We start from the raw sequence: 55803 nt of genomic DNA on the forward strand, positions 1-55803 counted from the left end.
GTTCCGGCCGGCGCACGGCAGGCGGCGCTGCCGTCGGGCGCAGCCGATACGCTCGATCTGCTCGGCGAGCGCGCCGCCGCGCGCTGGACGCCCGCGCGCGCCGACCCGACCGCCGCGTCGGCCGATTCGCAGGCGCAGGCTCAGTCGCAGGCCGCCGTGCATCCGGCCGCCGTGCCGATCGTGCGGCAGCAGCTCGACGTGCTCGCGACCGACCAGTTCCGCTGGACCGGCGAAGCGTGGCCCGGCGCGCGGCTCGACTGGACGATCGAGCCCGACGATCACGGCGGTCGCGCATCGCGCGGTGCGGACGACGCGGGCGACGGCATCGCATGGCGCACGCGCCTCACGCTGACGCTGCCGTCGCTCGGCACGGTCGACGCGGAACTGGTGCTGAACGGCACGCAGCTCGTCGCGCGGCTGCGGGCGAGCCACGCGGGTGCCGGCCGCCTCGCGCGGCACGAGACCGCGCTGCGGCAGCGGCTCGAGGGCTCCGGGCTGCGGGTCGGCGGGCTGTCGATCCGGGCGGTCGACGACGGCCCCGACGGCTTCGACCTGTTCGCGACGCAGGCCGCCGCGGCCGCCTACGCACGTAGCGCGGCCGGCGACGTCGCGCGACCGCGCGCGCCGGGCGCCGACGACGAGGCGCCGCAATGAGCGCGACGTCGCGTAAGCGCGCGGCCGCGCTCGTCTACGATCCGCACGGCGGCGATGCGGCGCCGCGCGTGGTCGCGAAAGGCTATGGGCTGCTTGCGGAGATGATCGTCGCCCGCGCGCGCGACGCGGGGCTGTACGTGCATACCGCGCCGGAGATGGTGTCGCTGCTGATGCAGGTCGACCTCGACGATCGCATCCCGCCGCAGCTGTACCAGGCCGTCGCGGACCTCCTCGCGTGGCTGTATGCGCTGGACCGCGCGGAGCCCGGCGCGGACGACGCCGCGCCGCGCTTTCCGCTGCCGCCGCTGCGATGAGCGGCGTGCGTCGTGATTGCGCGGACGGTGCGTCGTCGCGGTCTTTTATCTGCTTGCGATGGCAAGAAGCGTTCGCCGATCGAAGATCGGGCCGCGCGCTCGTTGTCCGAGCCGGCGTTCGAAGCGGGGCCGGCGGTTCGACGGTACGCCGGGCGACTGCGACGACGATGCCGCTTCACCGATCTTCGTGACCGGTAGCAAACCCGTGTCGTTCGTCCGCGTTCCGCGCATCGGCGCGCTTTCGCCGAATATCGGCTGCAATTGAGCGCCGGTCCGATTTATGTAATGATATCCATTCTCATTTTCATGCTGCCCGGGCGGCGCGCGATTTCCGCGCGCCGCCCGTTGTTTTGAACGAATGGAAGCTTTCGCGTGAACGCGCCCGAAACGATCGACGCACCCCGAGCGGCTGTCACCGTGCTGCGCCCGGCCGCACGTCCGCTGACCGAAGCCGAACTCGGCGCCCGCCGCCAGCGTTCGCGCCGTGCGACCTTCATCAAGTGGCTGCGCAAGGTGCACGGCTGGGTCGGCCTGTGGGGCGCGGTGCTCGGGCTGCTGTTCGGCGTGACCGGCGTGCTGCTCAACCATCGCGCGCCGCCGCTGAAGATTTCGACCGGCGAGCCGCAGGTCGAGCAGATGCAGATCGCGCTGCCCGCCCCGGCGCCGAAGACACCCGCCGCGATGACGGCATGGCTGCAGCGCGAGCTGCACTTCGACGGCCGGCCCGGCCGCGTGCGCAAGGAGCCGGCGCAGCCGGTCGCGTGGGGCGACAAGCGCGTGATGCAGCCCGAGCACTGGCAGATCGGCATTTTCGGGCCGCATCAGAGCCTGCAGGCCGAGTACTGGGTCGGCAACGGCTACGTGTCGGTGAAGCGCACCGGCAACACGTTCCTCGCGACGCTGAACAGCCTGCATCGCGGCGTCGGGATGAGCATCGGCTGGATACTGCTGATGGATACGATCGCCGGCTCGCTGATCCTGCTGTCGCTGACCGGCGTGCTGCTGTGGACCGAGCTGAACAAGCGCCGCACGGTGGGCGTCGTGCTGGTGGTCGGCTCGGTGGCCGCTGCGCTGGCCGCGGGCCTCGCTTGATCTCGCGTCAGCCCGCGCTACCTGGCGAACGAGCGGCGCAGCTCGCCGCCGGCGCGGCTCACAGGCCGCAGGCCGCGCCGCTGTGCGCGGCGATCTCCCGTGCGGCCTTCGCGCCTTCGACTTGCAGGATCGTCGGCAGCGACACGTTGTTCTTCGCGGCCGTCACCTCGGCGAGGATCGAGATCGCGATTTCCGGCGGCGTGCGGCTGCCGATGTAGATGCCGGCCGGCCCGTGCAGCCGCGCGAGCTCCGCGTCGGTCAGGTCGAATTCGCGCAGCCGCTCGCGGCGCGCCGCGTTGTTGCGCCGCGAGCCGAGCGCGCCGACGTAGAACGCGGGCGTCTTCAGCGCCTCCATCAGCGCGAGATCGTCGAGCTTCGGATCGTGCGTGAGCGCGATCACCGCGCAACGCGCGTCCAGCTTCATGTCGAGCACCGTGTCGTCGGGCATCGAATGCACGACGCGTGTACCCGGCACGTCCCACGCATCCGTGTATTCTTCGCGCGGATCGCACACCGTCACCTGATAGTCGAGCCCGACCGCGATCTGGCACAGGTAGCGCGACAACTGTCCTGCGCCGATCACGAGCATCCGGTAGCGTGGCCCGTGGATCGTCACGAGCCGTTCGCCGTCGAACGCGAGCCCGTCCGTCGCGTGTGCGGGCGACAGCACGGCGCGGCCCGTCGCAAGCGTCATCGTCCGCGTGACGAGCCGGCCCGCTTCGATTTCCGTGCAGAGCGCGGCGATTCCGCTGTCGCGCGTGAGCGGTTCGAGCACGAGCTGGATCGTGCCGCCGCACGGCAGCCCGAAACGGTGCGCTTCCTCGGCCGTCACGCCGTACTTGACCGCTTCGGGCCGCGCGTCGGCCGCGATCCCGCTCGCGTGCACGCGGGCGATCAGGTCGTCCTCGATGCAGCCGCCCGACACGGAGCCGACGACGAGTCCGTCGTCGCGCACCGCGAGCATCGCGCCTTCGGGGCGCGGCGACGAGCCCCACGTCTTCACGACCGTCACGAGCAGCACGCGACGCCCTTCGTCGAGCCAGCGCGCGCTGGTTTTCAATACATCGAGATCGACGCTTTCCATCATCCGTTTCCTGTTGCCGGGCGACCGCGGCGATCGGGCCGCGGTCCGATGGCGCGATTATGAACCGCGCGCCGCGCGCGTGCAGTCAGCGCGGCGGTCCGGGTACGCAATTCCGGAGGATTGGGCAAGACATCGCGACGATCGGGCAGCGATCGCGCGCAGCGGAGCGGGGCGGCGGCGCGGCGGGGTAAAAGCGGCCGCGGCGATTCGGCGGGAGGAGCGTGCCGCACAGCGCCTGACCGGCGCTGTGCGGGAGCGTGGCGCGGCGCGGGTGCGCCGCGGCCGGTCAGTGCGTGTCGCGCTGACCGTGTGCGAGCTTCGAGTGATGCCGCGAGTACAGGAAGTAGATCGCCAGACCGATCACGAGCCAGATGCCGAACGCGGCCCACGTGACCGGCTGCAGGTTCACCATCAGGAACAGGCACGATGCGACTGCGAGGATCGGCACGACGGGCACGCCCGGGCAGCGAAACGCGCGCGGCAGTTCCGGATGCGTGCGGCGCAGCACGAGCACGGCGATCGACACCATCGAGAACGCGGCGAGCGTGCCGATGTTGATCAGCTCCGCGAGCACGTTCAGCGGCACGAGCGCGGCGATCAGCCCGAAGAACAGGCCGACGAGCCAGGTCGTCAGGAACGGCGTCGCGAAGCGCGGGTGCACGCGCGACAGCGTCGCGGGCAGCAGCCCGTCGCGCGACATCGCGAAGATGATCCGCGTCTGGCCGTAGCTCATCACCAGGATCACGGTCAGCATGCCGAGCACCGCGCCGAGGTCGATGAAGCCGGCGACCCACGTCTGCCCGGCGACCTGCAGCGCGTAGGAGATCGGGTGCGAGATGTTCGCGTACTGCGCGGACGGCACGATGCCGGTCGCGACTGCCGCGACGGTCACGTACAGCACCGCGCACACCGCGAGCGACGCGATGATGCCGATCGGCAGGTCGCGCTTCGGATTCTTCACTTCCTCGGCGGCCGACGATACCGCGTCGAAGCCGATGAACGCGAAGAACATCACGGCGGCCGCGCCGAACACGCCGTTCCAGCCGTGCGGCATGAACGGCTTCCAGTTCGCGGGCGTCACGTGGAACAGGCCGACCGCGATCACGAGCAGCACGACCGACACCTTGATGAACACCATGATGTTGTTGATCCGGGTCGACTCGCGGATGCCGATCGACAGCAGCGTCGTGATCACGATCATCACGAGGAACGCGGGCAGGTTGAACCACGTGACGACGCCCGGCAACGCGCCGGGCGCGGCCGTCAGCACGGTCGGCAGCGTGAGCCCGAAGCCTTGCAGCAGCGACTGCAGGTAGCCCGACCAGCCGACCGACACGGCCGACGCCGCGAGTCCGTACTCGAGCATCAGGTCCCAGCCGATGATCCACGCGACGAGTTCGCCGAGCGTCGCGTACGAATACGTGTAGATCGAGCCGGCGACGGGAATCGTCGACGCGAACTCGGCATACGACAGCGCGGCGAGGCCGCACGCGATCGCGGCGATCACGAACGACAGCATCAGCGCGGGGCCGGCCTCCACGGCGCCGGTGCCGGTCAGCACGAAGATGCCGGTGCCGATGATCGCGCCGATGCCGAGGAACGTGAGGTCGATCGCGCCGAGCGCCTTCTTGAGGCCGGCGGCGTGCGCGCCGGCGATCATGCGGTCGACGTTTTTCTTGCGGAAGAGAGACATTGCGGATGGACCGCCGGCGCGCGCAAGCGCGTGGGCGCTGATTGAGTGAAAACCCGCAATTTTAGCCGATTTGACGCGAAAGACCCGCTGCGGTGCGGCGGCGCGCCGGCGAATCGCCCGGGAAAACAAGCGCTTGCGCTTGCCGGACAGGCGACAGGCGTAAGGCGGCGCGCGGCCACGGAGCGGCCACGCCCATGCCGACCGCGCAAACCGTCCCGTCCCGGTCACGCGCCCGATGCAGGCGCCATGTCGACGAGCCGGTTGCTCATCACGTAGAACGTTAGTTCCGCGTTGTTCGACAGCCGCATCTTCTCGAGCAGCCGCGACCGGTACACGCTGACCGTCTTCACCGACAGCGACAGCGTGTTCGCGATGTCGGTGAGCCGCTTGCCCGATGCGAGCATGCAAAGCGTCTGGTATTCGCGGTCGGACAGCTTCTCGTGCGGCAGCGGCTCGTTCTCGAACGACACGTATTCGGCGAGCGCCTCGGCCATCGCGGGGCTCACGTACTTGCGTCCGGCGGCGACCTGCTGGATCGCGCCGATCATCTGCGCGGCGTTCACCGTCTTCGACAGGTAGCCGGCCGCGCCGGCCTTCAGCGCGCGCACCGCGTACTGGTCCTCGCGATACATCGAGAACATCAGCACCGGCGTGCGCGGCAGCTTGCGCTTGATGCGCTTGAGCACTTCGATGCCGTTCGTGTCGGGCAGCGAGATGTCGAGCAGGATCACGTCGTATTCCTGCCGGTCGACGGCGGCCATCGCATCGCCGCCGTTCTCGGCCTCGGTCACTTCCCGCGCGACGCCGCGGTCGACCAGCAGCTGACGGATCCCTTGCCGGACGATCGCGTGGTCGTCCACGAGCAGGATGTTCAGGCTCATCGCGACCTCACGAAAGCGACATGCGGCGCGCCGCGACCGGCGCGGCGAGCAGCGAAGCCCACGCGAAGCGCGCGGTGACGCGCGTGCCGCGGCCGGTTTCCGTCGCGGTCGCGTCGAAGCTGCCGCCGAACGCTTCGCAGCGCGCGCGCATGCCGGCGAGCCCGTAGCCGGCGCGCCGGCTGCGGGGGAAACCGGTCCCATCGTCGGCGACGATCAGGGACAGATGCGTGCCGTCGGAATCGATCCGTACGTCGACGGACGTGGCGCGCGCGTGCTTCGCGACGTTCGACAGCGCTTCCTGCGCGACACGGAAGATCGCCAGCGCGCCCGCGTCGGCGATCTTCGCGACGCGCGCGTCGGCGATGCACGTGAAACGGGTGCGCAGGCCGGTGCGCGCCGCGTGGCCGTCGATCCACGACGACAACGCGCCGACGACGCCCGCATCGAGCGCCGGCGTGCCGCGTTCTTCGATCAGCCGGCGATTGGCGTCGGTCGCCGCATCCAGCGCACGCTGCGCGAGCTCGAGCGCACGCACGCAGCCGTCCGGCGCATCGGCCGGCAGCCAGGTTTGCAGGTTGGCGAGCGCGAAACGCGCGGCGGTGAGTTCGGCGCCGAGCCCGTCATGCAGTTCGCCGGCGAGATGGCGGCGCGCCGCTTCGTCGGCCGCGAGCAGTTGGGCCGACAGCGCGGCGATTCGTGCGGCGGACGCGTCGCGTTTGGGCAGCGTTCCGGCAATGGGCGGAGTAGCGGCGCAGCCGTGTACGAGCTGCCGCGACGGGAACGGGGCGTGGGCGCCCGCGGGCGCGTTGAGCGACGTATCCATGACTCTCCCTGCTGTCAGAAAGCGGTTCAGACACCGGCCGGTCGCGTGGAGCGGACGCCGTGCCGATGACGGTCGCCGCCAGAGAAACACTCGTCGCCGAGGTAACAAAAGTTACATCTTGTAACGTATGCTTCCGACCCTTCGGCACACTTCCGAACGGCAACCGCGCGGGCCGAATCATATCTCAAAAATTTGGAAAAGATCATGTCGGGCGGCCATTTAAGGGTAAATGTGCATAATCCGGTTGAGCCCGATGTAGGACAAACACCGACATCGAAGCACGCGGATCGGACGTATCCAAATGTAACGATTTGAGTCGGAATGGTCGCAGCTTGTTACGAATTCGCCAAGTCCGGACGAAAAAAAACCGGAGCTTTCGCTCCGGTTCTTGATGACCCGCAAATCGGTGACGGATCAGTCGACGAACGCGCGCTCGATCACGTAGTGGCCCGGCGCGCTGTTCTTGCCTTCGACGAGGCCGGCTTCCTTCAGCAGCGCAGTCGTGTCCTTCAGCATTGCGGTGCTGCCGCACAGCATCACGCGATCGTTTTCCGGCGAGAACGGCGCGACGCCGAGATCCGTGAACAGCTTGCCCGACGCGATCAGGTCGGTGATCCGGCCCTCGTTGTCGAACGCTTCGCGCGTGACGGTCGGGTAATAGACGAGCTTTTCCTTGATGATGTCGCCCAGGTACTCGTGGCCCGGCAGGTCGTGCTTGATGTAGTCCATGTACGCGAGCTCGCCCTTCAGGCGGCACGTGTGCGTGAGGACGACCTTGTCGAAGCGGTCGTAGATCTCCGGATCGCGGATGATCGACATGAACGGCGCGAGGCCCGTGCCCGTCGACAGCAGCCACAGCGTCTTGCCCGGCAGCAGGTTGTCGACGACCAGCGTGCCGGTCGGCTTCTTGCCGATCAGCACCTTGTCGCCGACCTTCAAATGCTGCAGGCGCGACGTCAGCGGGCCGTCCTGCACCTTGATGCTGAAGAATTCGAGATGCTCTTCGTAGTTCGGGCTCACGATCGAATACGCGCGCGTGAGCGGCTTGCCGTCGACCTCGAGGCCGACCATCGTGAATTCGCCGTTGTTGAAGCGCAGGCTCGGCTCACGGGTGCAGGTGAAGCTGAAAAGCGTGTCGGTCCAGTGGTGGACGGATTGGACGGTGGCGGTGTCGAATTTGCTCATGGCTTTGAAAACGGACGCGCGTAGCGGACGCGTGTAACGGGCCCAAAAACGGGCAAAAAAACCGAGTGCGTCGGCCCGATCCGGGATCGGCCGGCCGGCGCGCCGGACACGCGCCTCTCGATGACAGACGTTTGAGGAACTCGCTATTTTACCCTGCTTGCGCCGTTCGCGCGCTTGACCCAGGCGGCTGCGCGGATTTGGCGCAACGGCGCCTTACAGATTCTTTTCAGTGGATCTTGTGCGCGTCCGGCATCGCACACGCGCTGCCGCTCACTGCGGATCGAGGCGCAGGCGAGCGATGTACGGCAGATGATCGGACAGCCACGCGGTTTCGCCGGACGGCGCCTGCCACTCGAGCGGCGTCAGCCCGCGCACGAACATCTTGTCGAGCGCGAGCGCCGGCGAGAACGCGGGAAACGTGCGGCCGGACTCGCCGAGCAGCGTCGCGACCTCGGACAGCCCGATTTCGGCGAACAGCGCGACCGAATCGTTGCGCCAGTCGTTGAAGTCGCCGGCGAGCACGAGCGGGCCGTCGCTCGCGTTGCGCTCGATCCAGTGTGCGATCCAGTTCATCTGGCGCAGCCGCGCGGCGCGCGTGAGCGCGAGATGGGCGCACAGCAGCGTGACCGGCCGCGCGCCGGCGAGCGTCGCGCGTGCGACGAGCAGCCCGCGCCGCTCGAAACGGTGCGCGGAGATGTCCCAGCGGCCGCCGAGGTCGAGCGGGTGCGGCGACAGGATCGCGTTGCCGTGTCGCCACGACGGCTTGAACACGTTCGGCCCGAGCGCGATCTGCCAGTCGAGCGCGCGCGCGATTTCGGTCGCCTGGCAGTGCCAGACGTCGTCGTACGCGTCGTCCATCGGTGCGCCGAAGCCCGGTGCGAGCACGGGACGCGGCATCCGGCGCGCCATCGCTTCCTGCAGAAAATACACGTCCGCGTGCGTCGACTGCATCCAGTTGCGCATCGCGTTCCACGCGGTGAAGCCGAGCGGCGAGCGGCCCTTGTGCAGGTTCCAGCTGACCGCCGTGATCTCGTCGGGCGCGGCCTGCGGTTCGGCGAACGGCAAAGACAATGCGTCGGCGGACATGGCGCTCAGTCCTTCGCGACGTGCGCACGCACGCGGTACACGAGGTGCGGATGCTGTTCGACGAGCGTCCAGTCGGTCCACGCATCGCTGCCGACCGCCAGCCCCGGATGGCTCGCGACGATCTGCCGCGGCGACGCGGGCACGCACGGATCGCTGCGCGTCGCGCCTTCGTCGTCGAGCGTTTCCTGCACGTCGAGCGCGAGCGTGACGGTGTTCGCGTTTTCGTCGACCGACAGCGGCGCGACCGTGATCGAGCGCGAACGCTCGGTCGGCACGACGCGGGCGGCATTGCCGCAGCCGACCGGCACGGCGGACGGATAGCGGTGAGTATCGGTGCGCGTCTGGCCCACGGTCGTGCGCTGCTGGAATGTGTCGATCGTCTGCGCGTCGCGCACGACCTGGATTTCCCACGCGACGACGGCCGGTGCAGGGCTCTGCGCATGGGCGGCGAGCGCGGCGCTCGCGAGCAGGACGGCCAGGCCGTGTTTCAGCATGAAACTTCTCCGAAAAGCGCGAGGTAGCGGAAAACGGACGCCTATCTTACGCCCGGTCGTTTTCGACGGTGCCGCGACCGGACGCGCGGCGACGCGTGCGTCGCACGATCCGGTCCTGCCCGAAAGGTAGGTGCGCGCCACGCGTTTTCAAGCAAAAAAGCGCGCGAACTCGGCGACCGGCGCGCGTTCGGTGACGAGGCGGTTCTCGATCGCGTCCGGGTCCGCATGGCCGAGCGACATTCCGCACACGAGCTGCTCGTTGGCCGGAATGCCGAGATGTTCGGCGATGATCCGATGAAACGGCACGAACGCGGCCTGCGGGCACGTATCGAGCCCGCGGGCGCGCGCGGCCGTCATCACGCCCTGCAGGAACATCCCGCAGTCGAGCCATGCGCCGTACGTCATCACGCGGTCGAGCGTGAAGAACAGCGCGACCGGCGCATCGAAGAAGCGGAAGTTGCGCGCATGCTGCGCGTGCATGCGCGCCTTCTCGCCGCGACCGATCTTCAACAGCCCGTACAGATCCCAGCCGACCTTGCGGCGCCGGTCGATGTACGGCGACACCCATTCGCGCGGATAGTAGTCGTACTCGGGCACGTACTTCTCGTCGCGCGCCGGATCGTCGTACGCGGCGGTCAGCGCGGCGGCGAGCGCATCGCGCGTCGCGCCGGTCGCGACGTATACGTGCCAGGGCTGGATGTTGGTGCCGGACGGCGCGCGGCTCGCGGCTTCGAGGATCGCCTCGAGCGTCGCGCGCGGCACGGGCGTCGGCAGGAACGCGCGCACCGAGCGTCGCGACGTGAGCGCGGCGTCGACGGCGCGGATCGCGTCGGCATCGACGCGCGCGGAAGCGGCGGGGATGGACATCGGCATACCTTCGGGACGGGGACCGGCGGACGCCCGCGCGGTGCATGCCGGTATCGGCGAGGCCCGCACGGCGGCGATTGAACTGCCGATGATACGCCGCGCCGCGCGCGCGTGCAGCGAGCGCACGCTGTTAGCAGCAGCCCCGCGCGGCTGCTTGCTTGCGCGTCGATGCAGGCTCGCTACACTGAAATCGTAAGGGTCTGACGGTTGTATGGACGGTGTGACGGCAAAGCGGTAAGCGAGGTTCGCATGACGACGGCAATGGTGAAACAGGAACTGGCAGTGGCATCGTTCAGCACGGTGTACGACCTCGAGCAGGTCGAGACCGCGCTGAACGACTTGAACGAGAGCGCGAGCGACGCACTGCGCGCAACCTACGAGCGAATGCTCAAGACCGGCAATCTGCGCTTTTGCGTGAAGCCGAACCGGATGCCGTCGTTCGACGCGCTCGGCGACGCGCTGCCCAACTTCGGCGAGCCGCTCGGCGACGTGCGCAAGCAGGTCGCGCTGTGTCTCGAAACGGACGACCGTCTCGAACTGATGCCGATCCTGCTGCTCGGGCCGCCGGGAATCGGCAAGACGCATTTCGCGAAGGCGCTCGCGCAGCTGCTCGGCACCGCGTATCACTACGTGCCGATGAGCTCGCTGACGGCCGGCTGGATCCTGTCGGGCGCGTCGTCGCAATGGAAGAACGCGAAGCCCGGCAAGGTGTTCGACGCGCTCGTCAACGGCAGCTACGCGAACCCGGTGATCACGGTCGACGAGATCGACAAGGCCGGCAGCGATGCGCAATACGATCCGCTCGGCGCGTTGTATGCGCTGCTCGAGCACGACACCGCACGCGCGTTCGTCGACGAGTTCGCCGAAGTGCCGATCGATGCGGGCAACGTGATCTGGATCGCGACCGCGAACGACGCGCACGCGATTCCGGAGCCGCTGCTCAACCGGATGAACGTGTACGAGATCGCGCCGCCCGACGCGGCGGGCGCGCGCCGCATCGCGCAGACGATCTACGACGAGATCCGCTCGTCGCATGCGTGGGGACGGCGCTTCCCGGACACGCTCGGCGACGACGCGCTCGACGTGCTCGCGCAGACGCCGCCGCGCACGATGCGCCGCGCGCTGCTGCATGCGTTCGGTGCCGCGCGGCTCGACGGCCGCGACGCGATCGAGCCGCGCGACATCCGCACGGACGAGGGCGCGAAGCGCCGGCCGATCGGCTTCTGAACCGGCGGCGCGCGGCGTCGGGACGTTCGGCGCGCGCGCGAACCGGGACGTACAATCGAAGCGTCCCCGTCGATGCGCGAGCGGCGCGAATGGTCATGGAGCAGATGGATTGTGTGGTGATCGGCGCGGGCGTCGTCGGTCTTGCCATTGCGCGCGAACTGGCCGCGCGCGGGCGCGAAACGCTGGTGCTCGAGGCCGCCGACGCGATCGGCACCGGCACGAGCTCGCGCAACAGCGAAGTGATCCACGCGGGGCTCTACTATCCGCGCGGCTCGCTGAAGGCGACGTCGTGCGTGCGCGGACGCGACCTGCTGTACGAATTCTGCGACACGCATCACGTGCCGCACCGGCGCATCGGCAAGCTGCTCGTCGCGACGAGCGCCGCGCAGGTCAAGCAGTTGAAGGCGATCGCCGCGCGCGCGGCCGAAAACGGCGTGCTCGACCTGCTGCCGCTCACGCGCAGCGAGGCGCAGACGCTCGAGCCCGCGCTCGAATGCGTGGAGGCGCTGTTCTCGCCGGCGACCGGGATCGTCGACAGCCATCAGCTGATGCTCGCGCTGCTCGGCGACGCACAGCGCGACGGCGCCGTGTGCGCGCTGAAATCCCCGGTCGAATCGATCGACGTGCTGCGCGGCGGGCGCTTCGTCGTACGCACCGGAGGCGATGCGCCGACCGAGATCGACGCCGCGTGCGTGATCAACAGCGCCGGCCTCGGCGCGCAGGCGCTCGCGCGCCGCACGCGCGGCCTCGATCCGCGCTGGGTGCCGCCGCTCTATCTCGCGCGCGGCAACTATTTCGGCCTGTCCGGCCGCGCGCCGTTCTCGCATCTCGTCTATCCGATGCCGGACCGCGCAGGGCTCGGCGTCCACCTGACGCTCGACCTTGCCGGGCAGGCGCGCTTCGGCCCGGACGTCGAGTGGATCGATACGCTGCGCTACGACGTCGATCCGGCGCGCGCGAACGCGTTCTATGCGTCGATTCGCGCGTTCTGGCCGGCGCTGCCCGACGGCGCGCTGCAGCCCGCGTACGCCGGCATCCGGCCGAAGGTCGCGGGGCCCGGCGAGCCGCCTGCCGATTTCATCGTGCAGGGCGCCGCGCAGCACGGCGTGCGCGGGCTCGTGAACCTGTTCGGCATCGAGTCGCCCGGCCTGACCGCGGCGCTCGCACTCGCGCAGCGTGTCGCCGACATGGCGGCGTACGGCTGACGCGCGGCGGCCGACGCGCGATGCGTGTCGGCCGTGTGAAATTCCTTATCTCCGACATTTCGGCGCGCACGCTCGATGCGTTGCCGGTTATGCTGTCGATCGGCTGTCGCAGAACAGCTTTCAAGTCGATAACGTTGGAGCGAGTCCCCATGAAAACATCCCGTCGGAGTTTCCTGATTTCGAGCGTCGGCGTCGTGTCCGCGCTGGCGCTGTCGCGTGAAGCGCTGGCCGATGCGCCGATGCTGTCGGAAACCGATCCGACCGCGGTAGCGCTCGGCTACAAGGCCGACGCCACGAAGGTCGACAAGACGAAATATCCGAAGTACGCAGCGGGCCAGGACTGCGCGGGCTGCATGCTGTATCAGGGCAAGAAAGGTTCGGCATCGGGCCCGTGCGGCGCGTTCCCCGGCAAGCAGGTCGCGGCGAAGGGCTGGTGCAGCGCGTTCTCGAAGATGGGCTGACGCGCGGCGCACGCCGATGCCAGCACGAGCACGCGCGAAAGGCATCGTGCAACGCCGCAATGTGGCGAAAACCGCAAACGCCCGCCATCGAACGATGGCGGGCGTTTTTATTGCTTGAAAACGGTTCCGCTGCTTTCTACACTCGCTCCACATTCCGCGCGCGGCGGCAGTCTGCGTCGCGCTGCCCGACAGCCGGTAATCACGAGGACGAGGCACGCATGGCGACGATTGCGAACTCAACGAAAACGGTCAAGCCCGAGCGTGCGCTGAACCGGCGCGCGGTAGTGGCGGCCGTGATCGGCAATGCGCTCGAGTGGTACGACTTCACGGTGTTCAGCTTCATGGTGGTCGTGATCGCCGAGCTGTTCTTTCCAACCTCCAGCGAATATTCGTCGCTGCTGCTGACCACCGCGACATTCGGCGTCGCGTTCTTCATGCGCCCGATCGGCGGCATCGTGCTCGGCCTCTATGCGGATCGCGCGGGCCGCAAGGCCGCGCTGTCGCTCGTGATCCTGCTGATGACGGCCGGCATCTTCCTGCTCGCGGTCGCGCCGCCTTATGCGGCAATCGGGATCGGCGGCCCGCTGCTGATCGTGTTCGGCCGGCTGCTGCAGGGCTTCTCCGCGGGCGGCGAGTTCGGCAGCGCGACCGCGCTGCTGATCGAGGCCGCGCCGTTTTCGAAACGCGGCTTCTACGGCAGCTGGCAGATGTCGAGCCAGGCGGCCGCGCTGCTGATCGGCGCGCTCGTCGGCGCGGCCGTCACGCGCGGGCTGTCGCACGACGCGCTGCGTGCGTGGGGCTGGCGCGTGCCGTTCATCATCGGGCTCGTGATCGGGCCGATCGGTTTCTACATCCGTCGTCATCTCGCCGATTCGGAAGCGTTCCTGCATGCGCAGCAGAGCGCGCGCCGCGCGACGCTCGGCGACGTGTTCGCGCATCACTCGCGCGAAGTGCTGTGCGGGCTCGGCTCGGTAATCGCGCTGACCGTCACGATCTACGTGCTGATCAGCTATCTGCCGACCTTCGCGGTGAAGCAGCTGAAGCTGTCGTACGCCGAATCGTTCTACGCGGTGATCGTCGGCAACCTGCTGCTGACCGTGCTGTCGCCGATCGCCGGCGCGTGGTCGGATCGGATCGGCCGCAAGGGACTGTCGCTGTGGTCGCTCGTGCTGACGTTCGTGCTGATGTATCCGCTGTTCGCGTGGCTCGACGCGGCGCCGAGCATCGGGCGGCTGATCGCGGTGCAGGCCTTGCTGTCGGTGACGCTCGCCGGCTATTACGGGCCGTTCGGCGCGATGATCGCCGAACTGTTTCCGGCCAACGTGCGCTCGACCGGGCTGTCGATCGCGTACAACGTCGCGGTGATGCTGTTCGGCGGTTTCGGGCAGTTCATCGTCACGTGGCTGATCAAGGTCACCGGCACGCCGCTTGCGCCGACCTATTACGTGATGGCCGGACTCGCACTGTCGATCGTCGCGGTCGCATTCGTACCGGCGCGCAGCGCGGATCTCGACGCGCAGGGCTGACGCTGCCGCATCGTTTCGGAAAACGCAACGACGTGTGCGCGGATGCGGAATATCGCACGCCGTGCATTCGCATTCGTGCGCGGCACCCGATGTTTAGTGAGCGAAGGAAACACGCGCGGCATGCGCGCAGTCGCCGTTCGCGCGTGTTTCAGCGGTTTCCGTGCGCACGTTTCGTTCGCGAAAAAACCGGCGTGCGCGTCTAGAAGAGTTTTTTCTCCAGCTTGTTGCAGAAACGCTAGCTCAAGTAATATCCGCGTACGCCGGGCCCCTGCGGGACCGGTTCCGATCTGGAGACCTGGAGGAAACATGGAATACAACCGTCTGTTGCACACCCTGCGTGTTACCGCCATTGCAGGCGTGGCAGCGGCATCGCTCGGCGTCGCGGGCTCTGCATTCGCACAGATCCCGAACAAAACGCTCGTCTACTGCTCAGAAGGCAGCCCGGCGGGTTTCGATTCCGCGCAATTCACGACCGGTGTCGATTTCACCGCCGCGACCTTTACCGTCTACAACCGCCTCGTCGAATTCGAGCGCGGCGGCACGAAGGTCGAACCGGGCCTCGCCGAGAAATGGGACGTGTCGTCCGACGGCAAGGTGTACACGTTCCACCTGCGTCACGGCGTGAAGTTCCACACGACCGACTTCTTCAAGCCGACGCGCGAGTTCAACGCGGACGACGTCGTGTTCACGTTCGAGCGCATGCTCGATCCGAACCAGCCGTTCCGCAAGGCGTATCCGGTGTCGTTCCCGTACTTCACCGACATGGGTCTCGACAAGCTGATCACGAAGGTCGAGAAGGTCGATCCGTACACCGTGAAGTTCACGCTCGCCGAGCCGAACGCGCCGTTCATCCAGAACATGGCGATGGAATTCGCGTCGATCCTGTCGGCCGAATACGCGGACCAGCTGCTGAAGGCCGGCAAGGCCGCCGACATCAACCAGAAGCCGATCGGCACGGGCCCGTTCATCTTCCGCAGCTACACGAAGGACGCGACGATCCGTTTCGACGGGAATCCTGACTACTGGAAGAAGGGCGCGGTGAAGCTGTCGAAGCTGATCTTCTCGATCACGCCGGATCCGGGCGTGCGCGTGCAGAAGATCAAGCGCAACGAATGCCAGGTGATGAGCTATCCGCGTCCGGCGGACATCGCGACGCTGAAGGCCGATTCGAACATCGACATGCCGTCGCAGCCGGGCTTCAACCTCGGCTATCTCGCGTACAACGTCGAGCACAAGCCGGTCGACAAGCTCGAGGTGCGTCAGGCGCTCGACATGGCGATCAACAAGAAGGCGATTCTCGAATCCGTCTACCAGGGTGCGGGCCAGGCGGCGAACGCACCGATGCCGCCGACCCAATGGTCGTACGACAAGAACCTGAAGATGGCCGCGTACGACACCGCGAAGGCGAAGGCGCTGCTCGCGAAGGCCGGCTACCCGAACGGTTTCGAGATCACGCTGTGGGCGATGCCCGTGCAGCGTGCGTACAACCCGAACGCCCGCCTGATGGCCGAGATGATCCAGGCCGACTGGGCGAAGATCGGCGTGAAGGCGAAGATCGTCACGTACGAATGGGGCGAGTACATCAAGCGCGCGCACGGCGGCGAGCAGGACACGATGCTGATCGGCTGGACCGGCGACAACGGCGACCCGGACAACTGGCTCGGCACGCTGCTCGGCTGCGAGGCGATCAAGGGCAACAACTTCTCGCACTGGTGCTACAAGCCGTTCGACGACCTGGTCCAGAAGGGCCGCACGACGACCGGCCAGGACGCGCGCACGAAGATCTACACGCAGGCGCAGCAGATCTTCGCGCAGCAGCTGCCGTTCTCGCCGATCGCGAACTCGACGGTCTACCAGCCGGTGCGCAAGAACGTGGTCGACATGCGCATCGAGCCGCTCGGCTATGCACGCTTCGACGGTGTCGGCATGAAGTAATACGGCCCGTGTAAGCTGTCGAGAAGACTAGCCAACTCATCCGGCGGCGGGGGGCCACGAGCTCCCCGTCGCCGGTCGCACATTTCCCACAAGAAAATACGAGACGCATCATGCTCCGATTCGTGTTGCGCCGTGTGGGCATGGTGATCCCGACGTTCATCGGCATCACCATCCTCGCGTTTGCGCTGATTCACCTGATACCGGGCGATCCCATCGAAGTGATGATGGGCGAGCGCGGTGTCGATCCCGCGATGCACGCGGAGGCAATGAAACGCCTCGGGCTCGACCAGCCGCTGCCCGTGCAGTATCTGCATTACATCGGCCGCGCGCTGCACGGCGACCTCGGCGTGTCGATCATCACGAACACGAGCGTCGCCGGCGAATTCTTCGCGCGCTTTCCGGCCACCGTCGAGCTGTCGCTGTGCGCGCTCGTGTTCGCGCTCGTCGTCGGGCTGCCGGCCGGCGTGATCGCCGCGCTGCGCCGCGGCTCCGTGATCGATCACGGCGTGATGGGCACCGCGCTGACCGGCTATTCGATGCCGATCTTCTGGTGGGGGCTGATCCTCATCATGGTGTTTTCGTCGTATCTCGGCTGGACGCCCGTGTCGGGGCGCATCGCGGTCGAGTACGACTTCCCGCATCCGACCGGCTTCATGCTGATCGACGCGCTGCTCGCGCCGGACGAAGGCTCGTTCAAATCGGCGGTGAGCCACCTGATCCTGCCCGCGATCGTGCTCGGCACGATTCCGCTCGCGGTGATCGCGCGGATGACGCGCTCGTCGATGCTCGAAGTGCTGCGCGAGGACTACATCCGCACCGCGCGCGCAAAGGGGCTGTCGCCGGTGCGCGTCGTGGTCGTGCATGCGCTGCGCAACGCGCTGATTCCGGTCGTCACCGTGATCGGCCTGCAGATCGGCACGCTGCTTGCTGGCGCCGTGCTGACCGAGACGCTCTTTTCGTGGCCCGGCGTCGGCAAGTGGCTGATCGATGCGATCGGCCGCCGTGACTATCCGGTCGTCCAGGGCGGCATCCTGCTGATCGCGACGCTCGTGATCGTCGTGAACCTGGTCGTCGACCTGCTGTACGGCGTGCTGAATCCACGCATCCGCCATACGAGGTAATTCCATGAGCAATCTGCAAAACACCCTGCCGACCGAATCCGCGCCGGCCGGCGGCCGCGCGCTCGCGCTGCGCGAGTTCTGGGCCAACTTCTCGCGCAATCGCGGCGCGGTCGGTGCCGGCATCGTCGTGCTCGTGCTGATCGCGGTCGCGATTCTCGCGCCGCTGATCGCGCCGCACAGCCCGATCGAGCAATACCGCGACTACGTGAAGATTCCGCCCGCGTGGCTCGAAGGCGGCAACTGGCAGTTCGTTCTCGGCACCGACGAAGCAGGCCGCGACATTCTTTCGCGGCTGATGTTCGGCGCGCGGATGTCGTTCTGGATCGGTTTCGTGTCCGTCGTGCTCGCGCTGATCCCCGGCATCGTGCTTGGGCTCGTCGCCGCGTTCTTCCAGCGGTGGGCCGACACGCCGGTCATGCGCATCATGGACGTGCTGCTCGCGCTGCCGTCGCTGCTGCTCGCGGTCGCGGTCGTCGCGATTATCGGGCCGGGGCTGACGAACACGATGTTCGCGATCGCGATCGTCGCGCTGCCCGCGTATGTGCGCCTCACGCGCGCGTCGGCGCTCGGCGAGCTGCAGAAGGAATACGTCACGGCGTCGCGCGTGGCCGGTGCCGGCACGCTGCGGCTGATGTTCTCGCAGGTGCTGCCGAACTGCACCGCGCCGCTCATCGTGCAGGCGACGCTCGGCTTCTCGTCGGCGATTCTCGACGCGGCCGCGCTCGGCTTTCTCGGCCTCGGCGTGCAGCCGCCCACTGCCGAGTGGGGTGCGATGCTCGCGTCCGCGCGCGACTACATCGACAACGCGTGGTGGATCGTCACGATGCCGGGCCTGTCGATCCTGATTTCGGTGCTCGCGATCAACCTGCTCGGCGACGGGCTGCGCGACGCGCTCGATCCCAAACTGAAACGGATGGCGTGACCATGAGCCAAGATCTACTGACCATCCGCAATCTCGCGGTGAATTTCAACGGCCTGCCCGCGGTCGACCGGATCAACCTGTCGATCGCGCCGGGCGAAGTGGTCGGCGTCGTCGGCGAATCGGGCTCGGGCAAGAGCGTGACGATGATGGCGCTGATGGGGCTGATCGACGCGCCGGGCAAGGTGACGGCCGACGAGATCACGTTCGACGGCGTCGATCTGCTGCGCGCGTCGCCGAAGGCGCGGCGCCGGATCATCGGCAAGGACGTCGCGATGGTGTTCCAGGATGCGCTGACGAGCCTGAACCCGAGCTACACGGTCGGCTACCAGATCAAGGAAGTGCTGAAGCTGCACGAAGGGCTGCGCGGCGACGCGCTGCATCGGCGCGCGCTCGAACTGCTCGATCAGGTCGGCATTCCGGATGCGAAGAACCGGATCGCGACGTTCCCGCACCAGATGTCCGGCGGGATGAACCAGCGCGTGATGATCGCGATGGCCGTCGCGTGCAATCCGAAGCTGCTGATCGCCGACGAGCCGACCACCGCACTCGACGTGACGATCCAGGCGCAGATCATGGACTTGCTGGTCAAGCTGCAGAAGGAGCGCGGAATGGCGCTCGTGCTGATCTCGCACGACCTCGCCGTGGTGTCGGAAGTCGCGCAGCGCGTCGCCGTGATGTATGCAGGCGAGATCATCGAGACGAATCGCGTGCCCGACATCTTCCGCGCGCCGCACCATCCGTACACCGAAGCGCTGCTCGCGGCGATTCCCGAGCACAATAAGGGCGCGCGCCGGCTCGCCGCGTTGCCGGGCATGGTGCCGGGCCGCGACGATCGCCCGCCGGGCTGCCTGTTCGCGCCGCGCTGCAAGTACGTCGTCGACGACTGCCGCAAGGCGCGGCCGGCGCTCGACGCATTGGTGTCCGGCAACGATGCGACGCGCGCGCGCTGCATCAAGCCGCTCAATCTATCCACCCTCGACCTGAACGGAGGCGCACGATGAATGCTGTCCACGAAACGCGCCACGCATCTCGCGACGAGGATACGGTGCTCGTCGCCGACCGGCTCGCGAAGCACTACACGGTCAGACGCGGGATGTTCGGGGTCGGCACGGTGAAGGCGCTGAACGGCGTGTCGTTCACGCTGAAGCGCGGCAAGACGCTCGCGGTGGTCGGCGAGTCCGGCTGCGGGAAGTCGACGCTCGCGCGCCAGCTGACGATGATCGAGACGCCGACGTCCGGCCATCTGACGATCGACGGCAAGGACGTCGCCGGTGCGGACCGCGCGACGATCGCCGACCTGCGCCGCCGCGTGCAGATGGTGTTCCAGAATCCGTTCGCATCGCTGAACCCGCGCAAGACCGTCGAGCAGACGCTTGCCGAGCCGCTCGAGATCAACGCGAACCTGAGCGCGGCCGAACGCGCGACGCGCATCGCGCAGATCATGCGCACCGTCGGCCTGCGGCCCGAGCATGCGAAGCGCTATCCGCACATGTTCTCCGGCGGCCAGCGGCAGCGCGTCGCGATCGCGCGCGCGATGATCCTCGATCCGCAGATCGTCGTCGCCGACGAGCCGGTGTCCGCGCTCGACGTGTCGATCCAGGCGCAGATCCTGAACCTGTTCATGGATCTGCAGGAGCAGTTCAAGACGAGCTACGTGTTTATCTCGCACAACCTGTCGGTGGTCGAGCACGTCGCGGACGACGTGATGGTGATGTACTTCGGCAGCGTCGCCGAGCTCGGCGACAAGGCGACGATCTACGCACGGCCGCGCCATCCGTATACGCGCGCGCTGATGTCGGCGACGCCGGCGATCTTCGAGGAAGACCGCCGCGTGCAGATCAAGCTGCAGGGCGAGCTGCCGTCGCCGCTCAATCCGCCGTCCGGCTGCGCGTTCCATCAGCGCTGTCCGTATGCGATCGAGCGTTGCCGTGCCGAGGAACCGCAGCTGCGCGACGTCGACGGACGCCTCGTGGCCTGCCATCGCGCCGAGGAGGTGGGGGAGGCGAATGCCTGAAGGTTTGGCGGCGCGCGCGCGTGGCGTGCGCCGTTCGGGGGCCGGCGATGCATGCGTGATGCGCGCGTGCCGCACCGCGCGACGCTGGAGCGTGCGAACGGTGACGGGCGCGGCGCTGGCCGGCGCATGCGTGGCGGCCAGCGTGATGGTTCCCGTCGAAGCCGTGCGCGCGCAAGGGCGCGCGCCGGCCACGTCGCCCGTCCATCCGTCGCCGGCCCCGCCTTCCGGCATGAGCCTGCCGGGCTTTCATGCGCCGCCGGCGTCGAACGGCACCGTCGCGCGCGGCACCGTGCGCGTGCAGCCCGCGCGAATGCCGTTCTACGTGGCGACCAAGGGCAAGGTCACGTTGTACGTGCTCGGCACGCTGCATACGGGCGACCCGTCCGACTATCCGGGCGCGCAGCCGTTCCGGCAGAACATTCTCGCGGCGCTCGCCGCATCGCCGACGCTCGCGCTCGAGCTGTCGCCCGACGATCTGCTCGAATCGCAGGACGACGTATCGAAGTACGGCGTGTGCCGCCACCCGTGCCTGCAGCGGCTGCTGCCCGACGCGCTGTGGCAGCGGCTCGCGACGCGGCTGCGCGGCAACCCGGCCGCACTCGCCGAGATCCGCAAGATGCGGCCGTGGCTCGCCGCACTCGTCGTCGAGACCTACGATTCGTTGTCGGCCGGCTTGCAGACCGAGTACGGCACCGAGGCGCAACTGCAGAACGTTTTTCTGAAGAAGAAGGGTGGCCGCGTGATCGGGCTCGAGACGCTCGCCGAGCAGATGCGTGCGTTCACCGGCCTCACGCTCGCCGAGCAGCGCGAGATGCTCGCGCAGGACATGGTCCAGACGCCGGCGCAGAACGCCGACGACGTCCGCACGCTGCATCGGCTGTGGCGAATCGGCGACGCCGACGCGATCGCCGCGTGGGCCGTTGCGAAGAGCGAGCGGCTCGCGCGTTCGAAGGCGCTGTCCGCGTCGATCGACAACAAGATCCTGTACGAGCGCAATCGGCGCTTCGTTGCACGGATGACGGCAATCGCCGCGCCGAATCGGCCGGTATTCGTCGCCGTCGGCGCGCTGCATCTGGGCGGCCCGCGCGGCGTGCTCGAATTGTTGCGCCAGCAAGGATATCGGGTCGACGCGAACTGAGCGCGTGCGATCGTCCGAAGCGATCCATCCCTGTTTGACCGGCTTCCCGCGTGCGATGTGCACGATCGGCACGGCCGCGCGTATCGATAAGGAAAACCCTCGATTCGTCAGGAAATAGCGTTTAAAACGATTGACATCCGGTCGGGCCGATCTCTATTCTTCGCATCACAAGTTGAAAAAATGAAAAGAATAGAAAAGTTCTACGGGGTAGCAAAAACAAAGCGCGGGGTGAGCGTAGCCGGCACGTGGTCAACGTGCCGGCCGCGGAGTGTCAGCATGCACGGCGGGGCCAGCCATCGTCCGACAACAATTGCATGCGGACCGACTTGCGGATAAGCGACGTTCCGTCGTCCGACCGGGGAAAGGCAGTAATCGGGCGGCGGCGGACGTTTTTTAATCCGGAGTACGTTTCCGGTCGCCGTCGGCAAGACGGCTTCGGACGACGCATCGACAGACGGCGAAGCCGCGGCGATGGCGTCAACGGAAAAGCGCCGCGAGGGCGCTTTTTTCTTTTGGGGGGCGCCGTTGATGCGTATCGACGGCTCCGTATCAGTCGGCCTCCAACGCCCCCGGCGCAACCACATCCACCCCCGCCGCCTCCAGTGCCGCCCGAATCCTTTTCGCGAACGCGAGCGCATGCGGGCCGTCGCCGTGCAGGCAAACCGTCTGCGCATTCAGCGGCACCCATTCGCCGCTCACCGCGCGCACCTGTCGGTCGCGCACCATGTCGAGCGTGCGCGCAAGGACCGCATCTTCGTCGTCGATCAGTGCGCCGGGCTGGCTGCGCGGAACGAGCGAGCCGTCCGCGCGGTAGCCGCGATCGGCGAATACCTCTTCGACGGCCGCGAGCCCCGCTTGCCGCGCAGCTGCGACGAACACGCTGTTCGCCAGCCCGAACACGGCGAGCGACGGATCGAAATCGTGGATCGCGGACACGACCGCGTCGGCGATCATCGGATCGCGGGCGGCCTGGTTGTACAGCGCGCCGTGCGGCTTCACGTGCGCGATACGGCCGCCTTCGGCCTGCGCGATCGCCGACAGCGCGCCGAGCTGATACAGCACGCCCGCATAAATGTCGCCGGCCGGCAATTGCATCTCCTTGCGGCCGAAGTTCTCCGGATCGTGGAAGCTCGGATGCGCGCCGATCGCCACGCCTTTCTGCACGGCCCAGCGCACGCAGTCGCGCATCGCATTGGCACCGCCTGCATGCCAGCCGCACGCGATGTTCGCGGACGTGACGAGGTCGAGCAGCGCCTCGTCCGATCCGCATCCTTCGCCGAGATCGGCATTCAGATCGATTTCCATGATGTTCCTCGTCCACTGATTGCGTGGCGCCGGCCCTGCTCCTGCATCGTCACGCCGCTCGCGATCGGTCTCGGCGGCGCGCTTCGTCGCGCATCTCGATCGCAACGTCGATCTGCCGCAGGTACGCGCGCTCCGCGCTCAGCGCCGCGCGTGCGGCGTCGAGCGTGGTGCGCACGAAGCGGATCGGCAGATTGAGCCGCGCCTGCGCGAGCTTCCACAGATCCGCGCGAATCACCGTGCCGATCTTCGGATAGCCGCCGGTCGTCTGCGCGTCGTGCATCAGCACGATCGGCTGTCCGTTCGGGGGCACCTGGATCGTGCCGGGCAGCACCGCGTGCGACAGCAGCTCGGTCGGCCGCTCGCGCACGAGCTCGGTACCCGAGAGGCGATAGCCCATCCGGTTGCTGTTCGCGGTGACGAGCCATTCCTCGTCCCAGAACGCCTGCTGCGATTCGGCCGCGAACGACGCGTATTCGGGACCGGGCAGCACGCGCACCGGCATCGCCCACGGCGCATGCGCGGGGCGGTGGCGGCGCGGCGGTTCGTCGACGCGCACGAACGTGCACCATGCGGGCGCCTTCACGCCGAATTCGTCGGCGCCGGGCGCGAGACAGCCGGCGCCGGTGGGCGGCACGCCGACCGGCAGCCGATCGCCGTCGCGCAGCGCGCGCCCGCCCAGCCCGCCGAAGCGCGACGCGAGATCGGTGCTGCGCGAGCCGAGCATCGGCAGCACGTCGATGCCGCCCGCGATGCACAGGTAGCCGCGCATCCCGCGCTTCGCGGCCGGCAGCACGAGCGTCTGCCCGGCTTCGACCGGCAGGCTCCACCACGAATACACGGGCTTGCCGTCGAGCGTCCCGCCGAACTCGGTGCCGGTGATCGCGATGCGGGTCGCGCGCGTGAAGCGAAACGTGGCCGGACCGAACGTGATCTCGACGGCAGCCGCGTCGGGGCGATTGCCGACAAGCCGGTTGCCGACCTCGAGCGCGAGCCCGTCGAGCGCGCCGCCTTGCGCGACGCCGAGATGCCGCGCGCCGCGGCGGCCGAGATCCTGCACGGTCGACAGCGGGCCCGCCCGCAACACCTCGATGTTGCACGGTGCGTGGTTCTGGCTCATGTCGCGTCGACTCCGGCAATGGTGAAGCGCACGCGATCGCCGGGCAGCAGCAGCGTCGGCTGCGGCCGCGACGGATCGAACAGTACCTGCGACGTGCGGCCGATCAGCTGCCATCCGCCTGGCGACGTGGTCGGGTAGATCCCCGTCTGCGCGCCGCCGATGCCGACCGAGCCGGCCGGCACCTCGAGGCGCGGCGCCGCGCGGCGCGGCGTGTGCAGCGACGCGTCCAGGCCGCCGAGATACGCGAAACCGGGCTGAAAGCCGAGGAAGAACACGACGTACTCGCCGGCCGCATGACGCGCGACGACCTCGTCGGCCGAAAGCCCCGTGTGCGCGGCGACGGCCTGCAGATCGGGGCCGGCCGCGCCGCCGTATTGAACGGGAATCTCGACATCGCGGCCGTCCGCGTGCTCGACGTCGGCGCTGTCCCACGCGTCGCGCAATGCGGGTATCAACGAGTCGGCCGACGTGGCGAGCGCATCGAACACGATGGTCAGATTGTTCATGCCGGGCACGACGTCGACGACGTCCGGCCAGGCGCGCGCGGCCGCCGCGACGGCCCAGACGCGGCGCTGGCAGTCGAGCGTGGCGGGCGGCGGCACTTCGCACACGAGGGCGGTATCGCCGAACGGAAAAATGCGGGGTTGCGTCATCGGACTGGCACGGTTCGGACCGCAATGTTAACGTACATTATCAAGAAAATATCGATAACTTCCCAATAAGCGTTTTTGCCTAGCTCGCATGCCGGGGCTTCTGTCGTACACTCGGCACACCCTGACATCCTGCTTGCGCCGCCTTTCCATGAAGCGTCCTCCGACCAAGATCGTGTCGTCCGAACATCTCGTTTCCGAATCGAGCGCGGAGCTGTCGGAGCTCGAGTACGGGCTCATCATGGCCGGCAACGCGTTCAATCGCTGGATGGTGCGCTGCATGTCGGCCGCGGGCGCGAAGGACATGACCGCGGTCGAAGTGTCGCTGCTGCATCACGTCAGCCATCGCGAACGCAAGAAGAAGCTCGCCGACATCTGCTTCGTGCTCAATATCGAGGATACGCACGTCGCGACCTATGCGCTGAAAAAACTGATCGCGCGCGGCTACGTGAAGAGCGAGAAGAGCGGCAAGGAAGTGTTCTTCTTCGCGACCGACGCCGGCCGCGAGCTGTGCCTGAAGTATCGCGAGGTGCGCGAGCACTGCCTGATCGAGACGCTGAAGGACAGCGGCCTCACGAACGAGCAGATCGGCGACGCGGCGCAGCTGCTGCGCCATGCATCGGGGCTCTACGACACGGCCGCGCGCGCGGCCGCATCGCTGTAAACGATTGCGCGGGCGCCGCGCGGCGACGCGCGAACGTGGCGGGTTCGACGGCGACAGCGACGGCGCCGTGCGCCGCGTCATCCGGCCGCCGGGTAGAGCGCGCGGTCGGTCACGATCCAGCGCATCGCGAGATCGTGCGCTTCGGCCGGCAGCGCGTCGACGCGGCACGCTTCATACGCGATGCCGACCGTCACGGGCAGCGTGCTGCCCGGCCACGCGGCGAGCGTGCGATCGTAGTAGCCGCCGCCGTAGCCGAGCCGATAGCGCTCCCGATCGAATCCGACACAGGGAATCAGCAGCAGGTCCGGCACGACGACGATGCCCGACGCCGGCTCCGGAATCCGGTGATGGCCTTCGCGCATCGGCGTGTTAGCGTCCCATGCGTGGAACGCGAGCGGCGTGTGGCGTTCGCCGATCACGGGCAGCGCGGCGCGTCGATCCGCGCTCGCCGCGCACCACGCGAGCACCGCGTCGCGCGCATCGAACTCGCCCGGCAGCGGCCAGTAAAACCCGATCGTGCGCGGCGCGAGCCGTTCGAGCAGCGTGCGCAGCCGCGCATCGAGCGCGGCATTCGCGGCGGGTTGCGACGCGGCGTCGCGACGCGCGTCGGACAGCGTTTTGCGCAGCGCAACCTTCGGGTTCGGCACAGGGTTGCGTGCTATGCTTTCGCTCACTTCGTGCTCCATTCAAAACGATGTCGAACAGCCTTTTCCGAGTATATCGCGCGGTCGCGCTCGCACTTTCCGCCGCCGCGCTGGTCGCCGGCACGGCTGCATGCGCCGCACCGAACGACGACACGCTCGCCGGGGACGACCAGATCTTCGTACAGCTTCGCGAAGCCGCGCGCCGCAACGATGCCGCGAAGGCCGCGCAGCTCGCGTCGATGATCCCGAACTATCCGGTGCCGTCCTACGTCGAGTATTTCCAGATCAAGCCGCAGTTGTTCGATTCGACGGGGCGCGCGCGCATCGATGCGCCGGACGCGCCCGTGCTGTCGTTCCTGCAGCGCTACGACGGCCAGGCGATTGCCGATCGCCTGCGCAACGACTATCTGCTCGTGCTCGGCGCGCGCCACGACTGGCGCAACTTCGACGAACAGTACAAGCGCTTCGTGCTCGACGACGACACGCAGGTCAAGTGCTACGCGCTCGAGTCGCGCGCGGCGCGCGGCGAGAACGTCGCCGACGCGGCGCGCGCGCTGCTCGTCGAGCCGAAGTATTACGGCGACGCGTGCGTCGACCTGATCACCGCACTCGCGGTCAACCAGCAGTTCACGAGCGACGACGTGTGGCAGCAGGCGCGCCTCGCGTACGAGCAGAACTACACGACGCTCGGCGGCAAGATCGTCGACGCGCTCGGCCCGCGTCCGGCCGGCTTCGATCAGGCGACGAGCGCGCCGCCGCTGTTCCTCGCGCGCGGCGTCGGCCCGGATACGGCGTCGCACCAGCTCGCGCTGATCGCGCTCAGCCGGATGGCGCGCAACGATCCGGATGCGGCAGCCGGCATGCTGACGTCGATCGCGTCGTCGCTGACGAAGCAGGAGCAGGCGATCGCGTGGGGCGCGATCGGCTACCAGGGCGCGATCAAGCGCTCGCCGCTCGCGTCGGTCTGGTATGCGAAATCCGCGAACGCGCCGCTGTCGAATCCCGGCTACGAATGGCGCACGCGCGCCGCGCTGCTCGCGGGCAACTGGCCGATGGTGCGCTGGTCGATCGAACAGATGCCGCCGTCGCTGCGCAACGATCCCGCGTGGGTCTACTGGCATGCGCGCGCGCTCAAGCAGAGCGGCGACACGCTGCAGGCGAACCAGGAGTTCGAGCAGATCGCCGGCCAGTTCAACTTCTATGGACAGCTCGCCGGCGAGGAGCTCGGTCAGCGCACGACGATTCCGCCGCGCACGAAGGTGAGCGACGCGGAGGTCGACGCGATGAGCAAGATCCCGGGCTTCGCGCTTGCGCAGCGTTTCTATGCGCTGAACCTGCGTCTCGAGGGCAACCGCGAATGGAACTGGCCGCTGCGCGGGATGACCGACCGCCAGCTGCTCGCGGCCGCCGAGTACGGCAAGCGCATCGAGCTGCTCGACCGCACGGTCAATACGGCCGATCGCACGAAGGCCGAGCACGACTTCACGCTGCGCTACCCGTCGCCGTATCGCAGCATCGTCGAACGCTATGCGCAGTCGACGGGCCTCGATATCGAATGGGCATACGGGCTGATCCGTCAGGAGTCGCGCTTCATCACGACCGCGCGCTCGTCGGCGGGCGCGGGCGGCCTGATGCAGCTGATGCCGGCCACCGCGCAGCTCGTCGCGAAGAAGCTCGGGATGGGCTCGATCACGCGTGCGCAGATGCATGACATCGATACCAACATCCAGCTCGGCACCTGGTATCTCGCCGACATCTACAACAACTTCGACGACTCGCCGGTGCTCGCGACCGCCGGCTACAACGCCGGCCCCGGCCGGCCGCGGCAGTGGCGCCAGGTGTTGACGCAGCCGGTCGAAGGCGCGATCTTCGCGGAGACGATCCCGTTCAACGAGACGCGCGACTACGTGAAGAACGTGCTGTCGAACACCGTCTATTACGCGGCGCTCTTCGAAGGCAAGCCGCAGTCGTTGAAGAAGCGCCTCGGCATGATCTCGCCCTGACGCTGAGCGTGGCTGCTGCCGCGCGACGCGCGGCAGTGCGCGCGAGCGATCGTTCGCGCCGATGGCGCGGGTTTCGCCGAACAGCGAAGCGTCCGGAGCGGGCGGGCCGGCCGCAGTAACGGATTGCGGCGCGATGCGCGTCGCGAATGCGTCGCACATCGGCTTCGTCAGGATCGCGGCGCCGCGGGCGCTGCCGGCGCCGCGCGCAAGGCCGGTCGTCGGCATGAACAGTCGTAGGGAGTCGCCATCATGGATCGCCAGACCGTCGCGCTGCTGGGCGGCACCGGCTTCATCGGCAGCCGGCTCGTCAACGCGCTCGTCGACGCCGGCAAGCACGTGCGGATCGGCACGCGCCGGCGGGATCATGCGCGTCACCTGTCGATGCTGCCGGTCGAGATCGTCGAACTCGATGCGTTCGACACGCGCGCGCTCGCGCGCTTCGTCGCCGGCGCGCACGCTGCGGTCAACCTCGTCGGCGTGTTGCACGGCGGCCGCGGCACGCCGTACGGGCCGGGCTTCGAACGCGCGCACGTCGCGCTGCCCGGCGCGCTCGCCGCCGCGTGCGTCGAAGTCGGCGTGCGGCGCGTGCTGCACATGAGCGCGCTCGGCGCCGATTCGAACGGACCGAGCATGTACCAGCGCTCGAAGGGCGACGGCGAGGCGGCGCTGCATGCGGTCGCGGCGTCCGGTTCGCTCGCGCTGACGATCTTCCGGCCGTCGGTCGTGTTCGGGCCCGGCGACGCGTTCCTGAACACGTTCGCGACGCTGCAGCGCACGCTGCCGGTGCTGCCGCTCGCGATGCCCGACGCGCGCTTTCAGCCGGTGTTCGTCGGCGACGTCGTGCAGGCGTTCGTGAACACGCTCGATCTCGCGGCGTCGCACGGCAAGACTTACGAGCTCGGCGGTCCGACGGTCTACACGCTGGAGGCGCTCGTGCGCTATTGCGGCACGCTGGTCGGCCGGCAGGCACGCATCGTGCGGCTGCCCGACGCACTCGCGCGGCTGCAGGCGCGCGTATTCGAGTGCCTGCCCGGCGAGCCGGTGATCACGCGCGACAACCTCGCGTCGATGTCGGTGCCGAACGTGCTGTCCGGGCCGCTCGCGCCGGAACTCGGGATCTCGCCCGCGAGTCTCGAAAGCATCGCGCCCGCGTATCTCGGCGATGCCGCGCAACGCTCGCGCTTCGACTGGTTTCGTTCGCGCCGCTAGGCGCCACCGCGCCGCCGCCTTCCGTTTTTACTTTCGCGCTTTCGGAGCACCGACATGAAACTCGTCATTGGAGACAAGAACTACTCGTCGTGGTCGATGCGGCCGTGGCTGCTGCTCACGCATTTCGGCATCCCGTTCGACGAAATCGCGATCGAGCTGCGCCGCGACGACACGGCCGCGCGCATCCGCGAGTATTCGCCGTCAGGCAAGGTGCCGTGCCTGATCGACGATCACGGAATCGCGATCTGGGAATCGCTCGCGATCGCCGAGACGCTCGCCGAACGCTATCCGCAGTTTCCGATGTGGCCGGCCGATCCGATCCTGCGCGCGCGGGCGCGCTGCATTTCGGCCGAGATGCACGCGGGCTTCGCGGCGCTGCGTACGCAGATGGGGATGAACGTGCGCGCGTCGATGCCGGGCCGCGGCGCGACGCCCGACGCGCTCGCCGACGTCGCGCGGATCGACGCGCTGTGGAGCGAATGCATCGAGGCGTCGGGCGGGCCGTTCCTGTTCGGCGAATTCGGGATCGCCGACGCGATGTACGCGCCGGTCGTGATGCGCTTCAACACGTACGCGCCGCAGCTGTCGCCGGAAGCGGCCGGCTATGCGGCGCGCGTGACCGCGCTGCCGGCGGTGCAGCAGTGGATCGACGGCGCGCGGCGCGAAACCAACGTGATCGCCGAATACGAGCCGACGCCATGAACATCTACGCAGTGGGCGGAGCGATCCGCGACGAATTGCTCGGCGTGCCGGTGCAGGACCGCGACTACGTGGTGGTGGGCGCGACGCCCGAGCAGATGATTGCGCAGGGTTTTCGGCCGGTCGGCAAGGATTTCCCGGTGTTCCTGCATCCGGACACGCAGGAGGAATACGCGCTCGCGCGCACCGAGCGCAAGACGGCCGCCGGCTATCACGGGTTCCAGTTTCATTACGCGCCGGACGTGACGCTCGACGAGGATCTCGCGCGGCGCGACCTGACGATCAACGCGATGGCGCGCGAGGTGAGCCCCGACGGCGCGCTGATCGGGCCGGTGATCGATCCGTTCGACGGTCAGGCCGATCTGCGCGCGCGCGTGTTCCGGCACGTGAGCGACGCGTTCGTCGAGGATCCGGTGCGGATCCTGCGCGTCGCGCGCTTCGCTGCGCGCTTCGCGGACTTCACCGTCGCGGACGAAACGCGCGCGCTGATGCGGCGGATGGTCGACGCGGGCGAGGTCGATGCGCTGGTGCCCGAGCGCGTGTGGCAGGAAATCGCGCGCGGGCTGATGGAGGCGAAGCCGTCGCGGATGTTCGCGGTGCTGCGCGAATGCGGCGCGCTCACGCGCATCCTGCCCGAGGTCGATGCGCTGTGGGGTGTGCCGCAGCGCGCCGACTACCATCCGGAAGTCGATACCGGCGTGCACGTGATGATGGTCGTCGACTATGCGGCGAAGCAGGGCTATTCGCTGCCGGTGCGCTTCGCGGCGCTCACGCATGATCTCGGCAAGGCGACGACGCCCGCCGACGTGCTGCCGCGCCACATCGGCCACGAAGGTCGCAGCGTCGATCTGCTGAAACCGCTGTGCGAACGGCTGCGCGTGCCGAACGAATGCCGCGATCTCGCGCTCGTGGTCGCGCGCGAGCACGGCAATCTGCATCGCGTGATGGAAATGGGCGCGGCCGCGCTCGTGCGGCTGTTCGAGCGGGCGGATGCGATGCGCAAGCCCGCGCGTTTCGCGGAGATGCTGCAGGCGTGCGAGTCGGATGCGCGCGGGCGGCTCGGGCTCGACGCGCAGCCGTATCCGCAGGCCGAGCGGCTGCGCAAGGCGCTGGTCGCCGCGCGCAGCGTCGATGCGGGCGCGATCGCGCGCGGGATCGGCAACGATGCGACGCAGATCAAGGACGCGGTGCACCGCGCGCGGGTTCAGGCAGTCGCGCAGGCGCTGGCGATCGGCGAATAACGGAAGTTGCGGGACGTTATCGCGGCTTCGCGTGCGCGGCCCGCGAAGGGCTCGCAGAACGGCTTGCCGAAAGGCCGTGTGGAAGCGGCGTGTGCGCTTGGTCCGCGCGTCGGCGCGTCAACGCACTAACGCGTCAACGCCGACACACGCCCGTCCGGCCCGTAGACGCCGGCCGGCGCAGGCGCGGAGCGCAGCACCGCGAGCGCGCGTTCGTTGTAGTCCATCCGGATCCGGATCAGCATGCCGTTGTTCGCATTGGCCTGGCGCGCGCGTTCGGCGGCCTGCTGCAGCAGCTGCCAGCGGCCGGCGAGCCGCGCATCGCGTTCCGCGGCCTGATCCATGCCTTTCTTGCCGGCCGGAAAGCCGAGCGCGGACAGCTGCGTGTCGCGCGTGCGTTCGAGCTGCGCGAGCCGTTCGATCAGCGCGCTTTTCTTTTCGACGATCCCGGGCAGCATCTCGAGCGGTTCGGGCGTCGTCAGCGCCTTTTCCTCGTACGCGAGCAGGGACGCGAACGCTTCGACCGTCGCGTGTTCGTCATTGACCGTGGCAAGCAGCTCTTCTCTCATCGCATGATGCTCGTCGCGCCGGCGCGCGAAGCGGTGCGCCGGCAAACCGGGGGACCGGCCGGGGCCAGACGGGTCCCGGGCCGGCTCAGCTGCCCTGCGGGCGCTGCTGCTGCAGCAGCTCGCGGGCGGTATTCAATACGCCGTCGGCAATCCGGCTCGCGTCGATCGTCAGCGTGCCGTCGTTCAGCGCGTCCTTGATCGACTGGACCAGATTCGTGTCGATGTCCGCGTCGCCGGACGCGGACAGCGTCCGCAGCTGGCCGGACAGCCCCGACAGGTTCACGGTCGCGTCGCCGCCGGTCGATCCTGCGTCGGCCTGCGGCGCCGACGCGGTCGCGCCGGACTGCGCACGTACTGCGTCGCTGCCGGTGCCGGCCGGCTTGACGGGGCTCGGGTTCGGAGTGGAATCGATTTTCACGATGGGTTTCCTGTACGGTTTGACCCAGATAACGGCCGGGTCGGGCCGAACTTTAGCATCGTGCGCCCGAAATTCTCCGAATAAACAATTCTTTGCAATCTTGCGGCGGTATCCGTCCCTATAGCGGAATTTCCACCGTGCCGGCGTCCTTGACGATCGCGGTGACGATCTGGCCGGCCGACATCCGCACGCGGACCGACTGGCCCGGCGCCGCATTCGCGAGCGCGCTGCCTTCGGCCGAGATCGTGAAGCCGGCGCCGGCGGCGACGACCCGCACGGTCTGGCCCGCCGACACCGATGCCGCGCTCTTCAGCATGTCCTGCCGCAGCGGCAGTCCGGCCGAGATCCGTGCGAGCGCGGTCGCGCCGACGGCCTGTGCGGGATCGGTGATCACCGCGACCGGCAGCGTCGTCAGATCGCCGTCGCGCGCGACGAGATCGGCTGCGCTCAGCGGCTCGCCGGGCGCGATCTGCCGCGCGGCGACGTAGTAAGTGGCCTGCACCGCGACCTTCGCCTGCAGATAGACCGTCCACGGCCGGGCGCCCGCGCAGCGCACGCCGACCGTCGTGCGGCCCCACAGGCGCGCGCCGGTCGGCAGGAACGGCTCGAGCGTCGTGCATGCGGCGAGCCCGCGCGGAAACGCGGGCGAGACCGTCGCGGTCGTCTTGCCCGGCAGCCCGGCGATCTGCTGCTGCAGGAAGGCGAGCGCGGTACGGCGGATCGTGTCGGGGTCTTGCTGGCCGGGCGGCTGCGGTGCGGCGGTAGTGGCAGTCGAAGCGGTGGAAGCGGTGGAAGCGGTGGAAGCGGTCGCATCGGCGGTCGCTGCCGACGTGCGCGGTGCCGGCGCGGCCGACGCGGCGCCACGTGCGGCCGGCGTCGCCGTCGGCTGCCGTACGACATTCGCCGCGGGCATCGCGGGCGCGGACGCACCGGCGGCGACCGTCACGACGCCGGCCGGATCGGCGGCGCGCATCGTGCCGTCGCCGTTGCGCGTGTAGTCGTTCGCACGCGCCGCAGCCGTATAGCGAGCAGTCGGTCGACCCACGTTCGCGGCCGCGGTTGTGCCAGCCGCCTGCATCGCGAAGCCTGAGCCGGAGCCGGCTGCCGCGGTCGCCGCACCGCTCGCGTTCGGCATGTCGCGCACCACGCCGGCGGTACCGCTCGCGTTCTGCACGTCGCGCGCCGCGCCCGCGCCCGCGTTCCCCGCGAGCTGTCCGCCGCTCGCGGCATTCGCGTGCGCGAGCGCGCTTTCGGCCGTCTCGCCGCGTCCGGGAATCACGATCATCCCGTCGTCCGCGTGCGCGGCCGGCGTGCCGATCCACAGCGCCGCGACGAGCGCGAGCGCGCGGCCGGTGCGTTCGCGCCGTCCGGTTTCGCCGCGAAGTGCGCTGCGCGTCATGGCCGTGTCTCCGATCCGTTGATCCGCTTTGCATTCTAGGGAGCCGGTCCGTCGCGCAAACGATGAATAGAGGGGGGCTTTGCCGCGTTATTCATCCGATTGCCGGTTGCGGGCGCCGCCTACCATCGCTGTCATGGAAAAAAGCCTCTTGGGCCGCCGCGCGGCGCACGGGGCGTGCAGCGCTTCAACCGGAGAGACGCACACATGCTGGACAAACTCGATGCCGAATTCGCGTTCGGCCGACAGGCGCTCGACGTGCGCGCCTATCGGCAGGAACTGCTGTCGTCGAACATCGCGAACGCCGACACGCCCGGCTACCGCGCCCGCGACGTCGATTTCGCGTCGACGCTCGCGCGTTCGCTGAAGCAGGCGAACGGCGGGCTCGCGCCGAGCAACGCCGCGCAGCTGCCGATGACGCAGCCGGCCGGCGTGACGAGCGGCATGACGATGGCATCGACGGCGCCCGGCCACATGGCCGGCACGGTGAAGCTGATCCCGACCGGCGGCCCGGCCGACGATTACGGTCGCGCGCAATACCGGATGCCGCTGCAGCCGTCGCTCGACGGCAACACCGTCGACCTCGACGTCGAGCGCGTGCAGTTCGCGAACAACGCGCTGCACTACGAAACCGGGATGACCGTGATGACCCAGCAGATCAAGGCGATGATCGCCGCGATCACGACGAACAACGCATAAGCGCGTACCGCTTTCGGACCCGCACAAGGAGCCTCCATGCCTTCGTTGATGAACATCTTCGGCGTCGCCGGTTCGGCGCTGTCCGCGCAATCGCAGCGCCTGAACGTCACCGCGTCGAACCTCGCGAACGCGGACAGCGCGACCGGCCCCGACGGCAAGCCGTACAAGGCCAAGCAGGTCGTGTTCGCGACCGATCCGATGGGCGGCGCGCGCACCGCGTCGGGCCAGGGCGTCGGCGGCGTGCGCGTGACCAAGGTGATCGACGATCCGTCGCCGATGAAGTCGACGTACGACCCGGCGAATCCGGCCGCCGACGAGAACGGCTACGTGCAGATGCCGAACGTCGATCCCGTGCAGGAGATGGTGAACATGATCTCGGCGTCGCGCTCGTACCAAGCCAACGTCGAGACGCTGAACACCGCGAAGCAGCTGATGCTGAAGACGCTGACGATCGGCTCGTGAGCCGCGCGCCGATCGCTCCCATCGACCCGACAGTTCCGACAGTCCCGACACAAGGCCAGACAGGATGACATCCACCAACACGACGATCGGCGGCAACGGCACGAACGTATCGACGCTGCCGACCGACACGATGAACACCAACAACGTGTCGACCAACGGCACGTCGGCGAGCGACCTGCAGGCGACGTTCCTGAAGCTGCTCGTCACGCAGCTGCAGAACCAGGATCCGACGAGCCCGGTCGACAGCTCGCAGATGACGTCGCAGCTCGCGCAGATCAACACGGTGAGCGGCATCGCGCAGCTGAACACGTCGCTCACGTCGCTGTCGACCCAGCTCGCGGCCGGCCAGCAGACGCAGGCCGCGCTGCTGATCGGCTCGAACGTGCTCGCGCCGGGCAACGGCGTCGCGGTGAAGGGCGGTGCGGCGTCGCCGTTCGGCGTGTCGCTGCCGAACGACGTGTCGAACCTGACGATCACCGTGAAGAACGACGCGGGCGTCGTGGTCAACACGATCAACGCGGGCAAGCAGTCGGCCGGCACCGTGCCGTTCAACTGGACGCCGACCGACGCGGCCGGCAACACGCTGCCCGACGGCAAGTACACGGTCAGCGCGCAGTACACGGGCAGCGACGGCAAGACGTATGCGCCGACCGTGCTCGCGGCCGCGCAAGTCCAGAGCGTGATCAAGCAGGCAGACGGCACGGCGGGGCTCGTGCTGTCGAACGGCACGACGGTGGGGCTCACCCAGGTCGCGTCGATCTTCCCGAACACCGCGACGTCCGGCGGCACCACCACCAACTGATCCAGCTTTCTCGAAACGGAGACCGAAATGGGTTATCAACAGGGTCTGAGCGGCCTCGCGGGCGCATCCAGCGCGCTCGACGTGATCGGCAACAACATCGCGAACGCGAATACGGTCGGCTTCAAGTCGAGCACCGCGCAGTTCTCCGACATGTATGCGAATTCGATCGCGACGTCGGTGAACACGCAGATCGGGATCGGCACGACGCTCGCGTCGGTGCAGCAGCAGTTCGCGCAGGGCACGATCAACACGACGAACTCGTCGCTCGATGTCGCGATCAACGGCAACGGCTTCTTCCAGATGTCGAACAACGGCGTGATCACGTACACGCGCGACGGTACGTTCCAGCGCGACAAGAACGGCTACATCGTCAACTCGCAGGGCATGAACCTGATGGGCTACGCAGCCGGCGCGAACGGCGTGATCAACACCGCGCAGACCGTGCCGCTGCAGGCGCCGACCACCAACATCGCACCGACCGCGACGACCAAGATCACCGGCCAGTTCAACCTGAACTCGCAGGACAAGGTGCCGACCAAGACGCCGTTCGACCCGACCGACAACACGACGTACAACTACTCGACGTCGATCCAGGTGTACGACTCGCTCGGCGGCTCGCAGGCGGTCAACATGTACTTCGTGAAGTCGGCGGCCGGCACGTGGGAAGCGTACGCGGGCGTGCAGGGCGGCACGGCGACCGACCTCGGCACGATCACGTTCGACACGTCGGGCGCGATCTCGGGCACGACGCTGCCGGGCTCGACCACGCCGACGACGACGCTCGGCCAGTTCCAGTTCACGGTCCCGAACACGGACGGCTCGGCGACGCCGCAGAGCCTGACGCTCGACCTGACCGGCACCACGCAGTACGGCGGCAAGGACGGCGTGAACAACCTCGCGCAGAACGGCTATGCGAGCGGCACGCTGACGACGTACACGATCGGCGCGGACGGCAAGCTGACCGGCAACTACTCGAACGGGCAGACCGCCGTGCTTGGCCAGATCGCGATCGCGAACTTCAACAACCCGAACGGGCTCGTCGCGATCGGCGGCAACCAGTTCGTCGAGACGGCCGCGTCGGGCGTTCCGCAGATCTCCGCGCCGGGCAGCACGAACCACGGCACGCTGCAGGGCAGCGCGCTGGAGAACTCGAACGTCGACCTCACGTCGCAGCTCGTGAACCTGATCACCGCGCAGCGCAACTACCAGGCGAACGCGCAGACGATCAAGACGCAGCAGACCGTCGACCAGACGCTGATCAACCTGTAATGCGCGGATAACGGGCAGCCATGGACCGACTGATCTACACGGCGATGACGGGCGCGTCGCAGTCGCTCGACCAGCAGGCGATCGTCGCGAACAACCTCGCGAACGCGTCGACGACGGGCTTTCGCGCGCAGCTCGCGACCTACCGCGCGGTGCCGATGAATTTCGGCGACGGCAGCACGGTCGATCCGGCGACGACGCGCACGTACGTGCTCGCGTCGACGCCCGGCGCGGATTTCGCGCCGGGGCCGATCTCGCGCACCGGCAATCCGCTCGACGTCGCGGTGCAGGGGCCGGGCTGGCTGTCCGTGCAGCTGCCCGACGGCGGCGAGGCGTACACGCGCGCCGGCAACCTGCACGTCGACCAGAACGGGCAGCTCGTGAACGCGAGCAACCTGCCGGTGGTCGGCAACGGCGGCCCGATCTCCGTGCCGCCGAACGCGGAAGTGACGATCGGCAAGGACGGCACGGTGTCCGCGCTGATGCCAGGCGATCCGCCGACCGCGGTCGCGATCGTCGATCAGCTGAAGCTCGTCAATCCCGATCCGGCGACGCTCACGCGCGGCAACGACGGGCTGTTCCGCACCGCCGACGGCAATCCGGCCGACGCCGATCCGAACGTCGTCGTCGTGCCGAATTCGCTCGAAGGCAGCAACGTGAATCCGGTGAACGCGATGGTGTCGATGATCGACAACGCGCGTGCGTTCCAGCTTCAGTCGAAGCTGATCGAGACCGCGGACCAGAACGAACAGTCGGCGAACCAGCTGCTCAACTTCAGCTGAGCGGCCCGGCCCTCGCTACCAGGAGAAGATTCAACATGAACCGATCGCTCTACATCGCCGCCACCGGCATGAATGCGCAGCAGGCGCAGATGGACGTGATCTCGAACAACCTCGCGAACACCAGCACGAACGGCTTCAAGGCATCGCGCGCGGTGTTCGAGGATCTGCTGTACCAGACGATCCGCCAGCCCGGTGCGAACTCGACGCAGCAGACCGAGCTGCCGTCGGGGCTGCAGCTCGGCACCGGCGTGCAGCAGGTCGCGACCGAGCGCCTGTACACGCAGGGCGGCCTCACGCAGACCGGCAACTCGAAGGACGTCGCGATCAACGGCGCCGGCTTCTTCCAGGTGCTGATGCCGGACGGCACGAACGCGTACACGCGCGACGGCTCGTTCCAGACCAACGCGCAGGGTCAGCTCGTCACATCGAGCGGCTACCAGATCCTGCCGGCGATCACCGTCCCGCAGAACGCGACGTCGCTGACGATCGGCAAGGACGGCGTCGTGTCCGTCACGCAGCCGGGCTCGAACAACGCGGTGCAGATCGGCTCGCTGCAGATCGCGACGTTCATCAACCCGGCCGGCCTCGAGGCGAAGGGCGAGAACCTGTTCGCGGAGACGACGTCGTCGGGCGCGCCGAACGTGTCGCAGCCGGGGCTGAACGGCGCGGGCACGCTCAATCAGGGCTACGTCGAGGCGTCGAACGTGAACGTCGTGCAGGAGCTCGTCAACATGATCCAGACGCAGCGCGCGTACGAGATCAACAGCAAGGCCGTGACGACATCCGACCAGATGCTGCAGACCGTCACGCAGATGTCGCGCTGATCCGCCGGAAATTCGTTGCCATGAAGCAGGTCGTCCGTTCCGTTTCGCCGTACCCGAGCCGCCGCCGTGCGCCGGCCGGCACGCTCGCCGCGGCGCTCGTCGCGCTGGGCGCCGTCGCCGGCTGCGCGCAGATTCCGCGCGAGCCGATCATCCAGCAGCCGATGACCGCGCAGCCGCCGCTGCCGATGTCGATGCAGGCGCCCGGCTCGATCTACAACCCCGGCTACGCGGGCCGGCCGCTGTTCGAGGATCAGCGGCCGCGCAACATCGGCGACATCCTGACGATCGTGATCGCGGAGAACATCAACGCGACGAAGTCGTCGGGCGCGAACACGAACCGGCAGGGCAACACCGACTTCAACGTGCCGACGGCCGGTTTTCTCGGCGGGCTGTTCGCGAAGGCGAACCTGTCGGCCACGGGCAACAACAAGTTCGCGGCGACCGGCGGCGCGAGCGCGGCGAACACGTTCAACGGCACGATCACCGTGACCGTGACGAACGTGCTGCCGAACGGCAACCTCGTCGTCAGCGGCGAGAAGCAGATGCTGATCAACCAGGGCAACGAATTCGTGCGCTTCTCGGGCGTCGTCAATCCGAACACGATCTCGGGTTCGAACTCGGTCTACTCGACGCAGGTCGCCGACGCGCGGATCGAATACTCGGCGAAGGGCTACATCAACGAAGCCGAGACGATGGGCTGGCTGCAGCGCTTCTTCCTCAACATCGCGCCGTGGTGACGACGATGCACGACACCGTACTTCGCCGCCTGTCGTCCCGCGCGCATGCCGCCGTGCGGATCGCCGCCGCGCTCGCGGCCGTGGCCGCGGCCTGCATGACCGGCGCGGCGCCCGCGCACGCGGAGCGCCTGAAGGACCTCGCGCAGATCCAGGGCGTGCGCGACAACCCGCTGATCGGCTACGGCCTCGTCGTCGGCCTCGACGGCACCGGCGACCAGACGATGCAGACGCCGTTCACGACGCAGACGCTCGCGAACATGCTCGCGAACCTCGGCATCTCGATCAACAACGGGTCGGCCAACGGCGGCTCGTCCTCGCTGAACAACATGCAGCTGAAGAACGTCGCGGCCGTGATGGTGACCGCGACGCTGCCACCGTTCGCGCGGCCCGGCGAAGCGCTCGACGTGACGGTATCGTCGCTCGGCAACGCGAAGAGCCTGCGCGGCGGCACGCTGCTGCTCACGCCGCTGAAAGGCGCGGACGGGCAGGTGTATGCGCTCGCGCAGGGCAACATGGCGGTCGGCGGGGCCGGCGCGAGCGCGAACGGCAGCCGCGTGCAGGTGAACCAGCTGGCGGCCGGCCGGATCGTCGGCGGCGCGATCGTCGAGCGCGCGGTGCCGAACGCGGTCGCGCAGATGAACGGGATGCTGCAGCTGCAGCTGAACGACATGGACTACGGCACCGCGCAGCGGATCGTGTCCGCGGTGAACGCGAGCTTCGGCCCCGGCACCGCGACCGCGCTCGACGGCCGCACGATCCAGCTCGCCGCGCCCGCCGATTCCGCGCAGCAGGTCGCGTTCATGGCGCGCCTGCAGAATCTCGACGTGAGCCCGGACAAGGCCGCCGCCAAGGTGATCCTGAACGCGCGCACGGGCTCGATCGTGATGAACCAGATGGTCACGCTGCAGAGCTGCGCGGTCGCGCACGGCAATCTGTCGGTCGTCGTCAACACGCAGCCGGTGGTATCGCAGCCGGGACCGTTCTCGAACGGGCAGACGGTGGTCGCCCAGCAGTCGCAGATCCAGCTGAAGCAGGACAACGGCGCGCTGAAGATGGTGACGGCCGGCGCGAACCTGGCCGACGTCGTGAAGGCGCTGAACACGCTCGGCGCGACGCCGGCGGACCTGATGTCGATCCTGCAGGCGATGAAGGCGGCCGGCGCGCTGCGCGCGGACCTGGAGATCATCTGATGGCGAACGTCAACAACGCGAACGACCTGACCCAGCGCTTCGCGCTCGACGTGCAGGGTTTCGACGCGCTGCGCGCGCAGGTGAAGCAGTCGCCGCAGGCGGGCGCGAAGCTCGTCGCCGGCCAGTTCGACGCGATGTTCACGCAGATGATGCTCAAGAGCATGCGCGATGCGTCGCCGGACGGCGGGCTGTTCGATTCGCACACGTCGAAGATGTACACGTCGATGCTCGATCAGCAGCTCGCGCAGCAGATGTCGCGGCGCGGGATCGGCGTCGCCGACGCATTGATGAAGCAGCTGATGCGCAATGCGGGCCAGGGCGCCGGCGCCGACACGGCGGCCGAACTCGGCGCGGCGGGCCTCGGCACGTCCGGCAACGAAGGCGGCCTCGCGGCGATGAACGCGATGGCGAAGGCGTACGCGAACGCGGCCGGCAACAACGGCGCGCTCGGCGGCGCGCGCGGCTATTCGGCCGGCAGCGCGCTCACGCCGCCGCTGAAAGGCGCGAGCGGCGCGCCCGACGCCGATGCGTTCGTCGACCGGCTCGCCGGCCCCGCGCAGGCGGCGAGCGCGGCGACCGGCATTCCCGCACGCTTCATCGTCGGCCAGGCCGCGCTCGAATCGGGCTGGGGCAAGCGCGAGATCCGCGCGGCCGACGGCTCGACGAGCTACAACGTGTTCGGCATCAAGGCGAACAAGAGCTGGACCGGGCGTACCGTGTCGGCGATGACGACCGAGTACGTGAACGGCACGCCGCGGCGCGTCGTCGCGAAATTCCGCGCGTACGATTCGTACGAGCACGCGATGACCGACTACGCGAGCCTGCTGAAGAACAATCCGCGCTACGCGGGCGTGCTGAGCGCGAGCCGCAGCGTCGAAGGGTTCGCGCACGGGATGCAGAAGGCCGGTTACGCAACCGACCCGAATTACGCGAAAAAATTGATCTCGATCATGCAGCAGATCGGCTGACGGGCGCGCCGCCCGCTTTCCCGCCCCTTCCGGACCGCGCCCGGCCGCCCGCCGCGCGCGGTTTCAACGTTTGCGCAAAAAAAATCGCGAAATCGATCTAAACTTTCGGTCAGCAGTGCCGCTAAGTGTGAGAGACCTGCGACCGGGTCCGTGTTTTGGCCCGGTTTTTATTGCGTACCGGACGCCCCGGGCGCCCATGACAAGAACAGACCGGCTAGCCATGAATATCGAAACGTCGACGGACCTCAGCCAGGAGGCAGGCCATTCCGGGCCCGACTTTGCCCGCCGCAATCCGCTTGAGATCGGCGTGCAGTTGCGCAACCTCGTGAACCGCGGCGATTTCCTGACCGTCCAGTATCCGGGCGGGCAACTCGTCACGCGGCTGCTCGAAGTCGACGTCGGCGCGCGCACGTTCACGTTCGACTGGGGCGCGCTGTCCGAGCAGAACGCGGACATCCTCGGCGCGTCGCACTGCACGTTTTCGGCCGCGCCCGAAGGCGTGCGCGTCGAATTCACGACCGGCACGCCGCGCGAGACGCGCTACGAGGGGCTGCCGGCGTTCGTCGCCGATTTCCCCGACGTGCTCGTCTGCATCCAGCGCCGCGAATATTTCCGCGTCGACGCGCCGGTCGTCGATCCGTTCCTGTGCCGCGGCGAGCTGCCCGACGGCGAGCGCTTCGTGTTCGAAGTGCACAACCTGTCGCTCGGCGGCGTCGGGCTGCGCACCGCGGACGAGCGCGTCGCAGCGCTCGAGATCGGCACGCTGCTGCCCGGCGCCGAACTGGAACTGACCGGCCACGGCAAGCTGTCGCTCGATCTGCAGCTCGTGTCGCAGCGGGCGACGCAGATGCCGAACGGGTCGCGGCGCTATCAGCTCGGCTTTCGCTTCATGTCGCTGCCCGGCAGCGCCGAAAACACGCTGCAGCGGCTGATCACGCAGCTCGAGATGAAACGCCGCTCGCTCGCGCGCGCGTAGCGCGCTTTTTTCCCTCAATTTTTCCGATCCGCGGCCGTTATACCGGGAGTCACGCAACCCGGCGGCCGCAGCGCGGCCGGCTCATCAGGATCGCGCATGTCCAACACTCTCATGAACCTCGGCGTCAGCGGCCTCAATGCCGCGCTCTGGGGCCTCACGACGACCGGTCAGAACATCAGCAACGCCGCGACGCCCGGCTACTCGGTCGAGCGTCCCGTCTTCGCGGAAGCGAGCGGCCAGTACACGTCGAGCGGCTACCTGCCGCAGGGCGTCAACACCGTCACCGTGCAGCGGCAGTACAGCCAGTACCTGAGCGACCAGCTGAACGGCGCGCAGTCGCAGGGCGGCGCGCTGTCCACGTGGTATTCGCTCGTCGCGCAGCTGAACAACTACATCGGCAGCCCGACGGCCGGTATTTCGACCGCGATCACGAATTACTTCACCGGGCTGCAGAACGTCGCGAACAACGCGTCCGATCCGTCGGTGCGGCAGACGGCGATCAGCAACGGCCAGATCCTCGCCGACCAGCTGAACGCGGCCGGCCAGCAGTACGACGCGCTGCGCCAGAGCGTGAACACGCAGCTGACGAACACCGTATCGCAGATCAACACGTACACCGCGCAGATCGCGCAGCTGAACCAGCAGATCAAGGCGGCGAGCAGCCAGGGGCAGCCGCCGAACCAGCTGATGGACCAGCGCGATCTCGCGGTGTCGAACCTGTCGAGCCTCGCCGGCGTGCAGGTCGTGCGCAACGACGACGGCTACAGCGTGTTTCTCGCGGGCGGCCAGCCGCTCGTCGTCGCGGACAAGAGCTACCAGCTCGCGACCGTCACGTCGTCGTCCGATCCGAGCGAGCTGACCGTCGTGTCGCAGGGCATCGCCGGCGCGAACCCGCCGGGGCCGAACCAGACGCTGCCCGATGCGTCGCTGTCGGGTGGCACGCTCGGCGGGCTGCTCGCGTTCCGCAGCCAGACGCTCGACCCGGCGCAGGCGCAGCTCGGCGCGATCGCGGTCAGCTTCGCCGCGCAGGTCAATGCGCAGAACGGGCTCGGCATCGATCTGGCCGGCCAGCCGGGCGGCAGCCTGTTCACGACGCCTGCGCCGGCTACCTACGCGAAGCAGGGGAACACCGGCAACGCGGTGCTCGCGGTGTCGTTCGCCGACGCGACGAAGCCGCCGACGAGCGATTACACGCTGTCGTTCGACGGCACGAACTACACGCTCGCGGACCGCACGAGCGGCGCGGTGATCGGCACGTCGACGGCGATGCCCGGTTCGATCGGCGGGCTGAATTTCTCCTTCTCGTCCGGCTCGATGCAACCCGGCGATCAGTTCGCCGTGCTGCCGACGCGCGGCGCGCTGAGCGGCTTCGGCCTCGCGACGACGAGCGGCTCGGCGATCGCGGCGGCGTCGCCCGTCGTCGTATCGGCGTCGGGCACGAACCTCGGCACCGGCAAGATCGTGCAGGGCGGCGTGACGGCCGGCTACCAGATTCCGACGACGAAACTCACCTACGACGCGGCCACCAAGACGCTGTCCGGCTTTCCGGCCGGCACGACGGTGACGATCGCCGGCACGCCGCCGACGACGGTGACGATCAGCAACCCGACCGATCCGGTGCCGTACGACCCGACGGCGGGCGCGAAGATGACGATGTCGGGCACGATGAACGGCGTGACCGTCACGCTGTCGGGCACGCCGTCGAACGGCGACTCGTTCACGATCGGGCCGTATGCGGGCGGCACCAGCGACGGCTCGAACGCGCTCGCGCTGTCGCAGCTCGTCAACGCGAAGTCGCTCGGCGGCGGCACGACGACGCTCACCGGCGCGTATGCGAGCTACGTGAACGGCGTCGGCAACACGGCGAGCCAGCTGAAGTCGTCGAGCGCCGCGCAGACCGCGCTCGTCGGCCAGATCACGACCGCCCAGCAGTCGGTGTCGGGCGTGAACCAGAACGAGGAAGCGGCGAACCTGATGCAGTACCAGCAGTACTACCAGGCGAACGCGAAGGTGATCCAGACGGCGGCGACGCTGTTCCAGACCGTGCTCGGCCTGTTCGGCTGAACGAATTCCAGGGGATAGAAGCGATGCGGATTTCCAGCGCCCAGTTCTTCCAGATGAACGTCGCGCAGATGAACGATCAGCAGGCGCAGCTCGCGCAGCTGTATCAGCAGATCTCGAGCGGCGTGAGCCTGCAGACGCCGGCCGACAATCCGGTCGGCGCCGCGCAGGCCGTGCAGCTGTCGATGACGTCGGCGACGCTGTCGCAGTACGCGACCAACCAGAATGCGGCGCTCACGTCGCTGCAGGCCGAGGATCAGGCGCTGCAGAGCGTGAGCAGCGTGCTGACGAGCGTGCAGACGCTGGTGGTGCGCGCGGGCGACGGTTCGCTGTCCGACAGCGACCGCTCGGCGCTCGCGACGCAGCTGCAGGGCTACCGCGACCAGCTGATGACGCTCGGCAACTCGAACGACGGCGCCGGCAACTACCTGTTCGCCGGGCTGAACAACTCGACGGCGCCGTTTACGACGAGCGCGAACGGCAGCGTCAGCTACATCGGCGATTCGGGCACGCGCAACGTGCAGATCTCGGATACGAGCACCGTGTCGCAGGGCGACACGGGCGCGGCCGTGTTCATGTCGGTACCGTCGCTCGGCAGCGCGCCGGTGCCGGCGGCCGGCGCGGCGAACACGGGTACCGGCACGATCGGCGCGGTCACGGTGACGACGCCGTCGGTCGCGACGAACGCGCACCAGTTCACGATCACGTTCGGCGGCACGCCCGCCGCGCCGACCTACACGGTTACCGACAACTCGGCGACGCCGCCGACCACGACGCCCGCGCAGGCCTACACGGCCGGCTCCGCGATCGCGCTCGGCAGCGGGATGACGGTCGCGGTGTCGGGCACGCCGGCGGCCGGCGACACGTTCTCCGTCGCGCCGGGTCCGCAGGCGAGTGGCGGCGCGGACGTGTTCTCGACGCTCGACTCGATGATCGCCGCGCTGAAGACGCCGGTGACCGCGAATCCGGTCGCGTCCGCCGCGCTGACGAACGCGCTGATGACCGGCTCGACGAAGCTCGGCAACACGATGCGCAACGTGACGACGATCCAGGCGTCGGTCGGCGGCCGCGAGCAGGAAGTGAAGGCGATGCAGGCGGTCAACCAGACCAACTCGCTGCAGACCACCAGCAACCTGACCGACCTCACCAGCACGAACATGGTCTCGACGATCAGCCAGTACCTGCAGGTGCAGAACGCGCTGACGGGTGCACAGAAGGCGTACGTGCAGCTGCAGAACCTGTCGCTGTTCCAGTACATCAACCCGTAACGGCCGGGTCCGGCGTGTACGCGGCGCCGACGCGACGTGAGCGTTCGCTTGCATCGCGCGGCGCCGCGGTCGGTTCGGACGGGGCCGGCGGTTGCGGCGCGGCATGCAGCCCGCAACCCGTAGCTCCTGGCTCCCCACGCCGCACGCAATGCCGGGACGGCCGCGCGCGGCGGTCTTCATCGCGGCGCCGCAGCGCGCCCGCGCTTGCCAGCCCCATTTCCGCTCCGTAAACTCGCGCCAGTTTGCAGGCCGGCGCACCCTCTGCCGCCGGCGACCGACAGGAGCCCTTTCCCCATGTCCGATTCCTACTTCCCGCGCTGGCGGGTGCAACCGGCCGGCGCGGCATCGCGCGTAGTCGGCCCCGACGAGCGCCTGCCGTGGCCGCAGATGATCGCGATGGGCGTGCAGCACGTGGTCGCGATGTTCGGCTCGACCGTGCTCGCGCCGCTGCTGATGGGCTTCGATCCGAACCTGTGCATCTTCATGTCCGGCATCGGCACGCTGCTGTTCTTCGCGCTGGTCGGCGGCCGCGTGCCGAGCTACCTCGGCTCGAGCTTCGCGTTCATCGGCCTCGTGATCGCGGTGACCGGCTACGGCGGCAGCGGCCCGAATCCGAACATCCCGGTCGCGCTCGGCGGGATCGTCGCGTGCGGCGTCGTGTACGTCGCGCTCGGCGCCCTCGTATCGGCGATCGGCACGCGCTGGATCGAGACGCTGATGCCGCCCGTCGTCACCGGCGCAGTGGTCGCGGTGATCGGGCTGAACCTCGCGCCGATCGCGGTGAAGGGCGTGTCGGCGTCGACGTTCGATTCGGCGATGGCGCTCGTCACCGTGCTGTGCGTGGGCGGCGTCGCGGTGTTCGCGCGCGGGACGATGCAGCGGCTGCTGATCCTCGTCGGCCTCGCGATCGCGTATGCGATCTATGCGGTCGCGACGAACGGGCTCGGGCTCGGCAAGCCGATCGACTTCGCGATCGTCGCGCATGCCGCGTGGTTCGGCGTGCCGACGTTCCGCACACCGGTGTTCGATCCGCACGCGATGCTGATGCTCGCGCCGGTCGCCGTGATCCTGGTCGCGGAGAACCTCGGCCACATCAAGGCGGTCAGCGCGATGACGGGCCACAACCTCGACCGCTACGTCGGCCGCGCGTTCATCGGCGACGGGCTCGCGACGATCGTGTCCGGCGGCGTCGGCGGCACCGGCGTCACGACCTATGCGGAAAACATCGGCGTGATGGCCGTCACGCGGATCTACTCGACGCTCGTGTTCGTGGTCGCCGCGCTGATCGCGATCGCGCTCGGCTTCTCGCCGAAGTTCGGCGCGGTGATCCAGACGATTCCCGGCCCCGTGCTCGGCGGCGTGTCGATCGTCGTGTTCGGGCTGATCGCGGTCACGGGCGCGCGGATCTGGGTCGTCAACAAGGTCGACTTCTCGGACAACCGCAACCTGATCGTCGCGGCCGTCACGCTGGTGCTCGGCGCCGGCGACTTCTCGCTGAAGATCGGCGGCTTCGGGCTCGGCGGGATCGGCACCGCGACGTTCGGCGCAATCCTGCTGTACGCGATCCTGCGCAAGGAAAAGGAGCCGGGGCCGGTCGTCTGACCGAACGGCGGGCGGTGTGGCAGCGCCAGGCAGTGACGGCGGCGCGTTGTCCGCCGCGTCCGCCGCCACATCGCCACATCGCCACATCGCCGCACCGCCGCACCGCCACATCGCCGCACCGCCGCACCGCCGCACCGCCGCGTCTACCCCGTTCACCTCGTTCACCGCGTTCACCGCCGCATCACGCGCCGGTGTTCGCCTGCGCCTGCAGCCACGCGCAGAACTGCGCGACCAGCGGATCGTCGGCCGGCGCGTGCCGCGTGATCCACCAGTAGCTGCGCGTCGCGATGCGCGGCCCGTCCAGCGGCATCACGAGCCGGCCGCTCGCGAGTTCGTCGTCGATCAGCGGCAGCGGGCCGAGCGCGACGCCCAGGCCGTCGACGGCCGCCTGCAGCGCGAGATAGAAGTGGTCGAACGACTGCCGCTTGCGCGCCTTCATCGTCACGCCGGCCGCCGCGAACCAGTCGCGCCAGCCTTCCGGCCGCGTATCCGAATGCAGCAGCACATGCCGCGCGAGATCGTCCGCGCGCGTGATCGGCGCACGCCTGAGCAGCGCGGGGCTGCACACCGGAATCACGCTTTCGTCGAGAAAGTGGCCGCTCGTGCCGTTCGGCCAGTGGCCGGGGCCGCGGCGGATCGCGACGTCGAAGCCGTCCAGCGCGTCGAGCGGCGCGTTCGACGTCGACAGCTTCAGCTCGACGTTCGGCACGTCGCGCTGAAACCGCGACAGACGCGGCAGCAGCCATTTCATCGCGAAGGTCGGCAGCGCGTTGATGCGCAGCACGCGCGCGGCGCCCGTGTTGCGTAGCTGCTCGGTCGCGAGCGCGATGCTGTCGAACGCGGCGCGCACCGTGTCCAGATAGCGGCGGCCTTCGTCGGTGAGCTTCACGCGCTTGCCGTAACGGTGGAACACCGGCTTGCCGAGCCACGCCTCGAAGCCGGCGATCTGCCGGCTGATGGCACCATGAGTCACATGCAGCTCGTCGCCTGCGGCGCTGAAGCTTTCATGTCGTGCCGCGGCTTCAAAGGCCCGAAGCGCGGAAAAGGGCGGGAGATCGCGAGCCATGCTTGTGATTCTAGATCACAAGAGGGCGCCGATAAAATCGTTTTGCGGCGATGCCGGACGGCGGTAATCTCGGCAGACCATTCGATGAGGGATCCCATGCAATCCATGTCCGCGCCGCCTGCCGGTTCGCCGCGCAACGTCGGCCTCGCCGCGCTGTTCGTTGGCTTCCTGTCGCTCGGGCTGATGTCGTTCGGCGGTGCGCTGCCGTTCGCGCGGCGCACGATCGTCGACGAGCGCAAGTGGCTGTCTGCCGACGAATTCACCGATCTGCTCGGGCTGTGCCAGTTTCTGCCGGGCGGCAACGTGATCAACCTGTCGGTCGCGGTCGGCATGCGCTTTCGCGGCGTCGCCGGTGCGCTGGCCGGCATTCTCGGGCTGATCGCGGGCCCAACGCTCGTCGTCGTCGGCCTCGGCGTGCTGTATGCGAAGACGCAGGACGACCCGCGCGTGCAGCATCTGTTCGCCGGGCTCGCGGCGGCTGCGGCCGGGCTGCTCGCCGCGATGGCCGTGAAGGTCGCGAAGCCGCTGCGGCACGCGCGTGCGGCGGCCGGCATCGCGGCGCTCGCGTTCGTCGCGATCGCGGTGCTGCGCATTCCGCTGCTGACGACGATGCTCGTGCTGACGCCGGTCAGCATCTGGCTCGCGTCGCGACGCCGCGACGTACGCACGTCGCCGGCGGCCGCACGCGACGGAGGTCGGCCGTGAACGACACGCTGATCGCGCTCGGGACGATCTTCAGCCAGCTGTCGCTGCTCGCATTCGGCGGCGGCAACACGATCCTGCCGGAGATGCAGCGGCAGGTGGTCGACGTCCATCACTGGATGAGCGCGCACGAGTTCAGCGCACTGTTCGCGCTCGCGCAGGCGGCGCCCGGACCGAACATGATGATCGTGTCGCTGGTCGGCTGGCACGTGGCCGGCTGGCCCGGGTTGCTGGTCGCGTCGCTCGCGAAGTTCGGGCCGTCGTCGGTCGTCACGGTGCTCGCGTTGCACGCATGGGAGCGCTTTCGCGATCGGCCGTGGCGGCGCTACGTGCAGCAGGGGATGATGCCGGTGACGGCCGGGCTCGTCGCGGCGAGCGCCGTGCTGATCGCGCACGCGTCGAACCATACGGCGATCCAGTGGGGCATCACGGCTGCGTGCGCGGTGCTCGCGTACCGCACGCGCATCCATCCGCTGTGGCTGCTCGCCGGCGGCGCGCTGCTCGGGCTCACCGGCATCGGCCAGTGAGCGCGCGCGGACGCGGAAGCCGCGCTACTGCGACGCCGGGCGGTCGCCGTTCACGACGCCGAGCAGCCGGCCGCGTTCGCTGCCGACGTCGTCCGCCGCGGCCGGCCAGTCGATCACGTAGCCGGCTTCGAGCGCGTCGCGCATGATCGTTCCGTAGTCGGCCTTCGCAAGCCGGCCGCCGCGCAATGCGTCGGCGACTTCGCGCTTCAGCTTCGGCGTGAACGACGGATACGCGGCCGCGAGCGCCGCGTACTGACGCGCGTCGATCTCGCCCGACTCGCGGTTGAGCGCCCACCCGGCCACCAGCACGATCGCGACGAACGGGATGGCGGTGTAGCGCAGGAAGAACTTCGCTGGCGTCATTCGATGCTCGGTGAAAAGGGCGCACGGCCGGCGACGCGAAACGGCGCCGGTATACTCGGCCGGATCTTCGGTGGCGAAGGCCGCGGCAACGCCGTGTCGCGAAACGCGCGACGCCGCGCTTTCCGGCCGGCCGCGATGCGCGTCGCGTACGCGCGCCGACGCCGCGCATTATAGGGGCGCCGCCGGCGGACATGCGCCGCCGGCGGCGCCGGGGCCACGCGGCGCACGCCGCGACGGCCGAACTCCGCGCGGGCCGCTCGATGCGGCCGGCCCGCGCATCACAGGGGAGGATCGATGGATCTCGACGGCGCGAGCCGCAACCTGACCGTCGCCGCGCTGCTGACGCTGTCCGGCGGCTATCTCGACGCGTATACGTACGTCGGCCACGGCCACGTATTCGCGAATACGATGACCGGCAACGTCGCATTGCTCGGCATCAATCTGTCGGCCGGCGACTGGGTCGCTGCGCTGCATCACGTGCCGCCGCTCGTCGGCTTCGTGATCGCGGTGTTCGTCGCGCACGTGCTCGGTCTGGCCGCGCAGCGCGGCTGGGTGCGGCATACCGCGTTCGTGAGCCTGATCGTCGAGATCGCGTTTCTCGGCGTGGCGGCGGCCGGCGCCGTCGGCGCGTCGAGCGCGTGGCTGATTCCGGGCATCTCGTTCGTCGCGACGCTGCAGACGCTGTCGTTCACGCATGTGGAGGAGCTGTCGTACACGTCGGTGATGACGACCGGCAATCTGCGGCGCGCCGCGCAGAAGCTGTTCGTCGGACTGATTCCGCGTTACGACGCGCCCGCGCTGCACGACTCGGCGCTGCTCGCGACGATCAGCTTCTGCTTTCTCGCCGGTGCGGTGATCGGCGGCTTCGCGACGCGCATCGCGCCGCAGATCGCGTTGTGGGGCGCCGTGCTGCTGCTCGCGCTCGCGTTTGCCGAAATCGTGCGGCGCGCGCGGGGCGCCGGCGGCAACATTGGCACCGGCGGTATTACCAGCAACAGCGGCAGTGCCAACAGCGCCAACAGCCCCAACACCACCGCCGCCGACGCTTCGCGGCCGGCCTGACGGGCCGCTTCCGCTCGCCGCAGCCGCCGCCGCGCGCGTGCCGATCCGGTCCGTGCGCACGTCCCGAACCCTTACGCCGCCGCCCATCGTTGCCGCACCGCGGCAAACCGCATCGCCCGCGCCGCACGCAAGCCCGGCGCGGCAAACGTTGCTCGCGGGCGACAATCGCGCGGCTCCCGCGCGTTTCAATTTCTTTCAGCGCGCGCACTGGTCTTATGATTCAGCCCACATCGCGCGCGCCAAGAGCGCGCGCGATCGCCACCCGGCTGCGCACGCGGCCGGCAATGAACGGAGACACCAACAAACAAGGAAAGCTCATGAAGCAGACCATCCGGCTCGCAGCCATCGCAGGGGGCGCCGCCCTGGCCTTCGCCAGCCAGCACGCGGCGGCGCAAAGCTCGGTCACGCTGTGGGGCGTCGCCGACGTCAGCGTGCGGTACCTGACCAACGCGAACGCGAACAACGACGGCCTCCTGTCGATGACCAACGGCGCGATCACGAACAGCCGCTTCGGCATCTACGGCACCGAAGATCTCGGCGGCGGCCTGAAGGCGCTGTTCAACCTCGAAAGCGGCGTGAACCTGCAGAACGGCGCGTTCGCCGACAGCGGCCGCCTGTTCAACCGCGCCGCATATGTCGGCCTGCAGAGCCCGTACGGCACGGTCACGCTCGGCCGCCAGAGGACGCCGCTGTTCGACCTGCTCGCGGACACGTACGATCCGCTGACGGTCGGCAACTACCTCGAGAACGCGTGGCTGCCGGTCGCGCTCGGCGGCGGCCTGTATGCGGACAACCAGATCAAGTACACGGGCAAGTTCGCGGGCCTGACCGCGAAGGCGATGTACTCGACGGGCACGAACTACGAATCGACCGGCCCCGGCGGCTTCTCCGGCCAGATTCCGGGCTCGCTCGGCAAGGGCAACGCGTGGGGTGTGTCGCTGTCGTACGTGATGGGGCCGCTCAGCATCGCGGCCGGTGCGCAGCAGAACAGCGACAACTCCGCACGCAAGCAGACGATCTACCACGCGAACGTCGTCTATGCGTTCAGCAAGGCGAAGGTCTACGCGGGCTACCTGCGCTCGAAGGACGACACGGGCTTCGTCGACAGCCTGCTCGCGCAGCAGACGATTCCGGTCGCGAAGGGCACCGGCCGGATCGACGACGGTCCGTTCGCGGGCGTGAGCTGGCAGGTCAGCACGCCGCTGACGCTGACGGGCGCGTTCTACTACGACCACATGCGCAACGCGATGACCGCGAACGGCACGCTCGCGAGCGGCAACCGCTATGCGATCGTCGGCATCGCCGAGTACGCGTTGAGCAAGCGCACGGAGATCTACGGCACGATCGACTTCAACAAGACGAACGGCGCGGCGAACGTCGAGCTGCCGGGTCGCAGCAACCAGACCGGCATCGCGATCGGCCTGCGCAACATCTTCTGACGAACGCCGGATCGCATGCGCCGGCGCTTCGCGCGGCGCGCATCGAAGAGGCTCCGCACGGAGCCTCTTTTTTTTCGTCGGCCGACGCTCGCATGCGTGCGACGATTCGGCCTGCGCGTCGTCGCGAGCGACGGCGCGTCGTAAGCGATCGGTCGGCGTCCCCAAACATACTTTGACAGTGCGCGCACGGGCTTTCGGCTACGCTGCGTGCACTGTCGTCGCGTGCCGCAAGCGCGGCCGCGCCGGCGCGTAACTTCTGTATCCGGCGATGACAAACGCGGTCTGCCGGTTTTTTTCATGTGACGATGCTCGTCACGATTTTTCCGGGAAGGGGATGGCGATGGGAATCCTGAACACCGTGGGTGAAATTGCCGGCGCCGTGGCGGCCGTCGAGGCAGCGGAGAAGGTCGATCCGGATGCGGGCCTGCTGACGAAGGCGGCTGCAGCCGTTGCGGGCTTCAAGGGCGCCGAGGCGCTCGAAGCACGGCTCGAGAAGAACGAAGGCCAGCCCGAACAGGCGGCCGACGACACGCAGGCGACCGACGGCGGCGACGCGTCGCAGGCATGAGCATGGCGGCCGGCCCGGCCGCGCGTGCGCTTCGCGCGCGACGGCGGGCCGGTGCCGCGCGGCCGGCAGGCCGGGCATGCGCTCGATCGGTGACGCATGACCGAACCGGCGGCCGGTTTGATCGGCGAGAGGCGACGTCTCTCGCCGTTTTTTATCGTGCGTGCGCGGCATCGCGCGACGCGCCGCACGAATTCCCGAATCTTGCTATCGTGCCGTCATCCGAATTGCGATGAGGGCATCCGATGGATTTCGACTACGACCTTTTCGTCATCGGGGCCGGCTCGGGCGGCGTGAGACTGGCCCGGATGTCGGCTTCGTACGGCGCGCGCGTCGGCATTGCCGAGGAAGAGCAGATCGGCGGCACGTGCGTGCTGCGCGGCTGCGTGCCGAAGAAGCTGCTGGTCTATGCGTCGCACTATCCGCACGACGTCGAGGACGCGAAGGGCTTCGGCTGGACCTTCGGCGCCGGCACGCTCGACTGGCCGGCGCTGATCGCCGCGAAGGACCGCGAGATCAATCGGCTGAGCGACATCTACGTGAATCTGCTGCGTCAATCCGGCGTGGACATGCATGCGGGACGCGCGACGCTCGTCGATGCGCATACGGTCGCCGTCGGCGATCGCCGGTTCCGCGCGCGCCACATCGCGATCGCGACCGGCTCGCGCCCGTCGCTGCCGCCGCGGCCCGGCATCGAGCATGCGATCACGTCGCGCGAGGCGCTGTCGCTTCCCGCGCTGCCCGAGCGCATCGCGGTGGTCGGCGGCGGCTATATCGCGGTCGAGTTCGCGGGCATCTTCAACGGATTCGGCAGCCGCGTCGACCTGTTCTATCGCGGCGACACGATCCTGCGCGGCTTCGACGACGACGTGCGGCAGTTCCTGTCCGACGAGATGACGAAGCAGGGCGTCGCGATCCATTGCCGTGCGGTGATCGACGCGATCGAGCGCGCGGACGACGGCACGTTGAGCGTGCGCGTCGGCGATGCGCGGCACGGGCCGTACGACGCGGTGCTGTACGCGACCGGCCGCGTACCGAACGTCGAAGGGCTCGGGCTCGAGCAGGCCGGCGTCGTGCTCGACGCGCGCGGTGCGATCGCGGTCGATGCGTATTCGGCGACGTCGGTCGAATCGATCCATGCGATCGGCGACGTGACGTCGCGTCCGCAGCTCACGCCGGTGGCGACGCGCGACGGCGCGCTGCTCGCGATGACGCTGTTCGGCGGCCGGCGCGTCGCGACCGACCACGAGTGGGTGCCGTCGGCGGTATTCAGTCAGCCGGAGGTCGCGACCGTCGGCCTCACCGAAGCGCACGCGCGCGACCTGCACGGCGAAGTGGACGTCTACCGCACGTCGTTCAAGGCGCTGCGCCACTCGCTGTCGGGCCGCGACGAGCGCACGCTGATGAAGCTCGTCGTCGCGCGCGACAGCCAGCGCGTGGTCGGCGCGCACATGGTCGGCCGCGACGCGGGCGAGATCATCCAGGGGATTGCGATCGCGATTCGCGCGGGCGCGACCAAAGCGCAGTTCGACGAAACGATCGGCATTCATCCGACCGCGGCCGAGGAGTTCGTGACGATGCGCCAGAAAGTGAACGACTAGCGGTGCCGGCGCGCCGGCTCGTCGGCCGGCGCGCCGCCGCGGCTTCATGGCCGCACGGCTGCTGCGCGTTTTCCGTACCGCGCACCGCGGGCGCGTGTGGCGAATACGCCGCAAACCCGCGCATCGTTTTGCCGATTGCCCGTCTCGATAAAGAGGTTTGGTATGATCGCGCCAAAGCATATACGGGGCCAAGCATGCGCGATCAACAGCGCACTGAACAGAACAATGGGGTAACCGGCGCGCGCCACGCTGTCGATCGTCGCGCCGCCTGTCCGTCTCTCGCCGCAACACGTCCGTTGCGCGCACTTTCCCTCCGAATACCGACGTCGTCCGCACGGCGATGAACCGGCTCGCGCGCGTCGCTTCGGCGCGCGCGAGCCGCTCCGTACCGCGATCCCGCCGATCGCCGGTCCGCCGGCGATTCGGCACGCCCGTCCCGGGCACACTTTCCACGCAAGGAGACCCAGCAGTGAATACTCAGACACGACGCACCGTGGTCGTCGCGGCGCTGGTCGCCGCAGCGCTGTCCGGCTGCGCGACCGAATCGTCGCGCACGCTCGACGTGCCGGCCGTCAGCAGCGCGCAGAAGCCGTACGCCGGCAAGCCCGTCGCGATCGCCGTCGGCAAGTTCGACAACCGTTCGAGCTACATGCGCGGCATCTTCTCGGACGGCATCGACCGTCTCGGCGGACAGGCGAAGACGATCCTCGTCACGCGCCTGCAGCAGAGCCACCGCTTCAACGTGCTCGATCGCGAGAACCTCGACGAGATCAAGCAGGAAGCGGGCTTCCTGAAGAAGGCGCAGGCGGTGAAGGGCGCGAACTACGTGGTGACCGGCGACGTGACCGAGTTCGGCCGCAAGGACGTCGGCGACCACCAGCTGTTCGGCATTCTCGGCCGCGGCAAGACGCAGGTCGCGTACGCGAAGGTCAACCTGAACATCGTCGACACGACGACGTCGGAAGTCGTCGCATCGAGCCAGGGCGCCGGCGAGTTCAGCCTGTCGAACCGCGAGGTGATCGGCTTCGGCGGCACGGCCGGCTACGACTCGACGCTCAACGGCAAGGTGCTCGATCTCGCGATCCAGGAGGCCGTGAACCACCTCGTCGACCAGGTCGACGCCGGTGCGCTGAAGGTCGCGAAGTAAGCCGCCGAACGACATGCCGCAGCGCGCGCCGGGCCGGCGCCGCGCTCGACCGATTCACCA

The 55803-nt window shown here is 68.5% G+C and carries 55 protein-coding genes; 38 read left to right on the plus strand and 17 right to left on the minus strand.

The annotated features are described in order from the left end of the window. From fliK to BUB20358_RS14100, 3 genes are all read left to right on the plus strand, one after another. Positions 1-654 (plus strand): flagellar hook-length control protein FliK (gene fliK, locus BUB20358_RS14090; protein ID WP_174905079.1); only part of this gene is annotated, 654 nt, incomplete at its 5' end. Then, on the plus strand, positions 651-968 hold the full coding sequence (locus tag BUB20358_RS14095; protein WP_035971568.1) for an EscU/YscU/HrcU family type III secretion system export apparatus switch protein: 318 nt from the start codon (positions 651-653) through the stop codon (positions 966-968). The genes fliK and BUB20358_RS14095, both read left to right, overlap by 4 nt. Positions 969-1340: 372 nt before the next feature. Further along, a complete protein-coding gene (locus BUB20358_RS14100) occupies positions 1341-2060 on the plus strand; it encodes a PepSY-associated TM helix domain-containing protein (RefSeq protein WP_006763142.1) in 720 nt (239 codons plus the stop codon). A 58-nt stretch (positions 2061-2118) separates the two neighbouring features. Here BUB20358_RS14100 and BUB20358_RS14105 read toward each other — a convergent pair whose 3' ends face one another. From BUB20358_RS14105 to BUB20358_RS14140, 8 genes are all read right to left on the minus strand, one after another. Beyond that, positions 2119-3144 carry an XdhC family protein gene (locus BUB20358_RS14105; RefSeq protein WP_035971572.1) on the minus strand — a complete coding sequence of 342 codons (1026 nt, stop codon included), beginning with the start codon at positions 3142-3144 and terminating at the stop codon, positions 2119-2121. A 286-nt stretch (positions 3145-3430) separates the two neighbouring features. Continuing rightward, positions 3431-4837, minus strand: a complete 1407-nt coding sequence (bcaP, locus tag BUB20358_RS14110; RefSeq protein ID WP_035971574.1) for a branched-chain amino acid transporter BcaP — start codon at positions 4835-4837, stop codon at positions 3431-3433. A 224-nt stretch (positions 4838-5061) separates the two neighbouring features. Next, complete coding sequence (gene rqpR / locus BUB20358_RS14115) at positions 5062-5718, minus strand: response regulator transcription factor RqpR (protein ID WP_006763145.1); 657 nt, start codon at positions 5716-5718, stop codon at positions 5062-5064. A 7-nt stretch (positions 5719-5725) separates the two neighbouring features. Further along, positions 5726-6541, minus strand: a complete 816-nt coding sequence (gene rqpS, locus BUB20358_RS14120; RefSeq protein WP_006763146.1) for a quorum system sensor histidine kinase RqpS — start codon at positions 6539-6541, stop codon at positions 5726-5728. Between the two features lie 414 nt (positions 6542-6955). Next, complete coding sequence (locus BUB20358_RS14125; RefSeq protein WP_006763147.1) at positions 6956-7726, minus strand: ferredoxin--NADP reductase; 771 nt, start codon at positions 7724-7726, stop codon at positions 6956-6958. A 270-nt stretch (positions 7727-7996) separates the two neighbouring features. Next, positions 7997-8812, minus strand: coding sequence for an endonuclease/exonuclease/phosphatase family protein (locus tag BUB20358_RS14130; protein WP_006763148.1), 816 nt, complete (start codon positions 8810-8812; stop codon positions 7997-7999). Positions 8813-8817: 5 nt separating this feature from the next. After that, entirely contained in the window at positions 8818-9306 is a 489-nt protein-coding gene (locus BUB20358_RS14135) for a hypothetical protein (protein ID WP_035971575.1), read from the minus strand. Between the two features lie 147 nt (positions 9307-9453). Further along, positions 9454-10173: a nitroreductase gene (locus BUB20358_RS14140; RefSeq protein ID WP_035973241.1), complete on the minus strand. Its 720-nt coding sequence runs from the start codon at positions 10171-10173 to the stop codon at positions 9454-9456. Between the two features lie 249 nt (positions 10174-10422). Between BUB20358_RS14140 and BUB20358_RS14145 the strand changes: the two genes are divergently transcribed. The 10 genes from BUB20358_RS14145 to BUB20358_RS14190 all read left to right on the plus strand — a co-directional run bounded on the left by BUB20358_RS14145 (position 10423) and on the right by BUB20358_RS14190 (position 21722). After that, positions 10423-11400 carry an AAA family ATPase gene (locus BUB20358_RS14145; RefSeq protein WP_006763151.1) on the plus strand — a complete coding sequence of 326 codons (978 nt, stop codon included), beginning with the start codon at positions 10423-10425 and terminating at the stop codon, positions 11398-11400. Between the two features lie 95 nt (positions 11401-11495). Further along, entirely contained in the window at positions 11496-12605 is a 1110-nt protein-coding gene (locus tag BUB20358_RS14150; protein ID WP_006763152.1) for an NAD(P)/FAD-dependent oxidoreductase, read from the plus strand. A gap of 149 nt (positions 12606-12754) precedes the next feature. Further along, entirely contained in the window at positions 12755-13066 is a 312-nt protein-coding gene (locus tag BUB20358_RS14155; RefSeq protein WP_006763153.1) for a high-potential iron-sulfur protein, read from the plus strand. Between the two features lie 218 nt (positions 13067-13284). Continuing rightward, entirely contained in the window at positions 13285-14592 is a 1308-nt protein-coding gene (locus BUB20358_RS14160; protein ID WP_035971578.1) for an MFS transporter, read from the plus strand. A 306-nt stretch (positions 14593-14898) separates the two neighbouring features. After that, the gene (locus BUB20358_RS14165; RefSeq protein WP_006763155.1) at positions 14899-16527 is read left to right on the plus strand and encodes an ABC transporter substrate-binding protein; all 1629 of its coding nucleotides are present in this window, start codon (positions 14899-14901) and stop codon (positions 16525-16527) included. Between the two features lie 110 nt (positions 16528-16637). Further along, positions 16638-17648, plus strand: coding sequence for an ABC transporter permease subunit (locus BUB20358_RS14170; RefSeq protein ID WP_006763156.1), 1011 nt, complete (start codon positions 16638-16640; stop codon positions 17646-17648). A 4-nt stretch (positions 17649-17652) separates the two neighbouring features. Continuing rightward, positions 17653-18570, plus strand: a complete 918-nt coding sequence (locus BUB20358_RS14175; protein WP_006763157.1) for an ABC transporter permease subunit — start codon at positions 17653-17655, stop codon at positions 18568-18570. 2 nt (positions 18571-18572) lie between these two features. Then, positions 18573-19571 (plus strand): ABC transporter ATP-binding protein, encoded by a 999-nt coding sequence (locus tag BUB20358_RS14180; protein ID WP_006763158.1) that lies wholly within the window; start codon positions 18573-18575, stop codon positions 19569-19571. Continuing rightward, positions 19568-20584, plus strand: coding sequence for a peptide ABC transporter ATP-binding protein (locus tag BUB20358_RS14185; protein WP_006763159.1), 1017 nt, complete (start codon positions 19568-19570; stop codon positions 20582-20584). Before BUB20358_RS14180 ends, BUB20358_RS14185 begins: the two co-directional genes overlap by 4 nt. Further along, complete coding sequence (locus BUB20358_RS14190) at positions 20577-21722, plus strand: TraB/GumN family protein (protein WP_035971580.1); 1146 nt, start codon at positions 20577-20579, stop codon at positions 21720-21722. The genes BUB20358_RS14185 and BUB20358_RS14190 overlap by 8 nt, the downstream gene beginning before the upstream one ends. 549 nt (positions 21723-22271) lie before the next feature. On the opposite strand, the gene pxpA is transcribed toward BUB20358_RS14190, so the two are convergent. Genes pxpA through pxpB form a run of 3 tightly spaced genes read right to left on the minus strand, consistent with a single transcriptional unit; the run spans position 22272 to position 24797 of the window. Then, the gene (gene pxpA, locus BUB20358_RS14195; protein WP_006763160.1) at positions 22272-23027 is read right to left on the minus strand and encodes a 5-oxoprolinase subunit PxpA; all 756 of its coding nucleotides are present in this window, start codon (positions 23025-23027) and stop codon (positions 22272-22274) included. A gap of 49 nt (positions 23028-23076) precedes the next feature. Continuing rightward, positions 23077-24144, minus strand: coding sequence for a 5-oxoprolinase subunit C family protein (locus tag BUB20358_RS14200; RefSeq protein ID WP_035971581.1), 1068 nt, complete (start codon positions 24142-24144; stop codon positions 23077-23079). Next, positions 24141-24797 (minus strand): 5-oxoprolinase subunit PxpB, encoded by a 657-nt coding sequence (gene pxpB / locus BUB20358_RS14205; RefSeq protein ID WP_006763162.1) that lies wholly within the window; start codon positions 24795-24797, stop codon positions 24141-24143. The genes BUB20358_RS14200 and pxpB overlap by 4 nt, the downstream gene beginning before the upstream one ends. Before the next feature lie 148 nt (positions 24798-24945). Between pxpB and BUB20358_RS14210 the strand changes: the two genes are divergently transcribed. Next, positions 24946-25458, plus strand: coding sequence for a winged helix DNA-binding protein (locus BUB20358_RS14210; protein ID WP_035971582.1), 513 nt, complete (start codon positions 24946-24948; stop codon positions 25456-25458). Between the two features lie 77 nt (positions 25459-25535). On the opposite strand, the gene BUB20358_RS14215 is transcribed toward BUB20358_RS14210, so the two are convergent. Further along, a complete protein-coding gene (locus BUB20358_RS14215) occupies positions 25536-26144 on the minus strand; it encodes a 5-formyltetrahydrofolate cyclo-ligase (RefSeq protein WP_006763164.1) in 609 nt (202 codons plus the stop codon). Positions 26145-26152: 8 nt separating this feature from the next. Here BUB20358_RS14215 and BUB20358_RS14220 point away from each other — a divergent pair, with 8 nt between their 5' ends. The 4 genes from BUB20358_RS14220 (at position 26153) to BUB20358_RS14235 (ending at position 31254) form a co-directional block, all read left to right on the plus strand. Next, positions 26153-28105 (plus strand): lytic transglycosylase domain-containing protein, encoded by a 1953-nt coding sequence (locus BUB20358_RS14220; protein WP_006763165.1) that lies wholly within the window; start codon positions 26153-26155, stop codon positions 28103-28105. Between the two features lie 249 nt (positions 28106-28354). Continuing rightward, the gene (locus tag BUB20358_RS14225) at positions 28355-29314 is read left to right on the plus strand and encodes a complex I NDUFA9 subunit family protein (protein WP_006763166.1); all 960 of its coding nucleotides are present in this window, start codon (positions 28355-28357) and stop codon (positions 29312-29314) included. Between the two features lie 54 nt (positions 29315-29368). Next, positions 29369-30016: a glutathione S-transferase family protein gene (locus tag BUB20358_RS14230; protein ID WP_006763167.1), complete on the plus strand. Its 648-nt coding sequence runs from the start codon at positions 29369-29371 to the stop codon at positions 30014-30016. Further along, entirely contained in the window at positions 30013-31254 is a 1242-nt protein-coding gene (locus tag BUB20358_RS14235) for a multifunctional CCA addition/repair protein (protein ID WP_006763168.1), read from the plus strand. The genes BUB20358_RS14230 and BUB20358_RS14235 overlap by 4 nt, the downstream gene beginning before the upstream one ends. Positions 31255-31379: 125 nt before the next feature. Here BUB20358_RS14235 and BUB20358_RS14240 read toward each other — a convergent pair whose 3' ends face one another. From BUB20358_RS14240 to flgA, 3 genes are all read right to left on the minus strand, one after another. Further along, a complete protein-coding gene (locus BUB20358_RS14240) occupies positions 31380-31820 on the minus strand; it encodes a flagella synthesis protein FlgN (protein ID WP_006763169.1) in 441 nt (146 codons plus the stop codon). 85 nt (positions 31821-31905) lie between these two features. Further along, positions 31906-32238 carry a flagellar biosynthesis anti-sigma factor FlgM gene (gene flgM / locus BUB20358_RS14245; RefSeq protein WP_006763170.1) on the minus strand — a complete coding sequence of 111 codons (333 nt, stop codon included), beginning with the start codon at positions 32236-32238 and terminating at the stop codon, positions 31906-31908. A 118-nt stretch (positions 32239-32356) separates the two neighbouring features. After that, entirely contained in the window at positions 32357-33637 is a 1281-nt protein-coding gene (flgA, locus tag BUB20358_RS14250; RefSeq protein ID WP_035971584.1) for a flagellar basal body P-ring formation chaperone FlgA, read from the minus strand. A gap of 204 nt (positions 33638-33841) precedes the next feature. Between flgA and flgB the strand changes: the two genes are divergently transcribed. The 13 genes from flgB (at position 33842) to BUB20358_RS14315 (ending at position 47271) form a co-directional block, all read left to right on the plus strand. Next, entirely contained in the window at positions 33842-34333 is a 492-nt protein-coding gene (gene flgB, locus BUB20358_RS14255; protein WP_035971585.1) for a flagellar basal body rod protein FlgB, read from the plus strand. A gap of 36 nt (positions 34334-34369) precedes the next feature. After that, complete coding sequence (flgC, locus tag BUB20358_RS14260; protein ID WP_006763173.1) at positions 34370-34795, plus strand: flagellar basal body rod protein FlgC; 426 nt, start codon at positions 34370-34372, stop codon at positions 34793-34795. 64 nt (positions 34796-34859) lie between these two features. After that, positions 34860-35597 carry a flagellar hook assembly protein FlgD gene (locus BUB20358_RS14265; RefSeq protein ID WP_006763174.1) on the plus strand — a complete coding sequence of 246 codons (738 nt, stop codon included), beginning with the start codon at positions 34860-34862 and terminating at the stop codon, positions 35595-35597. Between the two features lie 27 nt (positions 35598-35624). After that, positions 35625-36866 (plus strand): flagellar hook protein FlgE, encoded by a 1242-nt coding sequence (flgE, locus tag BUB20358_RS14270; RefSeq protein WP_006763175.1) that lies wholly within the window; start codon positions 35625-35627, stop codon positions 36864-36866. 20 nt (positions 36867-36886) lie between these two features. Next, entirely contained in the window at positions 36887-37645 is a 759-nt protein-coding gene (gene flgF, locus BUB20358_RS14275; RefSeq protein ID WP_006763176.1) for a flagellar basal-body rod protein FlgF, read from the plus strand. A 35-nt stretch (positions 37646-37680) separates the two neighbouring features. Continuing rightward, positions 37681-38469 carry a flagellar basal-body rod protein FlgG gene (gene flgG / locus BUB20358_RS14280; RefSeq protein WP_006763177.1) on the plus strand — a complete coding sequence of 263 codons (789 nt, stop codon included), beginning with the start codon at positions 37681-37683 and terminating at the stop codon, positions 38467-38469. A gap of 20 nt (positions 38470-38489) precedes the next feature. Beyond that, positions 38490-39206, plus strand: a complete 717-nt coding sequence (gene flgH / locus BUB20358_RS14285) for a flagellar basal body L-ring protein FlgH (RefSeq protein ID WP_006763178.1) — start codon at positions 38490-38492, stop codon at positions 39204-39206. A 5-nt stretch (positions 39207-39211) separates the two neighbouring features. Then, on the plus strand, positions 39212-40396 hold the full coding sequence (locus tag BUB20358_RS14290; protein WP_035973243.1) for a flagellar basal body P-ring protein FlgI: 1185 nt from the start codon (positions 39212-39214) through the stop codon (positions 40394-40396). After that, positions 40396-41364 carry a flagellar assembly peptidoglycan hydrolase FlgJ gene (gene flgJ, locus BUB20358_RS14295; protein WP_006763180.1) on the plus strand — a complete coding sequence of 323 codons (969 nt, stop codon included), beginning with the start codon at positions 40396-40398 and terminating at the stop codon, positions 41362-41364. Before BUB20358_RS14290 ends, flgJ begins: the two co-directional genes overlap by 1 nt. Before the next feature lie 220 nt (positions 41365-41584). Next, positions 41585-42340, plus strand: a complete 756-nt coding sequence (locus tag BUB20358_RS14300) for a flagellar brake protein (protein ID WP_035971587.1) — start codon at positions 41585-41587, stop codon at positions 42338-42340. A 96-nt stretch (positions 42341-42436) separates the two neighbouring features. After that, positions 42437-44404, plus strand: coding sequence for a flagellar hook-associated protein FlgK (flgK, locus tag BUB20358_RS14305; protein WP_006763182.1), 1968 nt, complete (start codon positions 42437-42439; stop codon positions 44402-44404). Between the two features lie 23 nt (positions 44405-44427). Further along, on the plus strand, positions 44428-45669 hold the full coding sequence (gene flgL, locus BUB20358_RS14310) for a flagellar hook-associated protein FlgL (RefSeq protein WP_006763183.1): 1242 nt from the start codon (positions 44428-44430) through the stop codon (positions 45667-45669). Between the two features lie 294 nt (positions 45670-45963). After that, entirely contained in the window at positions 45964-47271 is a 1308-nt protein-coding gene (locus BUB20358_RS14315; protein ID WP_006763184.1) for a solute carrier family 23 protein, read from the plus strand. Positions 47272-47452: 181 nt separating this feature from the next. On the opposite strand, the gene BUB20358_RS14320 is transcribed toward BUB20358_RS14315, so the two are convergent. After that, the gene (locus BUB20358_RS14320; RefSeq protein ID WP_006763186.1) at positions 47453-48337 is read right to left on the minus strand and encodes a transcriptional regulator GcvA; all 885 of its coding nucleotides are present in this window, start codon (positions 48335-48337) and stop codon (positions 47453-47455) included. Between the two features lie 96 nt (positions 48338-48433). Here BUB20358_RS14320 and BUB20358_RS14325 point away from each other — a divergent pair, with 96 nt between their 5' ends. Both BUB20358_RS14325 and BUB20358_RS14330 read left to right on the plus strand, forming a co-directional pair. Further along, positions 48434-49042: a chromate transporter gene (locus BUB20358_RS14325; protein WP_035971588.1), complete on the plus strand. Its 609-nt coding sequence runs from the start codon at positions 48434-48436 to the stop codon at positions 49040-49042. Next, a complete protein-coding gene (locus BUB20358_RS14330) occupies positions 49039-49566 on the plus strand; it encodes a chromate transporter (RefSeq protein ID WP_006763187.1) in 528 nt (175 codons plus the stop codon). Before BUB20358_RS14325 ends, BUB20358_RS14330 begins: the two co-directional genes overlap by 4 nt. A 24-nt stretch (positions 49567-49590) precedes the next feature. Here BUB20358_RS14330 and BUB20358_RS14335 read toward each other — a convergent pair whose 3' ends face one another. After that, entirely contained in the window at positions 49591-49929 is a 339-nt protein-coding gene (locus BUB20358_RS14335) for a hypothetical protein (RefSeq protein WP_035971591.1), read from the minus strand. Positions 49930-50223: 294 nt separating this feature from the next. On the opposite strand from BUB20358_RS14335, the gene BUB20358_RS14340 reads away from it, so the two are divergent. The 5 genes from BUB20358_RS14340 (at position 50224) to BUB20358_RS14360 (ending at position 55743) form a co-directional block, all read left to right on the plus strand. Further along, the gene (locus tag BUB20358_RS14340) at positions 50224-50991 is read left to right on the plus strand and encodes a YoaK family protein (RefSeq protein ID WP_006763189.1); all 768 of its coding nucleotides are present in this window, start codon (positions 50224-50226) and stop codon (positions 50989-50991) included. A 317-nt stretch (positions 50992-51308) separates the two neighbouring features. After that, positions 51309-52430: a porin gene (locus tag BUB20358_RS14345; RefSeq protein ID WP_006763190.1), complete on the plus strand. Its 1122-nt coding sequence runs from the start codon at positions 51309-51311 to the stop codon at positions 52428-52430. 340 nt (positions 52431-52770) lie between these two features. Further along, complete coding sequence (locus tag BUB20358_RS14350; RefSeq protein ID WP_035973245.1) at positions 52771-52998, plus strand: hypothetical protein; 228 nt, start codon at positions 52771-52773, stop codon at positions 52996-52998. 242 nt (positions 52999-53240) lie between these two features. Then, entirely contained in the window at positions 53241-54596 is a 1356-nt protein-coding gene (gene gor / locus BUB20358_RS14355; protein ID WP_006763192.1) for a glutathione-disulfide reductase, read from the plus strand. A gap of 469 nt (positions 54597-55065) precedes the next feature. Beyond that, positions 55066-55743 carry a CsgG/HfaB family protein gene (locus BUB20358_RS14360; protein ID WP_006763193.1) on the plus strand — a complete coding sequence of 226 codons (678 nt, stop codon included), beginning with the start codon at positions 55066-55068 and terminating at the stop codon, positions 55741-55743. Positions 55744-55803: the final 60 nt, after the last annotated feature.

The sequence above is a fragment of the Burkholderia dolosa genome, from assembly GCF_902499135.1.
GTDB classification, from domain to species: Bacteria; Pseudomonadota; Gammaproteobacteria; order Burkholderiales; family Burkholderiaceae; genus Burkholderia; species Burkholderia dolosa.

Coding starts and splice junctions, on each gene's coding strand:
- BUB20358_RS14095 (WP_035971568.1), top strand. CDS start 651: ATGAGCGCGACGTCGCGTAAGCGCGCGGCCGCGCTCGTCTACGATCCG.
- BUB20358_RS14105 (WP_035971572.1), bottom strand. CDS start 3,144: ATGGAAAGCGTCGATCTCGATGTATTGAAAACCAGCGCGCGCTGGCTC.
- bcaP (WP_035971574.1), bottom strand. CDS start 4,837: ATGTCTCTCTTCCGCAAGAAAAACGTCGACCGCATGATCGCCGGCGCG.
- rqpR (WP_006763145.1), bottom strand. CDS start 5,718: ATGAGCCTGAACATCCTGCTCGTGGACGACCACGCGATCGTCCGGCAA.
- rqpS (WP_006763146.1), bottom strand. CDS start 6,541: ATGGATACGTCGCTCAACGCGCCCGCGGGCGCCCACGCCCCGTTCCCG.
- BUB20358_RS14125 (WP_006763147.1), bottom strand. CDS start 7,726: ATGAGCAAATTCGACACCGCCACCGTCCAATCCGTCCACCACTGGACC.
- BUB20358_RS14130 (WP_006763148.1), bottom strand. CDS start 8,812: ATGTCCGCCGACGCATTGTCTTTGCCGTTCGCCGAACCGCAGGCCGCG.
- BUB20358_RS14135 (WP_035971575.1), bottom strand. CDS start 9,306: ATGCTGAAACACGGCCTGGCCGTCCTGCTCGCGAGCGCCGCGCTCGCC.
- BUB20358_RS14140 (WP_035973241.1), bottom strand. CDS start 10,173: ATGTCCATCCCCGCCGCTTCCGCGCGCGTCGATGCCGACGCGATCCGC.
- BUB20358_RS14145 (WP_006763151.1), top strand. CDS start 10,423: ATGACGACGGCAATGGTGAAACAGGAACTGGCAGTGGCATCGTTCAGC.
- BUB20358_RS14150 (WP_006763152.1), top strand. CDS start 11,496: ATGGAGCAGATGGATTGTGTGGTGATCGGCGCGGGCGTCGTCGGTCTT.
- BUB20358_RS14155 (WP_006763153.1), top strand. CDS start 12,755: ATGAAAACATCCCGTCGGAGTTTCCTGATTTCGAGCGTCGGCGTCGTG.
- BUB20358_RS14160 (WP_035971578.1), top strand. CDS start 13,285: ATGGCGACGATTGCGAACTCAACGAAAACGGTCAAGCCCGAGCGTGCG.
- BUB20358_RS14165 (WP_006763155.1), top strand. CDS start 14,899: ATGGAATACAACCGTCTGTTGCACACCCTGCGTGTTACCGCCATTGCA.
- BUB20358_RS14170 (WP_006763156.1), top strand. CDS start 16,638: ATGCTCCGATTCGTGTTGCGCCGTGTGGGCATGGTGATCCCGACGTTC.
- BUB20358_RS14175 (WP_006763157.1), top strand. CDS start 17,653: ATGAGCAATCTGCAAAACACCCTGCCGACCGAATCCGCGCCGGCCGGC.
- BUB20358_RS14180 (WP_006763158.1), top strand. CDS start 18,573: ATGAGCCAAGATCTACTGACCATCCGCAATCTCGCGGTGAATTTCAAC.
- BUB20358_RS14185 (WP_006763159.1), top strand. CDS start 19,568: ATGAATGCTGTCCACGAAACGCGCCACGCATCTCGCGACGAGGATACG.
- BUB20358_RS14190 (WP_035971580.1), top strand. CDS start 20,577: ATGCCTGAAGGTTTGGCGGCGCGCGCGCGTGGCGTGCGCCGTTCGGGG.
- pxpA (WP_006763160.1), bottom strand. CDS start 23,027: ATGGAAATCGATCTGAATGCCGATCTCGGCGAAGGATGCGGATCGGAC.
- BUB20358_RS14200 (WP_035971581.1), bottom strand. CDS start 24,144: ATGAGCCAGAACCACGCACCGTGCAACATCGAGGTGTTGCGGGCGGGC.
- pxpB (WP_006763162.1), bottom strand. CDS start 24,797: ATGACGCAACCCCGCATTTTTCCGTTCGGCGATACCGCCCTCGTGTGC.
- BUB20358_RS14210 (WP_035971582.1), top strand. CDS start 24,946: ATGAAGCGTCCTCCGACCAAGATCGTGTCGTCCGAACATCTCGTTTCC.
- BUB20358_RS14215 (WP_006763164.1), bottom strand. CDS start 26,144: ATGGAGCACGAAGTGAGCGAAAGCATAGCACGCAACCCTGTGCCGAAC.
- BUB20358_RS14220 (WP_006763165.1), top strand. CDS start 26,153: ATGTCGAACAGCCTTTTCCGAGTATATCGCGCGGTCGCGCTCGCACTT.
- BUB20358_RS14225 (WP_006763166.1), top strand. CDS start 28,355: ATGGATCGCCAGACCGTCGCGCTGCTGGGCGGCACCGGCTTCATCGGC.
- BUB20358_RS14230 (WP_006763167.1), top strand. CDS start 29,369: ATGAAACTCGTCATTGGAGACAAGAACTACTCGTCGTGGTCGATGCGG.
- BUB20358_RS14235 (WP_006763168.1), top strand. CDS start 30,013: ATGAACATCTACGCAGTGGGCGGAGCGATCCGCGACGAATTGCTCGGC.
- BUB20358_RS14240 (WP_006763169.1), bottom strand. CDS start 31,820: ATGAGAGAAGAGCTGCTTGCCACGGTCAATGACGAACACGCGACGGTC.
- flgA (WP_035971584.1), bottom strand. CDS start 33,637: ATGACGCGCAGCGCACTTCGCGGCGAAACCGGACGGCGCGAACGCACC.
- flgB (WP_035971585.1), top strand. CDS start 33,842: ATGCTGGACAAACTCGATGCCGAATTCGCGTTCGGCCGACAGGCGCTC.
- flgC (WP_006763173.1), top strand. CDS start 34,370: ATGCCTTCGTTGATGAACATCTTCGGCGTCGCCGGTTCGGCGCTGTCC.
- BUB20358_RS14265 (WP_006763174.1), top strand. CDS start 34,860: ATGACATCCACCAACACGACGATCGGCGGCAACGGCACGAACGTATCG.
- flgE (WP_006763175.1), top strand. CDS start 35,625: ATGGGTTATCAACAGGGTCTGAGCGGCCTCGCGGGCGCATCCAGCGCG.
- flgF (WP_006763176.1), top strand. CDS start 36,887: ATGGACCGACTGATCTACACGGCGATGACGGGCGCGTCGCAGTCGCTC.
- flgG (WP_006763177.1), top strand. CDS start 37,681: ATGAACCGATCGCTCTACATCGCCGCCACCGGCATGAATGCGCAGCAG.
- flgH (WP_006763178.1), top strand. CDS start 38,490: ATGAAGCAGGTCGTCCGTTCCGTTTCGCCGTACCCGAGCCGCCGCCGT.
- BUB20358_RS14290 (WP_035973243.1), top strand. CDS start 39,212: ATGCACGACACCGTACTTCGCCGCCTGTCGTCCCGCGCGCATGCCGCC.
- flgJ (WP_006763180.1), top strand. CDS start 40,396: ATGGCGAACGTCAACAACGCGAACGACCTGACCCAGCGCTTCGCGCTC.
- BUB20358_RS14300 (WP_035971587.1), top strand. CDS start 41,585: ATGAATATCGAAACGTCGACGGACCTCAGCCAGGAGGCAGGCCATTCC.
- flgK (WP_006763182.1), top strand. CDS start 42,437: ATGTCCAACACTCTCATGAACCTCGGCGTCAGCGGCCTCAATGCCGCG.
- flgL (WP_006763183.1), top strand. CDS start 44,428: ATGCGGATTTCCAGCGCCCAGTTCTTCCAGATGAACGTCGCGCAGATG.
- BUB20358_RS14315 (WP_006763184.1), top strand. CDS start 45,964: ATGTCCGATTCCTACTTCCCGCGCTGGCGGGTGCAACCGGCCGGCGCG.
- BUB20358_RS14320 (WP_006763186.1), bottom strand. CDS start 48,337: ATGGCTCGCGATCTCCCGCCCTTTTCCGCGCTTCGGGCCTTTGAAGCC.
- BUB20358_RS14325 (WP_035971588.1), top strand. CDS start 48,434: ATGCAATCCATGTCCGCGCCGCCTGCCGGTTCGCCGCGCAACGTCGGC.
- BUB20358_RS14335 (WP_035971591.1), bottom strand. CDS start 49,929: ATGACGCCAGCGAAGTTCTTCCTGCGCTACACCGCCATCCCGTTCGTC.
- BUB20358_RS14340 (WP_006763189.1), top strand. CDS start 50,224: ATGGATCTCGACGGCGCGAGCCGCAACCTGACCGTCGCCGCGCTGCTG.
- BUB20358_RS14345 (WP_006763190.1), top strand. CDS start 51,309: ATGAAGCAGACCATCCGGCTCGCAGCCATCGCAGGGGGCGCCGCCCTG.
- BUB20358_RS14350 (WP_035973245.1), top strand. CDS start 52,771: ATGGGAATCCTGAACACCGTGGGTGAAATTGCCGGCGCCGTGGCGGCC.
- gor (WP_006763192.1), top strand. CDS start 53,241: ATGGATTTCGACTACGACCTTTTCGTCATCGGGGCCGGCTCGGGCGGC.